Source organism: Phragmitibacter flavus (genome assembly GCF_005780165.1).
Classification (GTDB): Bacteria; Verrucomicrobiota; Verrucomicrobiia; order Verrucomicrobiales; family Verrucomicrobiaceae; genus Phragmitibacter; species Phragmitibacter flavus.
On sequence record NZ_VAUV01000012.1, the window covers coordinates 1 to 56460 of the forward strand.

48 protein-coding genes, 1 tRNA gene and 2 pseudogenes (1 of these 51 only partly in view) are annotated in these 56460 nt (G+C 57.4%); 32 read left to right on the forward strand and 19 right to left on the reverse strand.

The annotated features are described in order from the left end of the window. Nucleotides 1–219 precede the first annotated feature (219 nt). On the reverse strand, nt 220–312 hold the full coding sequence (locus FEM03_RS25655; RefSeq protein ID WP_166442914.1) for a type II toxin-antitoxin system VapC family toxin: 93 nt from the start codon (nt 310–312) through the stop codon (nt 220–222). A 241-nt stretch (nt 313–553) separates the two neighbouring features. Beyond that, nucleotides 554–643: pseudogene (locus FEM03_RS25845) on the reverse strand (type II toxin-antitoxin system Phd/YefM family antitoxin); the annotation flags it as partial. A gap of 148 nt (nt 644–791) precedes the next feature. On the opposite strand from FEM03_RS25845, the gene FEM03_RS16280 reads away from it, so the two are divergent. The 6 genes from FEM03_RS16280 to FEM03_RS16305 all read left to right on the forward strand — a co-directional run bounded on the left by FEM03_RS16280 (nt 792) and on the right by FEM03_RS16305 (nt 4654). Continuing rightward, nucleotides 792–1658 carry a YicC/YloC family endoribonuclease gene (locus tag FEM03_RS16280; RefSeq protein ID WP_166442915.1) on the forward strand — a complete coding sequence of 289 codons (867 nt, stop codon included), beginning with the start codon at nt 792–794 and terminating at the stop codon, nt 1656–1658. After that, nucleotides 1655–2881: a DUF6807 domain-containing protein gene (locus FEM03_RS16285; protein WP_138087351.1), complete on the forward strand. Its 1227-nt coding sequence runs from the start codon at nt 1655–1657 to the stop codon at nt 2879–2881. Before FEM03_RS16280 ends, FEM03_RS16285 begins: the two co-directional genes overlap by 4 nt. Before the next feature lie 22 nt (nt 2882–2903). Then, on the forward strand, nt 2904–3527 hold the full coding sequence (gmk, locus tag FEM03_RS16290) for a guanylate kinase (RefSeq protein WP_240772813.1): 624 nt from the start codon (nt 2904–2906) through the stop codon (nt 3525–3527). A gap of 39 nt (nt 3528–3566) precedes the next feature. Beyond that, the gene (locus FEM03_RS16295; protein WP_138087352.1) at nt 3567–3788 is read left to right on the forward strand and encodes a ribbon-helix-helix protein, CopG family; all 222 of its coding nucleotides are present in this window, start codon (nt 3567–3569) and stop codon (nt 3786–3788) included. A gap of 94 nt (nt 3789–3882) precedes the next feature. Beyond that, a complete protein-coding gene (locus FEM03_RS16300) occupies nt 3883–4149 on the forward strand; it encodes a PIN domain-containing protein (protein ID WP_206171044.1) in 267 nt (88 codons plus the stop codon). A gap of 109 nt (nt 4150–4258) precedes the next feature. Further along, the gene (locus FEM03_RS16305) at nt 4259–4654 is read left to right on the forward strand and encodes a hypothetical protein (protein ID WP_138087353.1); all 396 of its coding nucleotides are present in this window, start codon (nt 4259–4261) and stop codon (nt 4652–4654) included. Here FEM03_RS16305 and FEM03_RS16310 read toward each other — a convergent pair. Both FEM03_RS16310 and FEM03_RS16315 read right to left on the reverse strand, forming a co-directional pair. Continuing rightward, on the reverse strand, nt 4579–5844 hold the full coding sequence (locus FEM03_RS16310) for a DUF1501 domain-containing protein (protein ID WP_138087354.1): 1266 nt from the start codon (nt 5842–5844) through the stop codon (nt 4579–4581). The two genes, FEM03_RS16305 and FEM03_RS16310, sit on opposite strands and share 76 nt — an antisense overlap. Before the next feature lie 32 nt (nt 5845–5876). Continuing rightward, nucleotides 5877–9656: a DUF1553 domain-containing protein gene (locus FEM03_RS16315; RefSeq protein ID WP_138087355.1), complete on the reverse strand. Its 3780-nt coding sequence runs from the start codon at nt 9654–9656 to the stop codon at nt 5877–5879. A gap of 74 nt (nt 9657–9730) precedes the next feature. Between FEM03_RS16315 and FEM03_RS16320 the strand changes: the two genes are divergently transcribed. The 7 genes from FEM03_RS16320 to hisA all read left to right on the forward strand — a co-directional run bounded on the left by FEM03_RS16320 (nt 9731) and on the right by hisA (nt 14070). Continuing rightward, nucleotides 9731–9937, forward strand: coding sequence for a hypothetical protein (locus FEM03_RS16320; RefSeq protein WP_138087356.1), 207 nt, complete (start codon nt 9731–9733; stop codon nt 9935–9937). An 89-nt stretch (nt 9938–10026) separates the two neighbouring features. Next, nucleotides 10027–10920 carry a UTP--glucose-1-phosphate uridylyltransferase GalU gene (gene galU / locus FEM03_RS16325; RefSeq protein WP_138087357.1) on the forward strand — a complete coding sequence of 298 codons (894 nt, stop codon included), beginning with the start codon at nt 10027–10029 and terminating at the stop codon, nt 10918–10920. Nucleotides 10921–11088: 168 nt separating this feature from the next. Beyond that, complete coding sequence (rpmJ, locus tag FEM03_RS16330) at nt 11089–11202, forward strand: 50S ribosomal protein L36 (RefSeq protein ID WP_138087358.1); 114 nt, start codon at nt 11089–11091, stop codon at nt 11200–11202. Between the two features lie 38 nt (nt 11203–11240). Further along, nucleotides 11241–11636, forward strand: coding sequence for a 30S ribosomal protein S13 (rpsM, locus tag FEM03_RS16335; protein WP_138087359.1), 396 nt, complete (start codon nt 11241–11243; stop codon nt 11634–11636). Nucleotides 11637–11703: 67 nt separating this feature from the next. Next, nucleotides 11704–12285 (forward strand): 30S ribosomal protein S11, encoded by a 582-nt coding sequence (gene rpsK, locus FEM03_RS24800; RefSeq protein ID WP_138087360.1) that lies wholly within the window; start codon nt 11704–11706, stop codon nt 12283–12285. 30 nt (nt 12286–12315) lie between these two features. Continuing rightward, nucleotides 12316–12927: a 30S ribosomal protein S4 gene (rpsD, locus tag FEM03_RS16345; protein WP_138087361.1), complete on the forward strand. Its 612-nt coding sequence runs from the start codon at nt 12316–12318 to the stop codon at nt 12925–12927. Nucleotides 12928–13299: 372 nt separating this feature from the next. Next, on the forward strand, nt 13300–14070 hold the full coding sequence (gene hisA, locus FEM03_RS16350) for a phosphoribosylformimino-5-aminoimidazole carboxamide ribotide isomerase (protein ID WP_138087362.1): 771 nt from the start codon (nt 13300–13302) through the stop codon (nt 14068–14070). Between the two features lie 416 nt (nt 14071–14486). Here the strand turns inward: hisA and FEM03_RS16355 are convergent, their stop codons facing one another. Next, nucleotides 14487–14651, reverse strand: coding sequence for a DUF1328 domain-containing protein (locus tag FEM03_RS16355; RefSeq protein WP_138087363.1), 165 nt, complete (start codon nt 14649–14651; stop codon nt 14487–14489). 120 nt (nt 14652–14771) lie between these two features. Beyond that, a complete protein-coding gene (locus tag FEM03_RS16360) occupies nt 14772–15290 on the reverse strand; it encodes a DUF892 family protein (RefSeq protein ID WP_166442916.1) in 519 nt (172 codons plus the stop codon). A 204-nt stretch (nt 15291–15494) separates the two neighbouring features. Between FEM03_RS16360 and FEM03_RS16365 the strand changes: the two genes are divergently transcribed. The 3 genes from FEM03_RS16365 to FEM03_RS16375 all read left to right on the forward strand — a co-directional run bounded on the left by FEM03_RS16365 (nt 15495) and on the right by FEM03_RS16375 (nt 20192). Next, nucleotides 15495–17660: a CHASE3 domain-containing protein gene (locus FEM03_RS16365; RefSeq protein ID WP_138087365.1), complete on the forward strand. Its 2166-nt coding sequence runs from the start codon at nt 15495–15497 to the stop codon at nt 17658–17660. After that, nucleotides 17657–18763 carry a hybrid sensor histidine kinase/response regulator gene (locus tag FEM03_RS16370; protein ID WP_240772814.1) on the forward strand — a complete coding sequence of 369 codons (1107 nt, stop codon included), beginning with the start codon at nt 17657–17659 and terminating at the stop codon, nt 18761–18763. Before FEM03_RS16365 ends, FEM03_RS16370 begins: the two co-directional genes overlap by 4 nt. A gap of 67 nt (nt 18764–18830) precedes the next feature. Further along, complete coding sequence (locus FEM03_RS16375) at nt 18831–20192, forward strand: sigma-54-dependent transcriptional regulator (protein WP_138087366.1); 1362 nt, start codon at nt 18831–18833, stop codon at nt 20190–20192. An 89-nt stretch (nt 20193–20281) separates the two neighbouring features. Here FEM03_RS16375 and FEM03_RS16380 read toward each other — a convergent pair whose 3' ends face one another. Next, a complete protein-coding gene (locus tag FEM03_RS16380) occupies nt 20282–24433 on the reverse strand; it encodes a protein kinase domain-containing protein (protein WP_138087367.1) in 4152 nt (1383 codons plus the stop codon). Nucleotides 24434–24597: 164 nt separating this feature from the next. On the opposite strand from FEM03_RS16380, the gene FEM03_RS16385 reads away from it, so the two are divergent. The 6 genes from FEM03_RS16385 (at nt 24598) to FEM03_RS16410 (ending at nt 30724) form a co-directional block, all read left to right on the forward strand. Then, the gene (locus FEM03_RS16385; RefSeq protein ID WP_138087368.1) at nt 24598–25407 is read left to right on the forward strand and encodes a hypothetical protein; all 810 of its coding nucleotides are present in this window, start codon (nt 24598–24600) and stop codon (nt 25405–25407) included. A 50-nt stretch (nt 25408–25457) separates the two neighbouring features. Further along, nucleotides 25458–26306, forward strand: coding sequence for a hypothetical protein (locus FEM03_RS16390; protein ID WP_138087369.1), 849 nt, complete (start codon nt 25458–25460; stop codon nt 26304–26306). Nucleotides 26307–26377: 71 nt separating this feature from the next. Continuing rightward, nucleotides 26378–27322, forward strand: a complete 945-nt coding sequence (locus FEM03_RS16395) for an OmpA family protein (protein ID WP_138087370.1) — start codon at nt 26378–26380, stop codon at nt 27320–27322. Between the two features lie 160 nt (nt 27323–27482). Then, the gene (gene rpmE, locus FEM03_RS16400) at nt 27483–27734 is read left to right on the forward strand and encodes a 50S ribosomal protein L31 (protein ID WP_138087371.1); all 252 of its coding nucleotides are present in this window, start codon (nt 27483–27485) and stop codon (nt 27732–27734) included. 95 nt (nt 27735–27829) lie between these two features. Further along, nucleotides 27830–28906, forward strand: coding sequence for a peptide chain release factor 1 (prfA, locus tag FEM03_RS16405; RefSeq protein ID WP_138087372.1), 1077 nt, complete (start codon nt 27830–27832; stop codon nt 28904–28906). 141 nt (nt 28907–29047) lie between these two features. Further along, a complete protein-coding gene (locus FEM03_RS16410) occupies nt 29048–30724 on the forward strand; it encodes an autotransporter-associated beta strand repeat-containing protein (RefSeq protein WP_138087373.1) in 1677 nt (558 codons plus the stop codon). Between the two features lie 71 nt (nt 30725–30795). On the opposite strand, the gene FEM03_RS16415 is transcribed toward FEM03_RS16410, so the two are convergent. Beyond that, a complete protein-coding gene (locus FEM03_RS16415) occupies nt 30796–31782 on the reverse strand; it encodes a LamG domain-containing protein (protein WP_138087374.1) in 987 nt (328 codons plus the stop codon). A 220-nt stretch (nt 31783–32002) separates the two neighbouring features. On the opposite strand from FEM03_RS16415, the gene FEM03_RS16420 reads away from it, so the two are divergent. Next, nucleotides 32003–32521 (forward strand): hypothetical protein, encoded by a 519-nt coding sequence (locus tag FEM03_RS16420; RefSeq protein ID WP_138087375.1) that lies wholly within the window; start codon nt 32003–32005, stop codon nt 32519–32521. 130 nt (nt 32522–32651) lie between these two features. On the opposite strand, the gene FEM03_RS16425 is transcribed toward FEM03_RS16420, so the two are convergent. The 5 genes and pseudogenes from FEM03_RS16425 to FEM03_RS16445 all read right to left on the reverse strand — a co-directional run bounded on the left by FEM03_RS16425 (nt 32652) and on the right by FEM03_RS16445 (nt 39693). Further along, nucleotides 32652–33008: a hypothetical protein gene (locus FEM03_RS16425; protein WP_138087376.1), complete on the reverse strand. Its 357-nt coding sequence runs from the start codon at nt 33006–33008 to the stop codon at nt 32652–32654. Nucleotides 33009–33509: 501 nt separating this feature from the next. Beyond that, on the reverse strand, nt 33510–37733 hold the full coding sequence (locus FEM03_RS16430) for an NACHT domain-containing protein (protein ID WP_138087377.1): 4224 nt from the start codon (nt 37731–37733) through the stop codon (nt 33510–33512). A gap of 189 nt (nt 37734–37922) precedes the next feature. Continuing rightward, nucleotides 37923–38285: pseudogene (locus tag FEM03_RS16435) on the reverse strand (elongation factor 4); the annotation flags it as partial. Between the two features lie 130 nt (nt 38286–38415). Beyond that, nucleotides 38416–38853: a hypothetical protein gene (locus FEM03_RS16440; protein WP_138087378.1), complete on the reverse strand. Its 438-nt coding sequence runs from the start codon at nt 38851–38853 to the stop codon at nt 38416–38418. Nucleotides 38854–38865: 12 nt separating this feature from the next. Next, nucleotides 38866–39693 (reverse strand): sugar phosphate isomerase/epimerase family protein, encoded by an 828-nt coding sequence (locus FEM03_RS16445; protein WP_166442918.1) that lies wholly within the window; start codon nt 39691–39693, stop codon nt 38866–38868. A gap of 293 nt (nt 39694–39986) precedes the next feature. Between FEM03_RS16445 and FEM03_RS16450 the strand changes: the two genes are divergently transcribed. After that, nucleotides 39987–40061: transfer RNA gene (locus FEM03_RS16450), tRNA-Met, on the forward strand. 191 nt (nt 40062–40252) lie between these two features. Here the strand turns inward: FEM03_RS16450 and FEM03_RS16455 are convergent. From FEM03_RS16455 to FEM03_RS16465, 3 genes are all read right to left on the reverse strand, one after another. After that, nucleotides 40253–40594 (reverse strand): hypothetical protein, encoded by a 342-nt coding sequence (locus FEM03_RS16455; protein ID WP_138087380.1) that lies wholly within the window; start codon nt 40592–40594, stop codon nt 40253–40255. Nucleotides 40595–40715: 121 nt separating this feature from the next. After that, nucleotides 40716–41819, reverse strand: a complete 1104-nt coding sequence (locus FEM03_RS16460) for a type IV pilus twitching motility protein PilT (protein ID WP_138087381.1) — start codon at nt 41817–41819, stop codon at nt 40716–40718. Between the two features lie 94 nt (nt 41820–41913). Beyond that, complete coding sequence (locus tag FEM03_RS16465; protein WP_166442919.1) at nt 41914–42969, reverse strand: type IV pilus twitching motility protein PilT; 1056 nt, start codon at nt 42967–42969, stop codon at nt 41914–41916. 141 nt (nt 42970–43110) lie between these two features. On the opposite strand from FEM03_RS16465, the gene FEM03_RS16470 reads away from it, so the two are divergent. Then, entirely contained in the window at nt 43111–43443 is a 333-nt protein-coding gene (locus FEM03_RS16470; protein WP_138087383.1) for a hypothetical protein, read from the forward strand. 135 nt (nt 43444–43578) lie between these two features. On the opposite strand, the gene acs is transcribed toward FEM03_RS16470, so the two are convergent. Further along, nucleotides 43579–45534, reverse strand: a complete 1956-nt coding sequence (gene acs, locus FEM03_RS16475; protein WP_138087384.1) for an acetate--CoA ligase — start codon at nt 45532–45534, stop codon at nt 43579–43581. A 66-nt stretch (nt 45535–45600) separates the two neighbouring features. Between acs and FEM03_RS24500 the strand changes: the two genes are divergently transcribed. The 6 genes from FEM03_RS24500 (at nt 45601) to FEM03_RS16500 (ending at nt 50029) form a co-directional block, all read left to right on the forward strand. Then, on the forward strand, nt 45601–45744 hold the full coding sequence (locus FEM03_RS24500; RefSeq protein WP_166442920.1) for a hypothetical protein: 144 nt from the start codon (nt 45601–45603) through the stop codon (nt 45742–45744). Nucleotides 45745–45837: 93 nt separating this feature from the next. Further along, the gene (locus FEM03_RS16480; protein WP_138087385.1) at nt 45838–46440 is read left to right on the forward strand and encodes a nucleotide exchange factor GrpE; all 603 of its coding nucleotides are present in this window, start codon (nt 45838–45840) and stop codon (nt 46438–46440) included. Nucleotides 46441–46485: 45 nt separating this feature from the next. Then, entirely contained in the window at nt 46486–47643 is a 1158-nt protein-coding gene (gene dnaJ, locus FEM03_RS16485) for a molecular chaperone DnaJ (protein ID WP_138087386.1), read from the forward strand. Between the two features lie 36 nt (nt 47644–47679). Beyond that, the gene (locus FEM03_RS16490; protein WP_138087387.1) at nt 47680–48090 is read left to right on the forward strand and encodes a lipid-A-disaccharide synthase N-terminal domain-containing protein; all 411 of its coding nucleotides are present in this window, start codon (nt 47680–47682) and stop codon (nt 48088–48090) included. A gap of 54 nt (nt 48091–48144) precedes the next feature. Further along, the gene (gene guaB / locus FEM03_RS16495; protein ID WP_138087388.1) at nt 48145–49602 is read left to right on the forward strand and encodes an IMP dehydrogenase; all 1458 of its coding nucleotides are present in this window, start codon (nt 48145–48147) and stop codon (nt 49600–49602) included. Between the two features lie 130 nt (nt 49603–49732). Then, complete coding sequence (locus FEM03_RS16500; RefSeq protein WP_206171045.1) at nt 49733–50029, forward strand: DUF1232 domain-containing protein; 297 nt, start codon at nt 49733–49735, stop codon at nt 50027–50029. Between the two features lie 382 nt (nt 50030–50411). Here the strand turns inward: FEM03_RS16500 and FEM03_RS16505 are convergent, their stop codons facing one another. Then, nucleotides 50412–53474, reverse strand: a complete 3063-nt coding sequence (locus FEM03_RS16505; RefSeq protein ID WP_138087389.1) for a DUF1592 domain-containing protein — start codon at nt 53472–53474, stop codon at nt 50412–50414. A 213-nt stretch (nt 53475–53687) separates the two neighbouring features. After that, nucleotides 53688–55310, reverse strand: coding sequence for a peptide chain release factor 3 (locus FEM03_RS16510; protein ID WP_138087390.1), 1623 nt, complete (start codon nt 55308–55310; stop codon nt 53688–53690). A gap of 176 nt (nt 55311–55486) precedes the next feature. Here FEM03_RS16510 and FEM03_RS16515 point away from each other — a divergent pair, with 176 nt between their 5' ends. Next, nucleotides 55487–56460: the 5' portion of an ABC transporter permease gene (locus tag FEM03_RS16515; RefSeq protein WP_166442921.1), read on the forward strand. It continues 637 nt past the right edge of the window; only the first 974 of its 1611 coding nucleotides appear in the window; its start codon is at nt 55487–55489; the stop codon falls past the right edge of the window.

Sequence of the window (56460 nt, forward strand, 5' to 3'; positions counted from 1 at the left end):
AATGCGGAATGCGGAATGCGGAATGCGGAATGCGGAATGCGGAATGCGGAATGCGGAATGCGGAATGCGGAATGCGGAATGCGGAATGCGGAATGCGGAATGCGGAATGCGGAATGCGGAATGCGGAGGTTTTTGCCACAAGGGATCACAAAGAACGCAAAGATGAAATGAGGTGGGGAGATCGGATGGAGGGGGTGATCGATGAATCAATGACTACTCTCACCAGAGAAGTCGGAGGTTTGGAATGGTTTGGAAGGCGGGATCGATGGTGACCAGCGTCAACTCCTCGGAAATGCTTTGTGCTGCGATCATTCGGTCGAACGGGTCGCGATGGGGGAATCGAGCAGCAACCTCATGAATCGGAGCGATCAGAAATGGGGAACCGCAAGGGATCTGAAGCATGACCTTCCTCCCACAGTTGTAGTTCGGTCTCTGACATGGGTTGCAACAAGGCGTCGGTGTTGCTGATTAGACCTCGACCTCGAAAGCGACCGGGTTGCCGTGGTTGGCGAAGAGTTGTAGAGACGAGTTTTGCGAGTGGAACGCCATTCTAGGCGATGATGATTTCTTCACCACGCGCGACCTGCACAAGAAGGCGCGAAAGATGGGTTTTGGCTTCGTGGATGTTAACGGTAGTCGCCATGGTGAAGATTAGTCTAGGCATTAAACCAAGTAAATAATGTCGAGTATGGGGAGCGCCTTGGAGAATAGTTGTCGGCGACGTGAGTTGAGGGGCGTGAATGAGGTTGCGGGTGGGGGATGTTGCTTCAAGGTGGTAGGATATGCATAGCATGACGGGTTTTGGAAGGGGTGAGGCCATCGCGGATGGAGTGGTTTGGCGTGCGGAGGTGAGTTCGGTGAATCGCAAGCAGTTGGAGATCGTGGTGCAGTTGCCGAGAGAACTGGGGGAGCTGGAGGCGGGGTTGCGCGGGAAGATTGCAGAGCGGCTTTCGAGGGGTCGGGTGCAGGCGAGTTTTGTGGCGGATCGCGGAGTGGGGTCGGCAACGAAGTTGAAGGTGGATGAGGATCTGGCGCGGCAGTATGCGGATTCGTTGACGCGGCTGGGGGCGTCGCTGGGATTGGAAGGTGGGGTGACGGCGACGGATGCGGTGCGGTGGCCGGGGGTGTTTGTTTTGGAGCAGTCGAGCTGGTCGGCGGAGCTGGCGTTGCCGTTGTTGGAAAAGGCTATGGAGGGGGCGTTGGTTCAGATGTTGGCAATGCGGCGGACAGAGGGGGCGAATCTGAAGGTGGACATGCTGGCGCGGTTGGCGTTGCTGGAGGGGATGCTGGACGAGGCGGGGGTGCTGGCACCGCAGGCGGTGGTTCGGTTGCGGGATGCGTTGCGGGTGAGGCTGGAGGAGGCAGGATTGCCTTTGCCGCTGGACGATGAGCGGTTGGTGAAGGAGATCGCGATGTTTGCGGATCGTTGTGATATTTCCGAGGAGATCACGCGGGCGGCGAGTCACATCGGACAGTTTCGGGCTTACATGGAAAGCGGGGAGCCGGTGGGGAGGTCGCTGGATTTTCTGGCGCAGGAATTGTTTCGTGAGTTCAACACGATGGGCAGCAAGGCCAATCATGCGCCGCTGGCGCAGTTGATTGTGCGGGCGAAGACGGAGCTTGAGAAAATCCGTGAACAGGTGCAAAACATTGAATGAGTTTTCGCACGGTTTTTTTGTTGGGCGCTTTGGTGGGGCCTTTGTCGTTGTTGGCGGCTGATCCGGATGCGCCGAGGAAGATCACGGTTTCGGCGGGAGATGTCGATAGGGTGGAGAGTCCGGTGCGGTTTGAGGTGCCGGGATTGAGTGCGGGGATTTATGGGTTGAAGTCGGAGGGCGTGCAGACGGTGTTGCAGGTGGATGCAAGTGGTTGGGGCGTGATGGTGGAGCCGAAGCTGGCGAAGGGGGAGTCGAAGGTGTATGAAATCGCGCCGGCTTCGATGGAGGAGGCGACGGAGCAGGTGATCGCAAAGGTGGAGGGGGATGTGCTGGCGTTTGTGGGAGCAGGCGGGCCCTTGTTGAGTTATCAAATGGGGGCTTCGAAGGTGCCGGAGGGGACATCGGAGATTTTTTCGCACGGGGCGTATCTGCATCCGGTGTTTAGTCCGGGTGGCAAGGTGGTGACGGCGGATTATCCGGCGGATCATCAACATCATCGGGGGATTTGGATGGCGTGGACGAAGACGAGTTTTGAAGGTCGGTCACCGGATTTTTGGAACATGGGCAAGGACAAGTCGGGGAAGCTGACGGGAGAGGTGCGGTTTGATGCGTTGCATGAGTCGTGGGGCGGACCGGTGTATGGCGGTTTTGGTTCGTCGCACCGGCATCTGGATCATACCAGCGGGACGGAGAAAGAGGTGTTGGGAGAGCTTTGGAATGTGCGGGTGTATCGTCCGATAATGAAGCCGGTGGCGCTGACGTTGTTTGATTTTAACTCGGTGCAGACGACGGCGGGGGCGGAGCCGCTGAAGCTGCCAAAGTATCATTACGGCGGTTTGGGCGTGCGGGGGAATCGGGCCTGGGATGCGGAAGATGCGGTGGTGATGCTGACGTCGAACGGGGATGATCGAAAGAAGGGCGATGCGACAAATGCGAAATGGGTTTATTTGGGTGGCGATGTGGAAGGGGCGAAGACGGGGATGGTGGTGTTGATTCATCCAGACAATTTTCGGTTTCCACAGCCGTTGAGGTTGAATCCGAAACATCCGCAGTTGAGCGTGGCTCCGTCACAGGGTGGGGATTGGGCGATTGCGTCGGACACGACTTATGTTTCCAATTACCGTTTTGTGGTGATGGATGGAGCGCCGGATGCGGATTTGTTGGAGCGGCTTTGGCTGGACTATGCGAAGCCGATCATGGTGAAGGTGGGCAAAGGAAAGTAAAGTTGAGGGATTTTTTAATGCAATGATGACTGAGATTAAGATGCCGGATTTGAGGCTTGGGGTGTTGCTGGTGGTGTCGGGTCCATCGGGCTCGGGCAAAACAACATTGTGCCGGCGGTTGTGCCGTGATGGGGAGGCGGTGTTTTCGGTGTCATGCACGACGAGGCCGCCACGGGTGGGGGAGGTGAATGGCCGGGATTATTTTTTCCTCGATGAGGAGACGTTCATGGCGCGGGTGGAGAAGGGGGAGTTTTTTGAATGGGCGCGGGTGCACGGCAATTTGTATGGGACGCTGAAGAGTTATGTGACGGAGTTGTTGTTGCGGGGGGAGGATGTGATGCTGGACATCGATGTGCAGGGGGCGGCGCAGGTGAGGGAGTGCGAGGATGAGGTGATCCAGCGTTGTTTGGCGGATGTTTTCATTTTGCCACCGAGTGTCGAAGAGTTGGATCGGAGGCTGACGGGCCGGGGTTCAGAAAGCGCGGAACGGCATGCGTTGCGGATGGAGAATGCGGTGCATGAGATGGCGCATTGGAAAAGTTACCGGCATGCGCTGGTGAGTGGGGCGCATGAGGAGGATTATGTGCGGTTTGGAGCGCTGCTGGTGGCGGAGCGGATGCGGGTGTCAAGGTATTTGGGGGTGTGAGGTTGACGCTGCGGGATCATGATATATGATGACGTTATCATGAGAACAATTGTGGATTTACCGGATGAACAATTGGGGGCGTTGAGTGCGATGTGCGCGCGGGAGGGGATTTCGCGGGCTGAGGCCATTAGAAGGGCGTTGTCGGCGATGCTGGTTGAGAAAAGCGCGCGGGGGCGGGATGAGGCGTTTGGAGCTTGGAAGAAGAAGAAAGTTGATTCGAGAGAGTTGGTCGATAAAATGCGTGAGGAGTGGGATCGGTGAAGGCGTTGTTCGATAGCGATGTGTTGATTGATTACCTTCAAGGGCTTCCCCAGGCAAAACGGGAGTTGGAGCTCTACGACGAATTTTTTATTCCATGATCTCATGGATGGAGGTGATGTGTGGAGCAGGCAATGAGGATGAGCGGCAGGCTGCGAAGGCCTTGTTTGCTTCAATGAAGGCTGTGGAAATATCGATGGAGGTGGCCATGAAGGCAGTTGGTTATCGAAGGACACAACGGCTTAAGTTGCCTGACGCGATCATTCTGGCGTGCGCGGATTGTCAAGGATGCATTTTGGTGACGCGCAATACGAAGGATTTTGATGTGGGGAATCCGATGGTGAGGATACCCTATCGCGTGTGATGGTAGATGTGGGAGTGGGTGTCGAGGTATTTGGGGGTGTATTGGTGGGGAGGGAGATGATCGATCGCGGTTTACGACCGGCTATGGTCGGAAGGCATCAAGGTATGCCATGGACCGAAACGCCGGTGGAGCGGGCTTTCAGCCCTATGCCATTGCTGCCACCCCACCTTGGGCGTTGCCCAAGGCTGTCATGGGCCGCGCCGTTGGCGCTACGGTGGCGGATGCCATAATCTCGCCTTGGGGCGCTACGGAGTTCGGCGCGGAGAGCCCTAGGATGACATGCGATGCGAAGGATTTCGATGGGGGTGATCCGATGGTGGGGATTGCTGATCGGATGTGGAGGCGGGTGGGGAAGGTTTTTACGTTGAGGCGCTTCGCACGGGTTTTGGTGATGACCGCACGAGACGGCGGCGCTCCCGGGTTCAGGGATTATGAGAACAGGGCGGAGATGGGGTGGCCGCCGTCGGTGATGGGGATGGGGCGGCTGGCGTCCATGAGCTCGTGATAGGGGTTGATGCCCATGGCGGCGTGGATGGTGGCGTGGAAGTCGGGGACGGAGACAGGGTTTTCGACCACGGTTTTGGAGAGTTCATCGGTGACGCCGTAGGCTCCCTGGTGTTTGAGTCCGCCGCCGGCGAGGACCATGGTGAAGGCTTTCCCTTGATGGCCGCGTCCGCCGCCGCCGTCGAACTCGGGGGGGCGGCCAAATTCGGTGGCGATTACGATGAGGGTTTTGTCGAGGAGCTTTTTGGATTCGAGGTCGGTGATCAGGGTGGAGAGGACAGCGTCGAGTTCCTTGATGAGGATGTGTTGTTGGAGCTGGCCGTCGTTGTGGGTGTCCCAGCCGGTGCCGTTGACGAAGCCGGGGTTGTGGGAGACTTCGACAAAACGGACGCCGTCCTGGATGAGGCGGCGGGCGAGGAGGCAGCGCTGACCGAATTCGCCGGCGTAGGCGTTGCGGAGATCGGCGGGTTCGGCTTTGAGGTTGAAGTTGCGCATGAACTCGGGTCCGGCGAGGCGCAGGGCTTCGCGTTGGGCGGTTTCGTATTCGGCAATGGCGGCGGCCTGGGCGACGTTGGCCTGGAGGGGTTTCAGGAGTTTCTCGCGGGCGGCCATGCGGGCGCTGTCGACGTCTTCGGGTCGGGTGAAACCGGAGGGGCCGGCTTCGGTGTCGACGAGGTAGATGTTGCCGTATTTGGAACCGAGGAAGCCGGGGCCGCGGCTGACGCTCGGATAGCCGATGAGCATGTAGGCGGGGACGCGGGGGTTGGCGGCGCCGCGTTGGTGGGCGACGATGGAGCCGATGGAGGGATAGGTGACGTTGCCGCTGACGGGGCGTCCGGTGTGGACGAAGTTGGTGGCGATGGCGTGTTCGTCGATGACGGCGTGGTTGACGGTGCGCACGGCGGTGATGTGCTCCATGAGCTTCGCGGTTTTGGCGAGGTGCTCGGTGACGCGGACGTGGGGGACGCTGGTGTCGATGGAGGGGTAGTCGGAGCCGGCGGCGCGGGGTTTCACCTTGGACGGGCTGTGGACTTTGGGATCGAAGGTGTCGATTTGGGCCATGCCACCGCCGAGCCAGATGAAGATGCAGTGTTGGGCTTTTCCGAGTTTTGGTGTGGCGGAGGAGGCGCTGAGGAATGCGGGAGCGAAGGGGGCCAGGGCGGTGGAGCGGAGGAAGTGGCGGCGGTTCATGGGAAGTCGGAAGATTGGATCTGTTTTTTGGGTTATGGGGCGAAGACGGTTTCGGGGGCGTTGAGGAGGGCCCAGAGGGTGTCTTCCATGCGGAGACGCCACTCGGGAGTGAGTCGGTTGGTGGGGGGATCGCCTTTTCTTGCGGCGACTTCTTGTTGCTGACGAAGGACGTTAGCTTCGGCGTCGAGGTGGTTGGTCCAGGTGACGTATTTTTCGGGTCGGCGCTCTTTGGGCTGAGCGACGGGGATGGAGCCGGTGAAGATGCGGGTGTCGTAGCCTTGGCTGAGGTAGTCAATGTAGGTTTCGCGCTCTTCAGCGGTGGGTTTGCGGGTGAGGAGTTGGAGGAAGAGGGTGTCGATGAGTTGTTCGACGGACTGGTCTTTGAGGGCGAGCTGGGTGATGCCGTGGTCGTCGCTGAGACGGGTGAGCCAGATGGCCATGGTTCCGTTGGAGAGGATGGCGGGTTGGAGGGCGCTGGGGGAGAGGTCGCGGGTGCTGAGGGGATCTTGTCGTGAGCCGCGCCAGCCGAACGCTTGCAAGACGTCGTTGATGGCCTGAATGCGGGGCAGGGCGAGGCTGGGTCGGTCGCGTTCGTTGGAGGTGCTGGTGAGTTCCCAGGCGCGGTTGGGAAGGCCGAGGTTGAGGGAACTGCCCATGTCGCGGCGTCCGTCGATGTCGAGGCTGATTTCTTCGGTGCGCATCGGTTTGCCGGTGGCGGCGAAAGCGGAGTCGACGATTTGTTCGGCGGAGAGTCGGCGTGGGGCGGGGGCGGTGAAGAGGGGGCTGGCTTCGCGCAGGGCGGGGTCGGTGGCGCGCTGGTAGGCGTGGGAGTTGAAGATGAGGCGCGAGAGGTTTTTGAGGCTGTAGTTTTGGCGGGTGAATTCGCGTCCGAGCCAGGCGAGGAGTTCGGGATGGGTGGGTTTGCCTTTTTCCCAGTCTTCGACGGGGTTGATGATGCCGCGTCCCATGAGTTCTTTCCAGACGCGGTTGGCAATGACCTGGGCGAAGCGCTGGTTTTGAGGGGCGGTGATGAGGGTGGCGAGTCGGTCGCGGGTGTCGGTGGGGGTTTCAGCGAGGGTGTCGGCGAGGGCGGCGGGGATGAGGTCTTCGAAGGGCCAAGCGGGGTCGACTTTGGTGCCGGGGTTGAGGGTGACCTGGATGAGCGGTTTGCGGCCGCCTTCGTGAAGTTTGTCGATGGGAACGCTGCTGGTGGTGGGGACGTCGAGGGAGGCTTTTTGCATCATGGCACCGAGTTCGAAGAGGTCCTGCTGGCTGCTTTCGTGGGCGGGCGAGTCGTGGCAGCGGGCGCATTTCATTTCGATGCCGAGAAAGGCGGTGGAGACGATGGTGCCTTTGGCGGCCATGGGGACGTCGTTTTGCGACGCGATACCAAAGCCGGCGGGGCCGCCGAAGCGGTTGGAGCCGCGCATGCGCAGGAGTTCGGTGACGAAGAGGTCGAAGGGTTTGTCGTCGCTGAGGGATTCGTGAAGGAAGAAGCGGAAGGGGCCGGTGTTGTTGAGGGTGGGGTTGAGGATGTTGGGGTTTTCGGCGAGGACGTCCTGCCAGTAGCCCATCCAGCGGTCGGCCCAACGGGGGTCGGCGAGGAGGCGGTCGATGGTTGCCGCGCGTTTGTCTTTGGAGGTGTCGGCGAGGAAGGCTTCGATTTCTTTGAGGGTGGGGGGAATGCCGATGGTGTCGAGGGTGATGCGGCGGAGGAAGTGGAGGTCGGAGGTGGTGTCGGTGAGTTCGATGCGTTCGACATTGAGTTCGGGCCAGACGGCACCTTCGTCGATCCAGCGGCGCAGGATGTCGATTTGTTCGGCGGTCAATGGATGGCCTTTGGGGGGCATGATGTAGTCTTCGTCGGTGGTGGTGACGCGGTGGAAGAGGGAGCTTTCGGCGGCTTTGCCGGGGGTGATGGCGGGTCCGTCGGATTCGCCGCCGATGAGGGCGGAGGCGAGGTTGTCGAGGACGAGGTCGCCTTTGGTTTTGGTGCCTTGGTGGCAGCTGTAGCAGTTGGCTTCAAGGATGGGGAGGACTTCGCGGTAGAAGTTGACGCCGTCTTTTTTGGCTTTGGTGTATTGGGTGGCGACGGTGGCGATTTTTGAGTTGATGAAGTGGTCGATGGCGTTGTTGGCCGGGTAGTCGGGGGTGGGGGCGGGGACGGGGATGTCCTTGGTGCTGGTGAGGTATTGTTGGGCGGCTTCGCGGCGTTTGTTCCAGTAAGGGGCGTGCTGCTGGCGGAGCTCTGCGCGGCGCTTTTGGTTGAGGGTGGTGAGTTGGGCAAGTTGGGCGTTCCGGTAGGCGGGAATGGCGGTATCGGGGTAGTCGATCCTTTGGGTGCCGGGGGTTAGCAGTTGCCAGGTTTGGGTGCCTTGGAGGGAGATGGCGACGATGGATTCGCCGAGTTCGGGTCGACGGTTGCTTCTGCCGACCATGCCTCCGACCATTTGCTCGTAGATGATGAGGTGTGAGCCGCCTTGGGATTCGAATTCGATCCAGGCTTCGCTGTCGCCGGGTTGGACCCAGCGGAAGTTGGGATCGCCGAGGTCGAGGAATTTGTCCTGTTCGCTGACGAGGTTGTGGGCGCTGGTGTTGTTTTTGGGGAAGGGGGTGGTGAGGGTTTGTTTGCCGTTGATGTGGAGTCGGGCGGCGCCGCGTCCGCGCATGAGGAGACGATGTTTGCCGACAGGGATTTCGACCTTGGCGGCGGCGCGGATGACGGAGGGGTTGGGGCGGTCGGCGCGGATGCCGGTATCGATGTATTTCTGAGGGAGTTCGAAGAAACCGAAGGCGGACTCCTGGTAGGTCTCGGTGGGCTGTGGTGGATGATCGGGCCAGGCGTTTTTCCTGGGGATGTTTTCTTCGCAGATTTGCACGAGGACTTTGCCGTCAGGGATGGTGGCGGGGTCGACCGTGGGGGGCGGGGGCATGAACTGGAAGCGCTGGGCGAGGGTGGTGCCGGGAACGGATTTGCGGTAAATGGCGATTTCATCGAGCGCTCCATTCAGGGTGTTGCCGGGTCCGCCGCCATTGCCGGTGCCGATCAGGATGTCGTCGGCATCGTGAACGGGTGGGGCGGTGGTTTTTCCGGCCATGTCCCAGGTGCCGCTGGAGATTTTTTTGCCGTCGATGTAGCCGCTGATGCTGTCGGGTTTGCCGAAGGTGTAGGTGACGGCGACGTGGTGCCAGCCGGGGCCGGGGGTGAAACCATCTTTGGCGACCCAGCGATGGGAGTTTTCCTCGCCGCTGGTGGTGCGGCTGCGGAACAGGAAGGTGGGTTTGGCTTCGCCGTTTTCGCCTTTGAGTCGGAGTGCCCAGTTTTGGTTTTCGGAGGGGAGGCCGGGGGTTTTGTTGCGGCCTTTGCCGATGAGGTAGACGTAGCGGCCGTTGGCGATGTCTGCCGATTGAACCCAGGTTTCGATGGTGATGGTTTCGCCTTGTTTGAAGCGCAGATTGTCGTCGGGGAGTTCGGATTCCTTGACGCGGATGGAGCTGTCTTTGCCGGTGAAGGTGGCGGCTTGGTTGCCAGCGGGGAAGGCGGGATAGGTGGGGGTTTGTGGACCGGCGGGGGCGATGGCGGCTTTGCCTTCGAGGGTGCCGGGCTTGGGTTTGGAGTCGGGGGTGTCAAAGGTCCATTTGGCGACGGGGGCGACTTTGGGGATGACGACCGAGTCGTTGTTGGTGGTTGGTTCGGTTGGGGTGGGGGTTTTGTCGCCGGAGTCACCGGAATCGTTGGCGGCGGAGAGCACCAGGTTGGCGGGGAGGACGAGGATGCAGAGCGTGAGGATGATGAAGCGGGAAAGGTGCATGGCGGGCGGCGACGGATTTTGGGGTGATGATAACAGAATTCGTCTGTGGAAGTAAACGTTACTGGGGTGGCAAAGTGAATAACTCTTTCGTGGGGGGCGGGAAGTGGGAAGTGGGAAGTGGGAAGTGGGAAGTGGGAAGTGGGAAGTGGGAAGTGGGAAGTGGGAAGTGGGAAGTGGGAAGTGGGAAGTGGGAAGTCGGAAGTCGGAAGTCGGAAGTGGGAAGTCGAAACGAGGGGTGGTTGGCGGCGTTGGGAGATGGCGAAAGCGGTGTCGCGCCCTAGGGCTTGCCAACGTAGTCCAAATTTTAGGGGCTTGCGAGCGATGGAAAATTGCGATTGTCAGGGGCGGGGCGGCATTTATAGAGGGAGCGATGATTTCCCAATCCCGACCCATTCGCAAAGCTGTGATTCCTGCTGCTGGTTTTGGCACGCGTTTTTTGCCAATCTCCAAAGCGGTGCCGAAGGAGATGCTGCCGGTGGTGGACAAGCCAGTGATTCAGTATGTGGTGGAAGAGGCGGTGGCCAGCGGGATCACGGACATTTTGATGATCATCAGTCGTGGCAAACGGGCGATTGAAGAGCATTTCATGACGAACGTTGAGCTGGAGGCGGATCTGGAATCCAAGGGCAAGATCGAGTTGCTGGAAGAGTTGCGGGCATTGTCGAAATTGGCGCGGATTCATTATGTGTTTCAGCCCAAGATGGGCGGGCTGGGGGATGCGATCCGTTGTTCAAGGGATCACGTAGGGGATGAACCATTTGCGGTGTTGTTGGGTGATGCATTGGTTTCACCGGGCGAGGGAGCGAAACCGGTGCTTCGGCAGTTGATGGATGTGCAGGAGGAATTCGGCGGTAACGTGGTGGCGCTGGAGGAGGTGCCGCTGGAGAAGGTGAGCCGGTATGGGATTTTGGGCGGGGCGGAAGTTCGGCCGGGAGTGATCAAGGGGGAGGTGTTTGTGGAGAAACCTTCGGTGGAATCGGCACCATCAAGACTGGCGGTTTCGGCGAGGTATTTGCTGACGGCGTCCATCTTTGATGAGCTGGACAAGACGCCGAAAGGGAAGGGCGGAGAGTTGCAACTGACGGATGCGATGGCGTCTTTGATGACGAGAGAACCGTTGTATGGCGTGAAATATGACGGGCGTCGGAATGACATTGGCAACAAGCTCGATTTCATCAAAGCGAATGTTGAATGGGGCATGAAACGCGAGGACATTGCAGGTGATTTACGGGCATACATCGAGAAACTACTTCAGGCATCTTAAGCATCTCGATCGCTTCGTTTGGTCGGCGCTGAGGAATTGATGATGAAGAAGGGTGAAAAATTTGGCTTTTCCCCTTGCACTTCAGCTCTTGGCTGCTAAACATCCTTCCCCTCCGCCCCACAATGACTGTGGCCAACGGGTGGGTAAGCCACTTTATCTGTTATTTCCATGCGAGTCCGTCCTTCTGTAAAACGTTTGTGCGAAACCTGCCGAGTCATTCGGCGTCGTGGGGTCGTGCGCATTGTCTGCAAGAACCCACGCCATAAGCAGCGTCAGGGCTAATCTTCACCACCTCGTATAACCGTCACCGAAAACGCATTATGGCACGTCTGCTTGGAGTCGAAATCCCGAATGAGAAGCGCATCGAAGCTTCTCTCCCTTATATTTATGGCATTGGCCCTTCCCTCACCCGGAAGATCCTTGCTGAAACCGGCGTTGATCCTAACATTCGCGCTGGCGAATTGTCCGACGATCAGCTTGCTGAAATCAGCCGTGTGATCGCCGCCAAAGGCATCATCGTTGAAGGCGACCTTCGTCGTGAGCTTGGCGCCCATTTGAAGCGTTTGAGCAGCATCAACTGCTACCGCGCCACCCGCCACCGTCGTGGACTTCCTGTCCGTGGCCAGCGCACCAAAACCAATGCCCGCACTCGTAAAGGCAAGCGTAAGACCGTCGGCGTGCAGCGCAACCCGAATGCCAAAACCGGCAAAGTCTAATTTTGTTAATTTGATTGATAAGAGTCAAAGGATGTCGTGAAGACGTTCTAATTTTTCCCTGAATATCATGGCCGAAGAACAAGACAACACCATTGAGCCAACCGCTCCAGTCGCAGAAGCGGCTCCGGTTGCTCCCCAAACCGACGCGGCTCCTGCTGCTCCAGCAACTGCAACCGCCGCTCCAGCAGCCGCACCTGCAGCTCCTGAAAAAGAAAAACAAAAGACCATCAATGATGTGTTCTTGAGCCTTGATGGCGGTGCCACTGAGCAGCCCAAGGTCATCAAAGCCAAGGGGAGCAAAAACGTTTCCAGCGGTATCGTTCATGTCACCGCGACTTTCAACAACACCCTGGTCACCGTGACCGATCGCAATGGCAATGTCATTGGCTGGTCGAGCGCTGGCAAGATGGGTTTCAAAGGTTCCCGTAAAGGCACCGCGTATGCCGCCCAGGTGGTTTCGCAAGATGCCTGCCGTCAGGCCATGGGCCACGGTTTGCGTGAAGCTGAAGTTCGTTTGAAGGGACCTGGTTCAGGTCGTGAATCCGCCGTTCGTGCCGTTCAAGCTCTTGGCATCGACGTTGCGATCATTAAAGATGTGACCCCCGTTCCACACAACGGTTGTCGTCCACCAAAAGCGCGCCGCGTCTAGTCTGAATTTTAGTTTTTACCTTTTACTGTCATGGCACGTTACACTGGTCCTAGAGAAAAAATCGCCCGTCGTTTTGGAGTCGCCCTTTTTGGCCCTTCCAAGGCGCTTGAAACCCGCAACTTCCCACCCGGGCAGCACGGCGTTCGCAACACCCGTCGCAAACTTTCCGATTACGGCACCGCCCTTGCGGAGAAACAAAAACTCCGTTTCACCTACGGCGTTCTTGAGAAACAATTCCGTCGCGTTTTCGCTGAAGCGGTTCGTCGCAAAGGCGTGACCGGCACGATCCTTCTTCAGTTGCTTGAGCTTCGTCTCGACAACGTCGTTTACCGTCTTGGTTTTGCCAACACGCGTTTCGCTTCCCGTCAGATGGTCAACCACGGTCATATCACGGTGAATGGCAAATCGGTCGACGTGGCCAGCTACCTTTGCGGACCTGGCGATGTGATCGCGGTGAAAAACAACGTGCGTTCGCAGCAGTTGGTGAATCGTTTCCTTGATCTTACTCAAGGCGTGATCACTCCTGACTGGGCGACCGTTGATCGCGACAACAAGACCGGAACTGTCAATCGTGCTCCTGAGCGCGAAGAGATCGAAGTGTTCTGTAACGAGCAGTTGGTCGTTGAGCTTTACTCCCGTTAATTCGGTCGATTAGTTTTTGGAAAACGGCGCGCACGAAAGTGGGCGCCGTTTTTTGTGGTGAATGAGTTGGGAGCGAAGATGCGGAAAAGAATCAGGGCGGTGAATTGAATATGTCGGCAGCGATCAAAATCGGGCCCAACCTCCTCTATCTCAGGATAACCGACGCCTATTTGGTTGGGGCAGTTATCTGTGTCTATCTGTGTTCATCTGTGGTTTTGAATAGAAGTCTTCAAAATGGTGAAACAGGGGTTTGATTTTTAACCACAGATGGACACAGATAAACACCGATCAAATGAGTTGAGCTGGTGGCTTTTTGATGACCTTGGCTCGTAACTACTTTTGTCTATTTAACGCTTTAACCTCTACGCCATTGTGACCCGTTTTCGTCCCTGTATTGATCTTCATGATGGCAAGGTGAAGCAGATTGTGGGCTCGACGCTGCAAGACATCGGGGCGGGGCCCAAGGAGAATTTTGTAAGTGATCAGTCGGCCGCGTGGTTTGCCCATCGATATCGTGAGGATGGCTTGACGGGCGGGCATGTGATCATGCTGGGAGGTGGCAATGAGGAGGTGGCGCTGCAGGCGTTGGAGGCGTTTCCGGGAGGATTGCAAATTGGGGGCGGGATCAAGGCGGTGAATGCGTTGAAGTATCTCGAGGCGGGTGCGAGTCACGTGATCGTGACCAGTGCGATTTTTGATGCGGACGGGAAGTTTAACGAGCGGGAGTTGGAGACGATTGCTGAGGTGGTGGGGCGTGATCGGTTGGTGCTGGATTTGAGCTGCAAGGCGCACGAAGGAGGCTGGCGCGTGGCAATGAATCGGTGGCAGTTGCTGACTGATCTAAAGGTGGATGAGGCGGCCTTTCGGCGGTTGTCGCCTTACTGCGCGGAGTTCTTGATTCATGCGGTGGATGTGGAAGGCAAATGTGAAGGGATTGATGAAGATCTGGTGGTGCATCTGGCGGGGTGGTGCGGGTTGCCGATGACTTATGCGGGAGGGGCGAGGTCGTTGGAGGATTTGAAGCTGGTCGACCGGTTGAGTGATGGGAAGATCGACGTGACGATTGGCAGTGCTTTGGATATTTTTGGTGGCAGCGGAGTGAAGTATGAGGAGTGCGTGGCGTTTAATCGCAGGGTTGGGTAGAGGGGAGTGTTCGGGTTTGAATACCAATTTACCCGCGGGCTAAAATGTGGGGAGTGTTCGAAAAGGGTTTTTGTCCCGACGGGACAACTCATAAAAGCCCGGCACGAAGTGCCGGGTGGTGGTCATGATGGGGATGGCGTCCTGTAGGGACGCTTTATGCGAGGGGAGGAGCGATCGCGGCTCTGCATGAGGCGTCCCCACAGGACGCTCAAATCAGCCCGCCCGAACCCGGCACCTTGTGCCGGGCTATTATGAGTCGTCCCGTTGGGACGTGAATTTCGGATGCAAACAAGACATCCGAACCGACGGTTGTTACATCACTGCCACCGCCGTTTCTTAACACGAAAAACCGACCAGGCAGACGGGGCTGTTGGTCGGTGGATGAGGTTGATAAAAGGGCTAGTGACTATGACTGACTAGACCTTGGGTTTGCGTCCGGTGATAAGGGAGACAATGAACAGCACAAGGAAAACGACGAAGAGAACTTGGGCGATCCAGGCGGCGGTTCCGGCGACTCCGCCGAAGCCAAGAACTCCGGCAATAAGGGCGACAACGAGGAAAATGATGGCGTAGTGAAGCATGGTATTTGGTAGGTTGTGGGTTGTTTTTTTCTGGTTTGGATTCCCGTTCGAAGCCTTCAGGCTGGAATGGAGAAGAGTTTAAATGAACTGATTGATTGATGAGAATTGAACAAAGAGAGACTAGGCGGCGACGTCAGCAGCCTCGTTGTTGATGCCCGAGTTGAACCAGCCGCCGGTGGCGATTCGAGTGAGTTCTTGATCGGTCGTGACAGCTCGTTGCAACATCTCGTTGAGAGTCTTGGAAATCGTCTTGTGACTGAGCACGCGGGCAAACTCTTTGGCGGTGCCGAAGCCGGCGATCTCGTAATGCACAATGCGCTGGGCGTTGGCAATGAGGGCGGCGTCGATGGTGGCAGTATCACCCCAGTCACTGGTGGTGTCCTTCGCTTCGCGGATGAGACCATCCATGGCTTCGCAGGTGACTCCCTGGGGGGGGACGCCAAGTTCGTTGCACATTTCTGCGAGGAGCTTGATGTTTTGACGAGTCACTCCCTCGACGGTTTTGAGTTGCTCGCGAAGCTTGATCGAAGTCGCCGTGGTGATGAAGCTGGCGAGGTGCCGATTATAATTCTCCTCAGCATTGAAGAGGTCACGCAATTGCTCGCGCAGCAGATCTTCAAGGGAAAAATATTTCTTCATACACCTTAACATAGCAGGGATGGGACCAGTGAAGATCCTGTTGGTGCAATTACCTGAGGATGAGTGGATTAGGGGTTTTCATGGGGGTCGATTCCACAGAGCAGATGGCATCATTCCAAGGCAATTTGCACATGGCTGTGGGCGAATTGCACGAAGCGTTGATGTTTAACGTCCCAGTTGCCAACTTGAGCGTTTGGGGTTTGAATGAACAGCTTGACGACGCCTTCTCACAACGCCCGGACGATTGCGGTTTGCTTTGCGGCGGCAATGTCGGTCACTGCTCTGGTTTTGACGGCAGTGACGTGGTCGAAGATGCACCGGAGCATTCGTGTGATGCAGGAGACGCTGGAATTGCGGATGGAGTGGGAGCGCACTTTGTCGTTGATGAAGGACGCGGAAACGGGGCAGAGGGGGTATTTGCTAACGGGGGTTGAGGAGTATCTTGAACCGTTTGAACGGGCGAAGAGTTCTCTGCCTGATATGGTGAGCCGATTGTCTGAGCTGACGACGAAGGCGGGTAAAAGCGATGGGGAGGCAAAGGCCGTGGGGGAGTCGATGAGGCAGCTGTTGGATGCGATGTCGGAGACGGTGGTGGTGAGGCGTCGTGAGGGGATCGAGGCGGGATTGCAGATGATGCAAAAGGCGGACAGCAAGCGATTGATGGACGCCATCCGTGTGAGAATTTCAGAGGTCGTGGACGAGCAGGAGGTATTTATCGAAAAGGGGGCGAGGGCGATGCAGATGGATTTGCGCTGGGGTTACGTGAGCGCGATCTCCACGGGGGCGATGGCCTTGCTGGCGGGGGTGGTGGCGCTGTTCCTTTTGCGTGAGGCGCACTATCGGGCAAGACGCGAGGAGCGTTTGATGATGGAGAAAAAGCGGGCGGAGGAATCGAACCAGCAGAAAAGCACGTTCCTGGCGACCATGAGTCACGAAATTCGCACGCCGATGAATGCGATCTTGGGATTTGGCGAGTTGCTGGAGGAGGAGGTGAAGTCGGAAAAGGAGAAGCGATATGTGCAGTCGATTCTGACGGGCGGGAGGTCGCTGCTACAGCTGATCAATGACATCCTGGATCTCTCAAAAATTGAGGCGGGGATGATGCAATTGAAGGAGGAGCCGATGGATGTGCGGGATCTGGGGGCGTTTGTGCAGCAGTTGTTTGGTCAGCAGGCGGCGGAGAAGGGCGTGATGCTGCGGGTGGAGGTGGATGAGAAGCTGCCGCATTCGCTGTTGCTGGATGGGGTGCGGTTGCGGCAGATTTTGATCAATGTGGTGGGCAATGCGTTGAAGTTCACTGATTCAGGCAAGGTGGAGGTGCGGTTTTATGCGGATGATGGACGGGAGGCGACCCACAGCCGCTTGGATTTACACATGGAGATTGACGACACGGGGCGGGGGATTGCGCCGGAGTTCCAGCGCGACATTTTCCAGCCGTTCATTCAGGTGGAGGAGGTGTCGGGATCGAAGCGTAATCATGGCACGGGTCTTGGTTTGACGATCGTAAAGCGACTGACGGAGCTGGTGAACGGTCGGGTGTCGATGAAGAGTGAGGTGGGCAAGGGCACGCAGTTCCATTTTGAGTTCCCCGGGGTGACGGTGTCGGCGAGGCTGCCTTTGGTTCAGGGCGGTCGGGATGCGGAGGTGAATTTTGATGACCTGCAGCCGAGCAAGATTCTGGTGGTGGACGACAACGAGACCAACCGGGAATTGTTGAAGGGAATTTTTGAGGGGTCGAGGCACACACTGCGTTTTGCCACCAATGGACGGGAGGCGGTGGACGAGGTGGGGCGGGAGCTGCCGGATGTGGTGTTGATGGACATTCGCATGCCGGTGATGGATGGCCGGGAGGCGTTGCGGGCGATTCGGTCGAAGAAGGATTTGAGTTTGCTGCCGGTGATTGCGGTGACGGCGTCGAGTTTGTCGGAGGATGAGCGTCAGTTGCGGAGTTCGTTTGACGGGTATGTGCGCAAGCCCTTTTCGAGATTGCAGCTTTACCTGGAGCTGGCGCAGTTCATTGCGCGGGTGGATGCGGTGGAGGCACCGTCGGAGTATGTGGTGGAGCCGGGGATAGTGCTGGACGAAGGGCAGCGGTCGGAGTGGCGGAATCTGGCGGGGAGGTTGAGGGAGATTGAGGTCGAGGTTTGGCCGGGGGTGCGCGACGGGATGCTGATGTCAGAGGTGCGGGCGTTTGCGACCAACTTGCTGGAGACGGGGCGCACCTCGCGTTGCAGCGTTTTGGAGCTGTATGCCAAACGGTTGCTGGCGGACATCGACTCATTTTCGTTGTCGTCTTTGGAGAATGGTTTGCAGGCGTTCCCCAAATGTATTAAGGAAATTGAAATGCTTTCGAATTCGGATCATCCATGATTATACCCTCTGTCTCTGATGGCCGTGATACGATTCTGATTGTTGATGATCAGGAGCAGAACCTGAAAGTGGTGGGGACGGTGCTGACCATGACGGGTTACGAGGTGATTCCTGCGTCGAGTGGCGTGCAGGCTCTGAAGCGGCTGGAGGCGCATGTGCCGGATCTGATTTTGCTGGATGTGCTGATGCCGGAGATGGATGGCCTGGAGGTGTGCCGACAGATCAAGGGGATGCCTGAGCTGGCGGAGATCCCGATCATTTTCCTTTCGGCGGCGGATGACAAGAACCTGATCGTGCAGGCACTGGAAACGGGCGGGGTGGATTATGTGACGAAGCCGTTCAACAAGGCGGAGTTACTGACGCGGGTGCGCGCGCATCTGGCATTGAAGCATGCACGGGACCAGTTGCGTCATCTGGCGGAGGACAAGGATGAGCTGTTGGGCATCATGGCGCATGACTTGAAGAATCACCTGGCGGGGATGCGCATGAGTGCGGGCCTGTTGCAGAGTCGGGAGGCCGAGCTGCCGGAGAAGTGTGTGAAGATGGTGGGCAACATCATTCAGTCGACGGACAGCATGATCGCGTTTGTGCGGGAGTTTTTGGCGAATCAGTCGGCCGAGCGATTGCAGTTGCGGAGTGAGGCGGTGGATTTGGGATTGATCATCAAAGGGTCGGCCGCACGGCACGAAGCCATGGCGGCGGCGAAGAACATTGCGCTGGTGCTGGATTTGTCTTCGGAACCGGTGGTGGCGCAGGCGGATGCCGAGGCGGTCACACGGGTGTTGGACAACTTGGTTTCGAACGCGCTGAAGTTCACGCCATCGGGCGGGACGCTGACACTTGCGACGGCGAACGGGCCGGGTCGATGGGTGCAGTTTTCGGTGATCGATGACGGACCGGGCTTCACAGCATCGGACGAGGAGAAGATGTTCCGTCGTTATGCGCGATTGAGTGCGCGGCCGACCGGTGGGGAGCCTTCAACGGGGTTGGGATTGTCGATTGTGAAACGGCTGCTGGAGGGCATGAAGGGGATCATTTCTTTGAACAAATCGGTGGAGCGCGGCAGTTGTTTTGTGATTAAGCTGCCGGTGGTGGGGTCGTAGCTGGGGCCGCAGTCGGCGAGGGTTGCTGATTGGGTGGAAGGTGGTAGGTTTCTATTTTTGATTGCACATGGATATTCTGATTGTTGATGACGAGAAAATCATTCGCGACGTGACGTCGCAGTTGATCGAGGACGCGGGCCATTATGCGGAGTCGGCGGCAAATCCTGAGATCGCGTTCGAGACGCTGAAGGAGAGCAATTACGATCTGGTGCTGCTGGACATGAATCTGGGCGCGGAGAACGGGCTGGATGTGCTGGAGAAATTGCAGAAGCAATATCCACAGGTGCCGGTGGTGGTGTTTACGGCGGCGGCATCGGTGACCACGGCGGTGGAGACGATGCGGCGCGGCGCGATGGACTTTTTGGAGAAGCCGTTTACGCATGCACAGTTGAGCATGGTGCTGGCAAGGGTTCAGAAGCACAAGCTGCTGGCGGAGCGAGTGGTGGAGCTGGAGACGCAGGTGGCGGGTCAGGCACCGGAGTATATTTTTGATTCGACTTCAGCGCCGGTTCAGTCGGCGTTTGGCGTGCTGTTCCGTGCGGCAGAGACGCCGGCTTCGGTGTTGATTCTGGGAGAAAGCGGCACGGGGAAAAGTGTGGTGGCGAAGGCGGTGCATGATCGCAGTCGACGCTTGAACAAGCCGTTCATCACGGTGAACTGTCCGAGTTTGTCCAAGGAGTTGTTGGAGAGTGAATTGTTTGGTCATGTTCGTGGCGCATTCACTGGCGCGATGAAGGATCACTGGGGCAAAGTGAAGGCGGCCGAGGGCGGGACCTTGTTTTTGGACGAGATTGGGGAGCTGCCGCTGGAGATTCAGCCGAAGCTGTTGAGGCTGTTGCAGGATCGCGAGTATGAGCGCGTGGGGGAGAACGTGACGCGGTCGGGAGACGTGCGCATCATTGCGGCGACGAACCGAGATCTGTCGGAGGCGGTGGCGAATGGGACGTTTCGTGAGGATTTGTTTTATCGTCTGAATGTGATCACCGTGGAGATGCCGCCGCTGCGCCAGAGGCCGGGGGATTTGGAGCGGTTCGCGGAGAAGTATCTATTGTTTTTCGCGAAGCAGTGCGCCCGCAAGGCGCGGAGTTTTTCGCCGGAGGCGAGGGCGTGCATGCTGGCCCATGGTTGGCCGGGGAATTTGCGGGAGCTGCGCAATGCGATTGAGCGCGCGGTGATTTTGAGTCAGGGTAAGGAGATCGAAGCGTCGGATTTGCCGAACTCGGTGACGGGCAATCAACCCGTGGCAATGACCGGTGGGGCGGTGGTGGGAGATTTGATTTCTTTGGAGGAATTGGAGACCTCACACATTCGCGCCGTGCTTTCGCGCACGACCAGTTTGCATGCGGCGGCTGAGGTGTTGGGGATTGATCAGGCGACCCTGTATCGCAAGCGCAAGAAGCTGGGGATGGCCGGAGATGGGGAGAAGTAGGGGGGCGGGAGTTGGCGAAGCGGGACATTTATTTTAGGCACTTCGTGCGGGGTTGTTGATGGTCGCTCGGGACGGCGGCGCTCCCGGGGTTACTTGGGGTATTGTTGGAGCCACTTGGTGGCGGAGGGGTGGCCTAGGCTGGCGGCTTGTTCGATCAGTTGACGGGCGCGGGTTTGATCGAGTTTTGCGGGGGGCTGGCCGGCGTAGTGCCAGATGCCGAGGGTGTAGAGACAGAGGGGGTCTTTGGCGATGACGCCTTTCTCAAGGGCGTCGAGGGCGCGCTGAGGGTTCTTTTTGACGGCGTTGAAGTAGGATTGATAGAGGAAGAAGTTCGCGTTGGGCTGGTTGGCTTCGACGGCTTTTTGGAGGAGTTGGGTGGCCTGGTCGAAGTGCTCGGCTTCACCGGTGGTTTCGCCGAGAAAGAGGAGGGCTTTGCCTTTGAGGTAGTCGGCACCGGGATGGTTTTTGGCCTGGGCGCGGGTGGCAAGATCGAGAGATTGCTGAGGGTCTGCGGTGACGCCGCGTCCGGCAAAGTAGGCTTCGCCGAGGAGGACCATGGCGTCGGGATCGTCGGCGTCGACGGCGGATTTGAGTTTGGTGATGCCTTGTTCGATGAGCTGGGGGTTGTTCTGGGCGATGCCGGTGTCGAGCTGGGCGCGACCGACGTAGGCAATGGCTTTTTGACTGCCGGTTTGTTCGGCGAGCTTGAAGTAGCGGAAGGCGGTGTCGGGTTCAGAGTGCTGGGCGAGGATGAGCCAGGCTTGGGGGAGTTTCCAGGTTTCGGCGGCGAGTTCGATTTGTTTGAAGATGGGGAAGATGGCGGCGGGCTGGAGCTGGCTGAGCTGGTCGATGATGTCGGTGGCCTGGGATTTGAGTTCGGTGGTCCAGTTGGAGTTGGTCTGGACGGCGTCGAGCAGGAGGTTGAGGGCCTGGATGTAGTTGGAGCCGCGGAATGCCTGGTCGGCGTGGAGTTGGTGGGCGAGGAGGTTGATGGGAGGGGCGGTTTCGGAAGGGCTGGAGGCGCGGAGTTGTTCGAGTTTGTCGAGGATGGGCTGGTGGGAGGCGATTTGCCGGGCGAGCATTTGCTGGCGGATGGTGTCGAGGATGGCGGCAAGTTCGGGGGCGAGAGGTTTGGCGTAGTCGGGGGAGGCTTTGATGGCGGCGAGGTAGAGGTCGATGGCTTGGGATTGCTGGCCGGTGGCGGTGGCGGCGGGGATGAGGAGTTTGGCGGTAAGAAGGTGACGTTGTTTGTCGAGGGGCCAGGGTTTGGTTTTGTTGAGCTGGTCGATGAGCTTGTTGCGGTCGGGGGAGGTTGAGGGAGGGATTTGCTCGGGGGATACAAGGAGGCCGGTGATGGCGCGGTCGGCGTCGAGATAGATTTCGTTGAGGTAGCGTTCGACGGCGTCTTTGCTTTCGGGGCTGGTGCGGAGGGTTTCTTCGGCGGCGGTGCACCAGGCGAGGAGGCTGGCCCATTGCTGGTTTTCTTTGGCGCTGTTGCGTTCCTGCTGGAGGGCCTGCCATTGTTTGCTGCCGGTGAGTTCGCGGAAGTCGACGGCCTGAAGTTCGATGCGGCCTTTGATGAAGTAGGCGGCGGTGGTGGCAAGGATGATGGCGCCGAGGCTGCCGAGGATGAGGATAAGGAGACGGCTTTTTTTGGTCTCGTCGAATTCGCTGGCTCGTTGTTCGAGCTGCTGGCGCATTTCCTCGAGTTTGCGTTCTTCGACGGCGAGTTTTTCTTTGGCGAGTTCTTCGGCGAAGACTTCTTCCTGGACGCGGCGGGATTGCTGGACTTCGAGCTGGCGGACGGTGAGGTATTCCTGCTGGACTTCTTCTTCGAGCTGGGCGGCTTCGTTTTTGAGGGCTTCGATGCGTTCGAGGCTTAGTTTTTCGCGTTGCTGGAAGTCGAGTTCGCGGGCTTGCAGGGCCTCTTCGACGGCGGCGCGCTGGCGCTGGAGGTCGGATTCGCGGGCTTTGGCTTCCTCCTGGAGTTTTTGGAAGTCGAGCTGGGCGCGAAGCTGGATTTCCTGTTCGAGGCGCTGTTGTTCACGGCGTTTTTCTTCGAGGAGAGCCTGCTGTTGTTCGAGTTGTTGTTTTTGCTCGGCGAGGCGTGCTTGTTCGTCGGCGAGGCGCTGGGCGCGTTCGCGTTCGTGGGCGGCGACGTCGTGACGGGCCTGTTCGAGGGCAGCGCGTTCGCGGGCGATCCAGTCGCGTTCGGCCTGGACGCGTTCGTCTTCGCGGAGGCGTTCGGCTTCGGCATCGAGTTCGGCGCGGCGTTTGTCGAGGTCGCGCATGCGGTCGGACACGGGGGCTCCGGCGGCGGCCATGAAGGTGTCGGAGTCCATCAACGCGCTGAGGCCGGTGAGGCCACTGCTGCCTCCAGAACCAGAAGGCCCGCGCGGGGCGATGGTGGTGGCGTCGTCGGGGGAGGAGGTGAAGGCGACGCTGGGGGCGGGGGGATTTGGATTGGGTTTGGATTTGGCGGGACCGACGGCGCGGCGGGTGACGAGTCGGGTGGCGTAGGGGTCTTCGAGTTCGTCTTCGGGAAGTTGGGGGGCGGGGATGCCTTCGGCGACGCAGAGGAGGCGGAGGAGGGTGTGGCAGGTTTGCGGTGTCTGCGGGCGTTGACCGGTGAAGTGGCGTTCGAAGAAGTCGTTGCTTTCGGCGGTGAGCGAGGGTGAGGGGATGTAGGCGTTGCCGCTGCGACCCTGACCTGTGAGGAGCCGGTAGCAGAGCTGGATGAAGTCGGTGGAGAGCCGGGTGATCGCCTGGGCGGCCTGGCTGTCGGAGGGCAGAACGTAGTCCTGGGTGGAGTTGCTGAGGCGCAGGGGGCAGACTTTGACGCTCCAGTTGGTCCAATCTTTGAGGGGGCGGCGGAGAAGGGCGCTGCGTTCGGGCTCGGTGAGCTTGTCCCATCCTTCGACGGCGATGCTGAGTCGCTCGATGGCGGTTTCCATGGCGGTGAGGCCCTGGCTGGCGGCGAAGTCCATGGCTTCGGCGATCTGGGTGAGCAGCGGGAGGATGTGGGCGAGGGAAAGCTGCTGGTGGGCTTTGAGGAGATGGAGCGCAGTGGGGCCGGAGATGCGTTCGGTGGCGAGCCGGCATTCAGCTCCGGTGTGTTCAAAATGGAGGAGGCGTTGCCAGCGGGGGTGGTCGAGGGGACGAAGGACGGCGGCGAGGCGTTGAAGGCGCAGGATAAGGCCTTGTTTCTGGGCGAATTCGGGAGGGAGTTCGCGGAGGTTGACGATGTTGCCGGTGAGGATGTCGCGGGCGAGCGAGAGTTTGCCGAAGTCGTCGCTGCCGATGACTTCGATGGGTTCGTAGCCGCCGAGGCCGGATCTTTCGTTGTCGTGACTGCTGGTGCGAAGCTGCAGGGTGTTGCCGGTGGCGGCGGCGATGCCGAGGAGGTTTTGCAGGGCCTGGACGAGGGCGGCGGGGGAGGCGTAACGTTCTTCGGCGGATTTGGCGAGCAGCCGTTTGAGGATGGTCAGGCTGGCTTCGGGCATTTCTGGCAGCAGACGCCAGTCGGGCTCCGTGTTCACATGATGAAACATGATCTCGAACTGGGAGCCGAGGAAGGGTGGGTTGCCGGTGAGACAGAACCACATGACGGCACCGAGCGAGTAGAGGTCGGAGCGGGAGTCGAGATGCGAGGCTTCGAGAAGTTGTTCGGGACTGGCGAAGGCGGGGGTGCCGATGAAGCCGCCTAAGGTGAGTCCGCCGGTGTCGGTGGGAGTGCCTTCGCGGGCGACGCCGAAGTCGATGAGTTTGACGTGGGCTCCGCCGGTGCTGTCGCTGGTGAGGAGGATGTTGGAGGGTTTGAGGTCGCGATGGATGAGCTCGTGCGATTCGAGTGCCTGGAGGGCGGCGGCGGCCTGGACGGCGAGGCGAAAGGTGTCCTGGACTTCGAAGGGGCCGTGCTGGTCGACGTAGTCATGGAGGGACGGACCGTCGCAAAACTCCATCGCGTAGAAGGGGCCCGAGGAGGATTCGCCGTAGTAGAAGACGTTGGCCACATGGGGGTGGCGGAGGCGGGCCATCATCTGCGCCTCTTGAAGAAAACGCTGGCGGGCGGCGGGGTAGCCGAGCAGTTCGACGGAGGGAACTTTGACAACGGCGAGGGAAAGAAGATGTTGATCGAGGGCCTTGTATGTGGCGCCCATGGCACCCTGGCCCAGCATGTGGGGCGAACCGTCCGAGCGCATGAGCACTTCAAAGTGGGCGAATCGGAGCGGCTGTGGCATGGCTAAAGGTTAGAGTAGAGGTGGGGCGGGCACAAGTGCGGGGGCGGTGGGAAATGCTACCGGCAGGGTTGATTGTGCGGGCGACGGAGGCAGTGACTTTTTTCGGCACCGTGGTGAACCTTTTCTTGCTCACGACTGGTGGAGGTGGCAAACTTTGCGCCATTATGAAATTGAACATCCCACAAGCAATTCTGTCGGCGGTCATTTTGATGGGTGGTTTTTCAGTGCAGGCCGGGGATTCGAAGGCGATTGTGACGCCGATCGAAGCAGAGGTTCCGTATGAAGCGGGTCGGGGTTTGTTGACGATCCAGCGTCCATCAGGGGTGGTGATCAACCCGACTTCGGCCACGTTGCCGCAGCATGCGTTCACGGCGCAGTATTGCTTTTTCCTTCCCAACAACGACAGCAAACCCTGGATGACGCATGGGGCGATGTTTGCCTATGGGGTGACGGACTGGCTGGAGGTGGCGGGTTTGTTCACGGCGCGCACGGAGGAGATTGTGGACGACTACATCAGCGGCGGGGTGCTGGTGCGGGCGCGGATTTTGAAGGACGAGGGGTTCGTGCCGCAGTTCAGCGTGGGGTATTACAGCTTTCACGGCGACATCGAGAGTTACAATGCGTTTGCGGCTTTTTACAAAAGGCTGCCGATTGGCGATGAGAGTGGTTTTGTGAAGTCGGTGGGTTTCCATGCGGGGATTCGTGAGACCTGGTTGGAGGACGGTCCAACGACGGACAAGAGCGATCGTCCCGTGGGTTATGTGGCGATGGAGATCCAGTTGCCTGCGCGTTTGTATTTGGTGGGCGAGGTTTCCACGGATGACAAGGATCTTGGTGATCGCACGCCTTATGGCTTCGGGATTCAGTGGCGTGCGGGCGGCATCAACATCACCACAGCGTTCACCGAGTTGGGTGCCAATGGGATTACCGAGCCGAGCTTCTTCTTTGGGATCGGCACGCAGTATGCGTTTTGATTTTGATAGGGTAGGGTCGGCGGATTTGTAGGTGCCGGTGTTGTCACGACATGAAAGCTAGAGTTCGAAAGTTTCATCAACTGTGCGCGGTGCTGGTCGGTGCCAGCATGGTAGGTGGTCCGTGCTTATGTTTGACGAGTTGTGAGGGGTTGGATTATTCGGCAGGGGCTGAGGGGACTGGCGTGCAGTTGCTGGGTGCCGTCGTCGTGCTGGCGAAATATCGAGCGAGTGAGAGGCAGAAGGCGATTGCTGAGGAGAAGGCTCGTGCGGTGGTGGCACGCATGGTCAAGCCGGCCTATGTCGAGAGGCGTGCGCAGGTGACTTCGAACTCGGCGAAAAAGATTCAGTCCACTCAGAAGACCTACGACAAGAAAATTGCGACGGCCCGGCCCGCGAAGACAGCGAGCAAGGCGGAGCCGAAACCCAAGGTCAAGCCTCAAGTCGATGTTGTGGTTGATCCCGCAGTTGTGGAGGTGAAGCGTTTGGAGAAGGAGAAGGCGGAGGCGATGGTGGCCTTGCAGAAACAGGCGGCGGCTGAGCTGGCTTCGTTGGACACGGCATGGCGTTCGATTGGAGGAGTCAGCAACCACTCGGTTTCAAGTGGACTGACGACGGAATCGGCGACCCCTCCAACGGGAGAGGTGCCGGTGAGCAGCACGCGGGATCGTGAGGTGTTGATGGCGTCGGCAGGAGCCCATCTTTCGACTTACATCGCAGTCACCGTTCCGGCCCAAGGCATTGCTGCGGAACGCGGTGGCAAGGCAACGGTCATGTTATGGAACACCCGGCTCCAAAGGTTGGCCAGCGATGAGGTGCTGGTGCTTGACCGTCAACCTGGCGGCGGAAAAGACATCAAAGTGGAAGGTCTGACGGCGCAATTTGTGGCGTCAACTCCATGAAGGTAATCGGCGCATTTTTGAATCCTTAGTTGACATGGCGCTGAGTTTCGCCACTGCGGTAGTAGCCCATTATGTCCAGCCCGTCCACCGGTCGTCCCAGTATCCTGGCCAATCTCATTCTCATGCTGTTTGTTGGCAGCATGTTGGTGGGATTTTTTGTTCTGTTGCGGAGTTGCGAGGAAAAAGCCGGGAATGCCATGGTGGGTCCATTGAACCAGGAGAAGCCGGAAAAGGTGCCGGGGTCGACGGACTCCAAACCGGTGGCGGAACCAACCAAGGAAGATATCGCGAAGAAAGTGGCAGAGGCCAATCAGGTGCGCAAATCGCAGCCCGTCGCCAAGGAAGAGGAAGAGATCGGTAAACCTTTCAGCACGCCTCCAGCGGCTCCAGAACCGACACCGATGGTGGCAACGGCCGAGCCCACTTCGATGCCGAATTCGACCGCAACCCCTCCAAGCGCGACCCTCGTGACCGATACTCCGCCTGCGGCAACGACGCCTGATGCATCATTGGACATCCTGCCGCCCAAAGAGCCGGTGCGTGAAGTGGCTGCCGGTTCGGCTGAGGGCAATGCGCTTATCAAGGACGCGGCGGCGAGGATCGACGAGGCACCTACTGAATTGTATTCCGACAAGGCCAAGGCCAAGGTGCGTGAGGGTTTGCAGGCGGCGCGACGCATTTTCAAAGTGCATACCGTTTACTTTGAGAAGGGCGGGGCAAAACCCGGTGCGGCCGATTCGGGTGAGCTGGTCAAATCTTTAGGGGAAGGCTCGTTGGCTGAGGTAATGGATGATCCGCGCGCCGTGTTTTTTGTTTTGGGTTTTGCGGATCGCACCGGGGACGCAGCGACCAACAAGAAGCTCTCGAAAGATCGTGCAGACGCGGTGATCAATCTTCTCAAAAGCGCTGGAGCGCTCAATTTGACGTATCCGGTGGCAATCGGATCGACCGAGCTGGTCGCGCCGGAGAACCAAAACAAGAACCGGGCGGCCGAAGTCTGGCTGGTGCTTCCCTGATCGGATTAGAGACGCCGACGACGGCTTGATCGGTTGAAAGAAAAGGTTCAGGAGTCGAAAATAACCTTGCAATCAGCTTGACCCCGTTCTGCAAGCGTATAACATAGCATCCCCCTTCCGCGATGCGGACGGGCCGAATGCCAAATCACATTCGACTGCCATGAAAAAGGAACTACATCCAACCACTTTCGAGACCAGCATTACCTGCACCTGTGGCACGGTTTACAAAACTTGGTCTACCGTTCAGAACCTCAAAATCGGCATTTGCGCTGGTTGCCACCCCTTCTTTACGGGTGAACAACGTTTCGTTGATACCGCCGGTCGCGTTGACAAATTCGCCCAACGTTATGGTTCGACCGCCGCGACTCGTCGTGGCAAGCCAAAAGCGGCTTCGGTTACGGCCTCCGCTTAGCGCTTCAGATTTATTTTCAGCAAAACGGTGCTCGTGCCTTGATGGCGCGACACCGTTTTTTGTTTGTGCATTTTTTCGCCGACTGAATCAGCGCCATGGACTACTCATCGATCATTGAAAAAAAGAAACTCCGTCTCTCCGAATTGGAGATGCAGATGGAGCAGCCGGATTTTTACGAAGACAACCGCAAGGCCAGCGGATTGCTGCGCGAACATCGGCATTTGCAGGCGCTGGACAATTCTTGGGAAGAGTTTTTGCGTGTTGGACAGCAGATCGTCGACAATGAAGATCTCGCCAAGTCCGGAGATGCCGAACTGGCCGAGATGGCCGAAGAAGAATTGCCCTCGCTGAGGAAGCGGCTCGAGGAACTCGAAGGTTTGGTGCAGCTGGCCATTCTGCCACCGGATCCTTTGGAAGGTCGCGATGTGATCATGGAGATTCGCGCGGGCACGGGGGGAGATGAGGCGGCGTTGTTTGCCGGGGATTTGATGCGGATGTATGGCCGGTATGCCGAAGAGCGCGGTTGGAAGGTCGAGCCCTTGGAAGCCAGCCCGGCGGATCTGGGTGGGTTCCGCGAGGTGGTGTTCAAGGTGAGCGGCGAGGATGTGTTCAGCACATTGAAATATGAAAGCGGCGTGCATCGAGTGCAGCGCGTTCCTGCCACGGAAGCGCAGGGGAGGATTCACACATCCACGGCAACGGTGGCGGTGCTTCCTGAAGCCGAGGAGGTGGACATCGAGTTCAAGCCGGACGAGGTGCGCATTGAAGTTTGTCGTGCTTCGGGAAACGGTGGACAGGGGGTCAATACGACCGATTCCGCCGTGCAGGTGATGCACATGCCGACGGGCACCATTGTGCGTTGTCAGGATGGTCGCAGCCAGTTGAAGAACAAAGAGAAGGCGTTGTCGATTCTGCGTTCGCGACTGTTGGAGCGCAAACAGAACGAGGAGGCGGCCAAGTATTCGGCTCACCGCCGTTCATTGATCGGCAGTGGTGGCCGGGAGGAGAAGATCCGCACTTACAACTATCCGCAGAACCGCATCACCGATCACCGCATTGAAGTGACGCTTTACAACCTTGAAATGTTCGTCGAAGGGCGCATTCAGGAGATGGTTGAGAAGCTGAAGGCAAGCGACGTGCATGATCGTCTTGCTGAGGCAGGGCTACGTTGATCGATTCATTAAATGTATTCACCAAGTAGTGGTTAACGACGGTGGATTCCGGTTTTGTATTGACAGCGATACACGACATGGGCCAAGCTCAAGGTCCACTAAGGCGGTTTTGTTTCTAATCCATTTGTCTAATTTTCGAAAATGTCACTTCCATTCCTCCGCTCTTATTTCATGGCGAATTCGACCTTGTCCGTCATTTGTGGACTGGGTTTAAGTTTCATTTCGAGTCACGCAGCGACCGTGGTTTGGAATGGCGCAGGAGCGGACAATAACTGGGGGACTGGTGCGAATTGGGGAGGATCGGGCAGCACGGTTCCGGGGACGGCACCGGTGAACCCGGTCGCCCCTGCGACGGGGGATATCATTCAGTTTGCGGGTTCGACACGTCTGAACCCGTTGTTGGGCGCTGAGTTATGGCGGGCAGATCGAATCGTTTTTAACAGTGGTGCCGGAGCTTTCACTTTGGGGAATGAGGCGGATCGCAAGACCATCCGCTTGAGAGCAACCACCGCAACGGGCCATGATTCCAATGAATTTCTGGTGAACAACGCCTCAAATCTTCAGACCATCAACGACCACCTGGTGATTGAAGGATCGGGGGTGAACAACACAACGGGGGGTGGCATTCAGGCAATCAATGGAGACATCGTGCTCAATGGCAATTTGTCGGCGGCAACCACCCTGAGTGGTCTTCGGCTGAAGCCCAATGGTGGGCGCACGCTGACCGTCAACGGGGTGATTTCCGGCAACTGGGGCCTCACTGCCGTGAACAGCGGCGGCACGGTGGCTTTGAATGGATTGAACACCTACACCAATGGCACGGCGGTGTGGAGCGGAACGGTCAGGGTCGGAGTCAATTCCCTTTCCGGGGCAGCCGGTGCATTTGGGAATGGCACTTCAGCCATTGCCATGGCAAATGGGGGAACCTCCCCCACTGACTCAGCCAACTACAACTCAGCGATCCTGACGAGCGCTGCGGTGACGATTGGGAGAGACATCACGCTCACGACACGGACACAAGGAGCGGTGAATGCGACCAACAGCTTTCGGTTGGGTGGGGACACCGCCCATTTGTCCAGTTTTACGGGAACGGTGCTGATGTCGCATTTGCATCCGTTGACCGTGACGGCAGCAGCGGGGGGACGGGTAAACTTTAGCACGCTCAGCCGCACTTCGACCAACGCGTTGATGGAGGATGATTTGATCAAACAAGGGCTTGGCATCGTGGCACTGACCGGCACGGCCAACTATGCGGGCGAGACCTTGATCAATCAGGGGACACTTCTGGTGAACGGTATCTTATCGAAGACAAGCACGGCAGTTTCTACTCAGGTGGGCGCGGTCATCGTCAGCACCAACGCTGCTTTGGGAGGATCAGGCACCATTGCTCGCAATGTGACCATCAACACCGGAGGGATTTTTGCTCCAGGGGATATGAGTCTTGCCAGCGTGAGTTCGACGGGGCTGTTGACCATTGACGCGGATCTCACCCTGAACACTGGCAGCATCCTGCGTTTTGATCTTGGCAGTAGTTCGGGCGATTGGGTGGATGTTAATGGAGCCCTCACATTGCGTGGAATTCTGGAGGTCACGAATGCGGGAGGTTTTGGCAATGGATCCTACAAGTTGTTTGAATATGGAACCCTCGCCTACAACTTGGGCGATGTGGTCCTGGCAAGTCCGAACTACAGCCTGGTTGTTAACGATGCGCAAAAGGCGGTCTATTTGAATGTGGTGCCGGAACCGGGTCGCGTGGTTTTGCTTCTTGCGGGATTGGGACTTTTGGTGATCCGTCGTCGCCGTCGCTCCGTTGTTTAAAACAGCTACCACCCCAAGCGCGCAGGGTGGCGACTGAATGCGGCAATGTGATTCAGCACGACACGAAACAGTCAGCGGCCTCTGCGACGGCGCAGGGCGAGGGAGCAAAGCCCAGAGAGGAGCAGGACGGCGCGGCTTGGCTCCGGGGCGGCAAAGATGGCCAGCACTTCCTGTTGGGTAAGCGCAGTATCGAACAGAGCCAGATAATCCATGGCACCGTTAAACGCTTTGCGGTGATTGCCACTGCCCGTGCCTGGCGTTTCGCTGCCGAGCAGCAGGTTGCCATTGGAAGTGGGGCTGACCCATGTGGTGGCGTTGCTGGTGAAGGTGCTTAGGATGCCATTGGCACCGACCAGATAAAAAGTGACCTGCCCGGTTTTTTTATCGGCATCGCCGTTGTCATTAAGCACCATGGCGATGTCATACCATTCACCGACGTTGAGGATGGCTGCGGGGTTATAAACATGACTGGCACCCGAGGAAGTCTGACCCGCTCCGGCACCAGCGGTGTAATAATAGAGGCTGCCATTGGTGTTGAGGCCGAACATGTAACCAAAGGAGGCCAGGCTGGGTTCACTCCACCCTCCGAAGCCATTGCTGACGATCCATTGATTGGTGCCATCATCAATGAAGCCTCCACCGGCTGCCAAAGGGATCGCTCCATCCCAGCGCATGCGGGTGATCATGGTAGAAGATCCGCTGACGCTGGCGTTGGTGGCGATGAAGGTGGCGGAGGATACCGTGTCGGCCCCAGTTCCCGTCACCTGTGTGGTCACCGTCGGGCTGAATTTGATCGCGTGACCTCCGGGATATTGCGGGGCTCCCCCATAAGGACCGTTCGCAGGACCTGCCACCCAGGAGAGATTGGCGAAGTTGCCTGAGGTGACCTGATGGTTGTTGACGCTTGAATCGACGACCTGGGTAAAGGTGGCGGCGGTGCTAACCGTGCCTCCGTCGAATTTCCAGAACGAGTCCGCGCTTTCCAAAGTGACAACGGCGCTCGCAGGGGAGCAACACAGGGCGGTGGCGAGGAGGACGGACTGGGAAACTAATTTCATGCGTGATTGGGAATCGATAAACGGCAAAGGATTGATAATGAGCCAATGACACGACTCTTTCAACCTGAAGCTTGTAGGCCGGAAGACACCAGACTCACGAAACACGCCAACCGAAGAAGCATGGCCTGTCGAAAACACTTCGCGTTGCGGCGTTCAGGATTGACTCGACACGCGGTCATGCGCTGAAATAACGACAACCCTTTGACCTCATGCGGAAATCATGAAATCACGAATTTACCAAGTGACCGTGGCGGCCGATGCACCGGTGATGAAGTTGAAGGATGCGGCACAAAATGCAGGGTTGCTTCCATTTGATGGATCGGAGAAGTCGGATCTGTCGCCCAAGAAGTCTTTCGAGGTCGTGCATGAATCAAGAGTGGTTGACCCGAAGAGCTTTTGGTTTCTGGCTCCCGGCGTGCTGGTGTATCCCGAGGCGATGATCGGCGAGGATGTCTATGAATCCCCTTATTATAGCTGGGCTTACGATGTTGAACTGCTGTCGATGGTGAGTGAGACCGATCATTTTTGGGCGATGAACACCACCCAGGTCTTTCCCCATCCGAACACCGGATATGTGTTTAATTTGAAGTATAACTATCCCTTGTTTCGGTTGGAAGGCGAAGCGAAGACCGATCTATTTTGTCTTGAGGGGCAGGAATCGACCGGTGATGAGCTGCTGGTGAACTATCGCCAGTATGGGTTGAGCGGTTTGACGTTTGAGGAGTTCTGGGTGGGGTGATGGGGGGACCAATGGAGAATGGATTCCGCTGTCGCTAACCCAAAAAGATCGTTTCACGACGAATCGAAAACGCCATGGCAGCAATACGGGGTGCAAGCTGCCATCATCGGAACGGCGAGGGCTACGCAGTTCACGCTACTGCGCTCTTCCGAGCCGGGCGTTTGCGTTCACTCTTCTTGGTGCCGCCCGCTTTCTCGTATTCGTCGCTGTTCTTGCCGAATTTGGTGGCGACTCCGGTGAGCATGCGATCGGAGAGGTCATCCAACTCTTTTTCCAGGGCATCAAACTGATTTTTCAGTTCGTCGACCGTGGAGAGGGCGGCGTTGTAGGCGGTTTGTTTTTGAATGGTTTCCTGGATTTTGGCGTTGTAGGCGACGAGGGTTTGCCCGTTGCCGAGGTCTAGAGCGGCGTCGATGGAGGAGAGTCCGGCGGCGCGGCCATTGGCTTTGAGGATGGATTCTGAATTGAGTTTTTTGAGTCTGGCCATGGGGATTGCTTGTTGGGGTTGGGGGTGATGGCTAGATCAATGATTTTGATCTCGCCTGTTGGGGTTTGGTTTGAATGCTGATGAACAGCTTGGCGAAATTCTATTCAAGTGATCCATAAATGCAAAATATTTACTGCGTTTATCGGAAAACAGCTCCTTCTTTTTATCAGGAGGAACCTTTTTCTTTGCAGGAGCAACTTCCTTTCGATCAGAAGGTTCTTTCTGAAGAGTGGATGGTTCCTTCTATTGAGTAGAAGGTGCTTCTAGAAGTCTGGAAAGTTCTGTCTTCTTTGTGGAAGGAACCTTCCGAAAGATTGGAGATACCTGCTATCAAATGGAGGGTTCCATCTGGAAAGAGGACGGTAATGTCCGTTATAGGGGAGGTTCTGGCTAGAGAGTGAAAAGGACAAGGACACGAGAATCGGCTTCAGACTAACAAGTGTTGCAAACCTCTTCGTCAATGAGTTGATCGTAATATCAATTCTAAGGTATTAGATGTATTTATCTTACAGGCGGAGAAAAGTGAATTAATAGTATCTCTAATCCCGAAACGCCAAGTCGATTCTGAAGGATTTCTTTGGATTTTTGCCGAAGAATGGCAAGCATTTGTTCACAGTTGATACGAGGACCTCCATTTAGTGAGTCCCACTTCCGATCTCTATTAAAAAGTGCAAGGACGTAAATTCCGTAGCGGGCACGGTGATCGCGGAGATAGGAGCCCACCAATTGATCCTCTAAACCATTAATTAAACCTTGAAAGGTCCAATTGTCGGCAATTTTAAGCTCCATTGATACAGGAGCGGCGTCTGGAATTACCAGGCGAAGATCTGGACGTAATGATTGGTCAATTTCCCATTCTTGCGGAACGCTGTAGCGTCCTCTGGAACTTTCATTGAGTCGTCGTTGAAGCCAACGGCGAAAGCTTGTTTCATTGTCTTCATGGCGAACTTCCTCTCGAGGGCTGTCTTCGCCGAATTCAACCCAGCGTTTAATATCGGACAGCCTGCGGATGCCAATTTCAAATAGATCGGAGTCACTTCTAGGCTGCCGCTCATACTCGGTTGCGAATTCACGCATGTCTGTCGTATGCCAAGGGCTGATATCAGCAAATTTTTGGCGAGACTTATTAAGGAGGTATTTTATGTAGTCTTGTAGATGAGAGAGCAAGGGGTCGGCCAAAAGTGCCTGTAGCGTTTGACAGACATCGGGATGATCAGTCGCGACCAATCTGTCTAGTAAAGCGCCTCTGAAATCCTGAGCGTCGTCCCTAGTCGTTACATTATAAGCGCCTCCGCTTGAACGATTGGTATCCTCTTCACGACGAATATATTGGTATACCAGTGGGATGAATCTTAGCATGGCTATTGGATGCACCCATGATGGATTTGCACTCAGTGGAACATGATCGTCATAGCGGGAGCTAAGACTCGCAGAAACTGAGATCATCAATTCTGTAGGATCGATTGAATTTGGTAAATGTGAATCCAGAGCATCTAAAGCATTGATCGCATCAAACTCAAGCCACAAGGCCATCCAAGTGGGAAAGCCAGGTGAAGTGCTGGCAATGGAATGGGCTTTATTTTGTATTAATCTGGTCAGTTCGTCCTCGGATGATAGAGGTGCTGAAAACAAGATTTTGATGGCATTATACAGTATGAAAAAATTCTGTGGCTCTTTGTCCGTCAATAGCTCGTAAATTTGGGGTTTCATCAACGCAGTTGCTCGACTGTTCGACCAAGCAAGGTAGTTGATAGCGATATGATAGAGTTCAAGCCCGGTAGAGGTTTGCCATTCAGCAGCGATGCATTCAGCTAAAATTGATTGAACTGCCTGAGGCTGTGCTGATGTTAGATCATCAAACCATGGAGGGAATCCATTCATCTCTTGAAGAGCATATTTGGTGGCTCGTTGGGCGTCAGAGAATGGAAGGTCTGAGAATATTAATCTGCCATCCTGCCAGGCGGCCATGATTCCAGCAAGTCCTGCAATACAGCCATGTGTTGTGTTCCCGGAAGGATTTTTTTCATGAGGTAAATCTGGAGTATAACGTTTCCAGACTTGAAAGCATCCCTCTTTTGCGGCTTCTACACATCGCCGTCCCATTTTTTTCTCAAGGGGCGACCAATCAGTCGGCGTCCATTTATCATGAGTCTCGTGACGGGCATCATCTATAAGGTGAACTAGCCAATTCACATATTCGCCAGAACGCAGTTTGTTGCGGTAGCGCCAAAGGTTATATTGTTCACGGATTTTGAGAAACGGTTTTTTTACCTTTTTCAAAGCCATCCTACGTCGATAAGGTCTGAATTTTGGTTGTATTCGAATGTGCCAGAAGGCTTGTGCTCTGAAAAGTAGATTAGGGCAAAAGCGCTTTAATATCTCTCTGGTATTGGCGGATGAGTTGGCTAACCGCTTGATTTCTGCGAATTTTGAAGAGGATCGTCCTGTCTGGTGCCACACCTCTAAAGACCACTCAATCGCCCGTTTAAAATCTGCGGGGGAAGTTGCTGCTGCTGCCCACTTTAGAAGCCAATCAAGGTCGGCGGCTACTGGCCTGATTCTATCATAATAGATTTGCACGCAGGACAAGTGAGAGGCTGCCTGCTCGTGATCTTTCTCTAGGCTATCCGCAGCGATACGAAAGTATTGTTCACGCACCTTCGGATGACGCTCAGTGCGTCCCGGTAAAGAGTCGTCACGTTCGACAGAAGGGCGATGATCACTGATCCGGACAATCACTTCCGCGATGGCAGTAGCTTCTGCTTCGGAAACCGTGGGCCAATCAAGAAGAACTTCTGAGATCGCTAGCGCTGTTTTGAGACTCCAGGGTGGTTCGTAATCCTCTTCATTATCGTTATCGTCTACCGGATACCCGAGGAGCCCACGAAGGAGCGACAAACCATTCTCTTTGTATGTGACGGTAGGGAGGTATTGAGAAAGTGTGTAATCCCACCCAATCACGCCTTGAGTTGAAAACCTCAACCGACTGAATGTGCGAAAGAGTTCCTTTGCTCCCCATATGCCTGGAAAAAGAAGTTTGCACAAAGGCATGCAAACTCTTCTGGGGAGAAGTTTGATCTCGTCCGCTGCCGCAGCTAGAGATCGCAGTTCTGATTCAGTGGCTGTGAGCGTCAGCGCACGAGAGGCGGTTGGGAAGATATCGCCTTTCTCCAGATCCTTAATCGCTATCGTCAGAACGACGTTTGTGCAGCCAGTTAATTTTCCCGCAATGACAATTTCCAGCGCCAGTTCTTGAATTTCACGGCCATTAGATGGGGTTGTCAGTAGTGTATTAATATCCTCTGAGAGAGAGTCGTCGGCAAGTCGTGAAAGAGTTGCCTTTTCATGTTCCCACCAAAGACGTTCACGACCTTCTGCTTTTTGCACTAGAGCCTTCAACAGTGCACGCTTGTTCTCAGAACTTAATTGTGCTGGGTCACTGTAGCGAAGTAAAATTTCGGGGGCTGTCTCCAAGATGCACCGAAACACAACAATGTTCCATTGATTGACACCTGCGGCAAGCCACGCCGCGAGTGGTGCGAGTGAGGGACGAAGAACTGGTTCAAGGCCACGGGTGTCAAAAAGAAGATCTTCCAGCACATCCACAGGACAACCCTGTTCCATAAGGTTTTTTAGCCACTTGAAAGCTAAAAATTCTGAGAGCCGTCGATGATGGAAACGAATGTGGCCGTAGCTCGCGCCATCGAAAATTGGACGTGTGAGAAGTGTTTGGATTTCTTCTTTACGCCAATCTGATGGAAGGCATCTGGACGCGTCAATTGCGTTTAAAGAAAAATGAATTTCTCCAGGAATTTGGAAGATGAATTTGCGACAAAACAGCGTTGCTGCTGCGAGATATTCAGCACCTGAACGTGCTCTTTCCAAAGAGAGTAGATCCCAACGGTCTCTATCGGATGCTTTTATGAGTTGGCGATCACATGTGAAATCGAGGATTTCGGTTAGAGTTCCTAAATTCTTCTTTTCTTTCCAATAGGCGAGCAGATCGTTTACATCAGCGGGGCGTCTAGCGAACTCCCAAGAGTGAGTTCTTTCTAGCGCTTCGAGGAAGCTTTCCGCATGCGATGCTTGCCGTGCCGTTACATAAGTTTTTATGCCAGATTCATCTAGCGGCAATAAACTGACAACAAACGGATAGGGTTCTTCGGCTTTGTCCTCTTTTTCAAGATTAGGGATCCGCATCCTTACTTCGTGTGCGTCAATCGTGGGAAGCCATTCTGTGATTCTCGAACTGATGACCACATTGGCTCGCAGCATTGCTCGTGCTCCGATGAGGTCGGTGAATCGATCAATCGCACGATGGAAATCCGCATTTTGCTGTATTTTCGCTTCATCCACCGAGTCGAGGAAGAAAACCGCGCGTGAGATCGAACCTTTCCATGCAGTCAAACTCGCTGAGTCTTCATTCCGCAATCTGATCTCGCTGCCCAAGGTAGCGAGTTCGTCTAAGCGCATATAAAACCGCGGAGCTTGCTGTGATCCTAAACTTGCTTGTGCTTGTAGTTCGTAACTTTTTCCACTACCGGGTTCGCCTAATATGACGACTAGGCGTCGCTTCAAGAGCTGTTCCCAGGTGTATCCATTGGTGAGAATGCCTTGGTCTGGATCAAAAACATAGTTTTTGTAAGCATAGTCCTCTAGGTCGCCATCTTCCCGCACAAGGGCGAATTTCCGGCCGAGGTCGATATAGTCTACAGGAGCGAGCATGATTGTGATTTTACATAAGGATGACAAAAATCCTCCGCATTTTCGACAATGAAATGTCTTTAAGGCATGGAGCCCTGTCGACTGTGCTCATCCACAGGCGTGAGCCCCAACATTGGCCGCAACGTAGCGTGACACTAGTGGTCGTTTGATGACACACGGATAAAGTCCGCGTTTCTTAGAGATTTGCCCCCTGCTCTTGAGCACTTGCATGAAAGCTTCTTGGGGAGGTTGAGTTTGCCGATACTCTTCATGCGCTTTTTGCCTTCTTTCTGCTTCGCGAGGAGCTTGCGCTTACGACTGATACTGATGTCGCCGCCGTAGCATTTGGCGGTGACGTCTTTTCTCAGGACGCTGATGCGTCCGCTGGCGATGGATGATCTTGCCACCTATGGCGGCTTGGATGGAGACGACGAAGAGTTGTTGGGGGATGACTTCCTTGAGTTTGGCGGCGAGGGCTCGACCGCAGGATTCGGCTTTGCTGCGGTGGACGATGCGGGCGAAGGCGTCGACGGATTCGCCCGCGATTAGCATTTCCGTTTTGACGAGGTCGGCGGGATCGCAAACACCATGGCGAGCGACCATTCCAGATGAGCCTCAATGGCCCATGGATGGCGGCGCAGAAGATGTCGCAAGGTATTGAAAGGCTAAAGGCTAAAGGCTAAAGGCTAAAGGCTAAAGTGATTCAAACGGTGGGGGTATCGAATTTTTGGCGGACGCTGTTGCGGCAGAGGACGATGATGGTGAAAATGCCAAGGGCGGTGCCGATGGGGAATTGCACGCAGTTGAGTCCGGCGGTGATGAGGGAGAACATGCGGTGGCGTCGTTTGCGCATGAAGATGGCGGAGAACAGATTGAGCAGCGCGGCGGCGAGAAGGCCGATGCCGATGATGAGATAAAAGATGACCATGAGCTGCTGGATCTCCGGCGGCATGGGCGTTGAATCCGGTGTTGGATGGTCCTCGGCGAATTTCATGATCGTCGTCATCAGAAAATAGTGACCGATGATGAAGAGCGTTCCCACGAAGCCGAGTCCGGCCATGATGAAATGGAGGATGACGAGAATTTTTAGATGGTCGTCATCCACGTCGGTAGGACGCGGCAGGGGTGGTGCGGTGTCCATGTCGAAAGGAGGTCAGGCTTTGGCTTGGCTGGCGATGATTTGTTTGAGGTAGTCGATGCTGCGTTGGGCGATCACTTTGGGGCCGAGTTCGTATTTGAAAACTTCGGTGCTGAGCCAGCCGGTGTAGCCGACCTCGTTGAGGGCGGCGATGATGGGTTCGTATTTCACTTCGCCCATGCCGGGACCGAGGAGGTTGGGATCGTTGGTGTGGAAGTGAACGAACCACTCTTTGCTGTCGCGGATGATGTCGGGAATGGGTTTGTCTTCGGCGCTCATGGCTTTCACATCAAGATGGAGTTTGCAGGCCGGATGGTCGACCAGTTTGCAGAATTCGATGCCTTCGGCGGCGGAGTTCATCCAGTTGGTTTCCTTGGGTCCGAGGGGTTCCATGGCGATGGTGACGCCGTGTTTGACGGCTTCTTCAGCGACGCCGCGAACGACGTCAACGGCGCGCAGGTTGGCTTCGTTGCGATCCCATTCGGGTAGGAGGTTGCGGGCTTTGGGGCTGCCCCATACCATGACCTTGCCACCGAGGGCACCGCAGAAGCGGGCGAGGGTCTGGCCAAAGATTTTGGCATCGTTGTTGAGAAGCGGATCAGGTGCGGTGATGTGCAGCCAGGCGGGTTTGGTCAATAACCAGTGCAGGCCGATGATTTCGAGTCCGAACGAGTTCGCGATGCGGACCAGACGGGTCGCGTCGGCGAGGTCGAGGGTCCGAGGATCGGCCTTGAGGGTGAAAGGGGCGAGTTCGAGTCCCTGATAACCGCAGGCAGCGGCATCTTCACACACCTTTTCGAAAGGTGCGTTGCCCCAGTGTTCGTTGCAAATGGCGAAGCGCATAGGGTTTGATAAGGGAAAAGGGAAAAGTGAAAAGAGAAAAGTGATGGGAAGTGGGGACAGGAGTTCTTGGTTCTTGGTTCTTGGTTCTTGGTTCTTGGTTCTTGGTTCTTGGTTCTTGGTTTGGCAGTCGGAAGGCGGAAGGCGGAAGGCGGAAGGCGGAAGGCGGAAGGCGGAAGGCGGAAGGAGGAGAGCCTCCTCACGTCGGCTGCTACGTGGGCTCGGGCGCGGAAAGGTGTGTTTCATGTTTGACAACGACGGGCTTCTGGGTAGTCTGCCCATCCTCAATCGCACATGGCAGGGTAGCTCAGCGGTAGAGCAGGGGACTCATAAGCCCTTGGTCGGGAGTTCGATTCTCCCCTCTGCCACCATATTATTAGATCGCTTTCTGGCCTTTTGAAAAAGCACAGATTTTTGTGAGGATCTTTGCGAAACCTTTGATAAGGGGCTCTACACGAAGCGCCTTTGCGCTTCGTTCAGCACAAAAAAAACACCCATGGCTATTCCCTCTTTGACGAGGCGGCGCATGGGCGGTAGCGGGGGGGTTTGTGGCGGACTTTTTTTACTTGGCCTGGCCGATGACGGAGGAGACGCGGTCGACAAATTTGAGGGCGTCGTCGTAGCGGGCGAATTTGTATTTGATGCTGATGCCCCCGTTGCCGGCTTCGCGGATGGAGGTGATCCAGACTTGATAATATCCGTCGCTGCTCTGGGCTTTTTCGCACATCACGCAGGCAATCTGAGATTTGCGCACGGAGAAAACGCCGTGGCTGCTGACTTCGGGGTTGGTCTCGGTGTAGAATCGAACGAACTCGCCCTGGCTGGTGACTTCGGTATCAGGGACGTTGGCGAAGACAGAGGGAACGGTGAGGATCAGGGTAAGGATGAAGATCGCGAGTTTCATGATGGAAGAACAGGGCAGGTTGATATTTTCTCCGTGAGATTAGCGCAACTAATCAAACGCGCCAGCAACTTATTCAGGTTCAGATGAACTGGTTGTTTGCGGTGAAATGGGGGAATTGCGATCAACTGCCGAGGACACGACTGAACCAGCCTTTGCGATTTTTCTGGCGGGCGTTTTGGAATTGCTCCTTGAAGTAGTTGGGCTCGGAACAGTGGGCGAGGGCGTCGGAGAGGGAGATGCGGTTGTCGAGGAGGAGTTCCATGAGGCTGTCGTCAATGGTGTGCATGCCGTCGGCGGAACCGATCTGCATGAGGCCCTGGAGCTGGGAGAGGCGGCGTTCGCGGATGCAGGCTCCGATGGCGGTGTTAACGGCCATGAGTTCGGTGGCGAGCACGAGGCCGGGCTGGTCGTGGCGGGGGAGGAGGTATTGGCAGACGACACCGCGGAGCGAGGCGGCGAGCTGGGCACCGACAAAACGGTGGCGGTTTTCCGGGTAGGCGTCAAGAATGCGGGAGACGGCGCTGGCGGCATCGGTGGTGTGAAGGGTGCCGATGATGAGGTGCCCGGTATCGGCGGCGGTGAGGGCGGTGTGGATGGTTTCTTCATCGCGCATTTCACCGACGATGATCACGTCGGCGTCCTGACGGAGTCCACTGCGCAGGGCCTGGGCGAAGCTTTGGGTGTCGGAGCCGATTTCGCGCTGGTGAACCAGGCTGTGTCCTTGTTCGAACACGAATTCGATGGGGTCTTCGACAAGGACGATATTGGCGAGTCGGCAGCGGGCGATGGTTTGGGTGATGCTGGCTAGGGTGGTGCTTTTGCCGGAGCCGCTGGTGCCGGTGACGAGGATGAGTCCGGATTTGGCCTGGCACCATTCCTGGACGGTGGGGGAGTGGCCGAGTTCGGAAAGCGATGGGATCTTCCCGGCGATGAAGCGGAAGTTGGCTTCGACGTTGCCGAGGGCGAAGCTGGCGTTGGCGCGGAAGCGTCCGAGACCTTCGATCTGGATGGCGAAGTCGAGTTCCCAGTCATGCTCCAATCGGGCGCGCTGGTTTTCCTTCAAGACGCCGTAGACGATTTCGCGGGTTTCGAGTGCGCTGAGGGGTTTGTCGCTCAGGGGTTGCAGGGCACCGAAGATGCGTGCGGTGGGCGGGGCGTTGGGGGTGATGTGGAGGTCGGAAGCTCCGCGTTCGCGAGCGAGGGTGAGGTAGTCGACGAGGTCCATGGAAGGAAAGTGAAAAGTGAAACGGGAAGAGTGAAAAGTAGTGAGAGGAGAAGTGGAGGTCGGCGGTGGTTGGAATCGACTTCTCTTTCAACCCCTAAGCGATTCCCCGCATGGCGCGGCGGAACTCGGATTCGTTGCCGGTGGATTCGATGGCGACTTCTTCGGTGATGATGCCGGACTTCCAGGCTGTGAGGGCGGAGCGGAGGAAGGAGGAGTTGTTGGGATCGGTGCCGCGGCTGAGGTGTTCCTGCAGGTTGCCGCCTTCACGTCGGCGGATCCAGTCGCGCGTGGCACCGCCGTTTTGCAGGTGTTCAACAAGGAGATGAAGGCCGCCGGAGGTGCTGCGGACAAGTTTTTGGCAGAGGATGCCGATGAGGTGGTCGGCGAGGAGGTTGGCGCCGTAGCCGAGCTGGTCTTTGGTGAAGAGGTTGTAGTAGCGGTCGATGGTGTCGGAGACGCGTTCGGAGTGGAGGGTGGCGAGCACGAGGTGGCCGGTTTCGGCGGCTTGCAGAGCGGTGAGGGCGGTTTCGAAATCGCGGATTTCGCCGACGAGAATGACATCGGGGGCCTGGCGCATGGCGGAGCGCAGGCCATGGGCGAAGGTGGAGGTGTCGCGTCCGACTTCTCGTTGGGTGAAGTGGGATTGCTGATTGAGGAAGATGTATTCGACGGGGTCTTCGATGGTGACGATGTGGCGGGCGAGGTTTTGGTTCATCCATTGAAGCAGGGCGGCGAGGGTGGTGCTTTTGCCAGAGCCGGTGGGGCCGGTGACGAGGATGAGGCCGAAGCCGCGTTCGGCCCATTTGGCGAGCAAGGCTTCGGGGACGCCGAGGGTGTCGAGCGTGGGGACTTCGGTTTTGATGCGACGTAGGACGGCGGCGAGTCGGCCCATGGTGCGGTGAAGGTTGACCCGGAAGCGGACGTGCTGATGGGAGAGGAGGCCGGAGTCGCGGTCCATGTCGGTGCGGGGATCGGCTCCGCAGGATTGCCAGAGGGCGGTGAGCTGTCCGAGGGACATGGGTTCGGTGTCGAAGACCATGATCTGCTCGTTGATCTTCATGCGTGGGATCTCGCCTTCCTGAAGGAACACATCGCTGGCTTGGTGTTGTTCGGCGGCTTCGAGAAGGGAGTCGATGGAAGGGGAAGACATGATGGGCGGCGCTATTAAAGCAGGATAACCAGGATTTGTTTTGGAGGAACAGGCTTTTTGTTTGGGGGGTGGGATTTGGATGGAGGTCGGCAGGACAGTCGGAGAGTTTGACGGCACGGTCATCCGGTGAGAAGTTTCGCGATGAAGGCTTTGAAGTTGGCGCTGGTTGTTTCGCTGGTGACGAATCTGGTTTTGGTGGTCGAGGTTCTTCGAGACCGGCAGTTGGGGGGAAAGGAGGTGAGTTCAGGTTCGGAAGTGGTGACTCTTGAGCAGCTCAATGAGGACTATTGGTCGTGGTTTGGATCAGAAGAGCCTGAGGTGTTGATGACGGATCCATTGAAGGTCGACTTCGGGATTCCGGTAGAAAGCGACTACAATGACACAAGGGAGCGGTGGTTTGATCACCATTGGCAGACACCGCCTTCGGTGCCGGTGAGGTTGGGGATCCCCAACAACGCTCGGATGGACAGCTAAGGGGGGGGCGTGGGAAATAAGGATGCTGGAAATCAACTTCCAGTGAGTGACCAGGCAAAAAGAAGGACAGGCAAAATGCCTGTCCGACCCACAGGCTGCAAGCCTGTGTCACGACGATGATGATTGAAGTTCGACTTAGTCTTCGTCTTTGCCGGAGGCCTGGAGGGAGGCGATGACGTTGAGGTCTTCGAGGGTGGTGGTGTCGCCTTTGATCACGCCACCAGCACAGATTTCTTTGAGGAGTCGGCGCATGATTTTGCCGGAACGGGTTTTGGGGAGACCCGCGGCGAAGCGGATGTCGTCGGGTCGGGCGATGGCACCGATGACATTGGCGACGTGTTTTTTCAATGCGGCGGCGAGTTCGGGGGTGGGGTCGACTCCGCCTTTGACGGTGACGAAGGCGACAACGGCCTGGCCTTTGAGTTCGTCGGGACGGCCAACAACGGCGGCTTCGGCGACGGATTCGTGGGAGACGAGGGCAGATTCGACTTCGGCGGTGCCGAGGCGGTGACCGGAGACGTTGAGCACGTCATCAATGCGGCCCATGATCCAGAAATAACCGTCGTCGTCGCGGCGGGCGCTGTCGCCGGCGAGGTAGATGTTTTCGTAGGTGCTCCAGTAGACTTCCTTGTAGCGATCATTGTCGCCGTAAAGGGTGCGCAGCATGGAGGGCCAGGGTTTGCGGATGACGAGTTTCCCGCCTTCGTTGGGTCCGACTTCTTTGCCGTCTTCATCGAGGATGGCGGCGTCGACGCCGAAGAAGGGGAGGGTGGCGGTGCCGGGTTTGGTGGGGGTGACGCCGGGGAGCGGGGTGATCAATATGGAGCCGGTTTCGGTCTGCCACCAAGTGTCGACGATCGGACAGCGGCCACCGCCGATTTTGTGGTGATACCACATCCATGCTTCGGGGTTGATGGGTTCGCCGACGGAGCCGAGGAGGCGGAGGCTGGAGAGGTCGAATTTGTCGACGTGGTCATCGCCCCATTTGATGAACGCGCGGATGGCGGTGGGGGCGGTGTAGAGGATGCTGACCTTGTATTTTTCGACGATTTCCCAAAAGCGGCCCTGATGCGGGGTGTCGGGGGCTCCTTCATACATGAGGATGGTGGCACCGTTGGAGAGAGGACCAAAGACGATGTAGGAGTGGCCGGTGATCCAGCCGACGTCGGCGGTGCACCAGTAGACGTCGTCTTCGCGCAGGTCGAAGATGTATTTGCTGGAGACGTAGGTGCCGGTGAGGTAACCGCCGGAGGTGTGGAGGATGCCTTTGGGTTTGCCGGTGGAGCCGGAGGTGTAGAGGATGAAAAGGGGATGCTCGGAGTCAAAGCCGTTGGCAGGGGCGCCTTCGGTGACTTTGGCGGTTTCGTCGTGCCACCAGGCGTCGCGACCTTCCTGCATGGCGATGTTCTGTCCGGTGCGTTTGAGGACGATGACGGTGGTGACGTGAGGGGCGTTTTTGAGGGCGGTGTCGACGTTGTCCTTGAGGGGGACGACTTTGCCTCGTCGGTAGCCGCCATCGGCAGTGATGACGGCGGTGGCACCGGAGTCGAGGAGACGGTCCTTGATGGATTCGGAGCTGAAGCCGCCGAAGATGACGCTGTGGACGGCGCCGATTCGGGCGGTGGCGAGCATGGCGATGGCGGCCTCGGGCACCATGGGCATGTAGATGATGACGCGGTCGCCGGCTTTGATGCCATGGTTGAGGAGGACGGCGGCGAAGGTGGCGACTTCGGTTTGCAATTCGGCGTAGGAGATGGTGCGGGTGTCGCCGGGTTCGCCTTCCCAGAGGATGGCGGGTTTGTCGCCTTTGCCGGCGGCGACGTGGCGGTCGACACAGTTTTCGCTGACGTTGAGTTTGGCGTCGACGAACCATTTGGCGAAGGGAGGCTGCCAGTCGAGGACTTTGGTCCAGGGTTGCTGCCAGGTGAGCTCGGAGGCTTCGCGGGTCCAGAAGGTGTCGGGGTCGTTGAGGGATTCGGCGTGCAGACGCTGGTAGTCTTCCATGCTGCTGATGCGGGCCTTGCTTTTGAATTCGGCGGAGGGTTCGAACAGGCGGTTCTCAGTCAGGATGGATTTGAAGTCGGAGCTCATGGGTGAAATAGGGCAGGGAGATGTCGGTCTAATCGGATATCTGATCTTCTTTTTGGCAGGAGGGTGATGATGGGAAAAGTCGGGGGCTGCGTCAATAGCGAAGGTGGGGGAATATTGGCGAATATTGCAAACGTGGCGGATGGGGAAGTTTATCGACGGATGTGGATGGTGGAGGGGTTTGATCGGCTGGAGGGGTTTTGGGAGACGTAATGGGGAAGGGGATCAACCGGGGGTTGCCTGTTTGGGGATTGGGTGCATAGTGCCGGTCCCCTGAAATTTTTTTCTTCCATTTACCGATTTATCATGAGCCAGCCAGAGACCGTAGAACCGATTGTTGAAAAAGAGATTGAAGCCGTGGTGAGCGACGAGCAGTCACCGATTGCTGGAGCCGAACAGGCGCAAGAGGGCGAGGTGATGCAGGAGCAGGAGCAAGCGCGCGATCCGATGGCCGAACTGGAGGCGGAGGTGGCGAAGTGGAAGGATCTGGCGTTGCGCAATGCGGCGGAGCTGGACAACTATCGCAAGCGTTCGGCGCGGGAGATGCAGGAGTCGCGGGCTTATGGGAATGCGGACTTGTTGCGTTCGTTGTTGCCGATCATGGACAATTTTGAAATGGGCCTTGAGGCTGCACGTGTGGAAAATGAGAAGAGCATGATTTTCCTTGGGCTGAACATGGTGAAGCGTCAGCTGGCGGACTTTTTGAAGGAGCAGGCGGTGGAAGATGTGAGCCCTGAGGTGGGCGGGGTTTTTGATCCGAACATGCACGAAGCGGTGAGCCAGGAGGCGAGTGAGGAAGTGGCGGATGGTGGGGTTCTGCGGGTGTTGCGTCGCGGGTTCAAGTTGAAGGAGCGTTTGTTGCGTCCCGCCAATGTGGTGGTTTCGAGTGGGCCGGCGAAAGCGGAGTAAGGTTTAAGTTGGAGTGATTTTACCAGGGTAGATTTGTTGTAACACATGGCCACCAAGCGCGATTATTACGAAGTTCTCGGCGTCAGCAAAACGGCGACGCAGGAAGAGATCAAAAAGGCTTACCGCAAGCTGGCGGTGCAGTATCATCCAGACAAAAATCCTGGGGATGCGACGGCAGAGGACAAGTTTAAGGAGTTGAGCGAGGCGTATGATGTGCTGAGCGATGAGCAGAAGCGCGCGGCGTTTGACCGGTATGGTCATGCGGCCTTTGCTGGTGGAGCGGGTGGTGGTTCGCCGGGCGGACATGATCCGTTTGATATTTTCCGCGAAGTGTTTGGCGGTGCGGGAGGTGCTGGTGGGGCGGGCGATATTTTCGAGACGTTTTTTGGTGGTGGCGGTGGTCGGCGCAGCCGGCGTTCGGATGGTCCGCAGCGTGGTGGGGATTTGCGTTACGGATTGGAGATTTCGCTGGAAGAGGCGGCGAGGGGGATGGAACGCGAGTTGGAATACGAACGGCTGGTGGGTTGCAAAAAGTGCAGCGGCAGTGGTTCGAAAAGTGGCAGTGGCACAAAGCAGTGCCGGACTTGCGGCGGCGTGGGTCAGGTGGTGAGTTCGCGTGGATTTTTTCAGGTTCAGCAAACGTGTCCGGAGTGCATGGGCACGGGGCAGATGATTTCGGATCCGTGTGGCGATTGCGCAGGCAGTGGTCGGATGAAGGAGCGGACGAAGATCACCATCAAAATTCCTGCGGGGATTGATGAGGGATCACGCGTGCGGTTCACCGGGGATGGCGAAGCAGGCGTGAGAGGCGGTCCGAATGGTGACCTTTATGTCGTGGTGCAGATCAAGGCGCATGATGTGTTTGAGCGTGACGGGCATGATCTGCATTGTGCGGTGCCGTTGTCCTATCCGATTGCGGCGTTGGGCGGTGAGTTGTCGGTGCCGACGTTGCAGGGCAAGGCGAATGTGAAGATTCCGGCGGGGACTCAAAACGGGGCGACGTTCCGATTGAAGAACCAGGGGGTGAAGCACCTCAATGCGGATCGCAAAGGCGATCTGTATGTGCATGTCAAGATCGCCGTTCCAACGAAAATGACGCAGGAACAGAAAGACAAGCTGTCGGATTTTGCGAAGGTGCTGGGCGAAAATCATTCGCCGATGCATGAGAGCTTTCTCGACAAGGCGAAGCGGTTTTTCGTCTGAGTTTGATAGGTTCCTGGTTAAATTGACGATTCGATTATGGCTGACGCGGCGACCACCGGTGGATTTTTGCAAAGGTTTTTGGAGCCGGTGCTGGGGGGATGGTTGTATGCGGATTCGGCCCTGTGGACCGCGACGGGATTTCTCGGTGCGGCGATTTTTGGAAGCCGGTTTGTGCTTCAGTGGCTGCAGAGCGAGAAGGAGAAGAAGTTGGTGATCCCCTGGTATTTCTGGCATTTGAGCTTTTGGGGAAGCGTGCTGAATTTGCTGTATTTCCTGCACATCGACAAAGCGCCGCTGATTCTGGGGAATTGTTTTTTGCCGTTTTTGTATGGTCGGAACATCATTTTGTTAAGGCGTGACGGGACGCGCGGTGGGCGCAAGGTGTTTGCAGCGGTGGCGGTATTGTTGTTGGTGGGCGCGGTTTGGGCCTTGGTGGTAAGGAGATGATGGGTTTCCTGAAAAAATCACCTGACAAGAGTCTTGGCTCGGCTTAGATGGAACATGGGCGAAATACCACTGTCTCTTTCTTTTGATGATGTCCTCCTGCTGCCGGCGAGAAGCAGCGTTTTACCGGGTGAGGTCCTGTTGGATACCCGGCTTTGTCCAAGTCTTCCGCTGAATATTCCGATTCTGTCCTCGGCGATGGATACAGTGACGGAGAGTGAACTGGCGATCGCTTTGGCGCGTCAGGGTGGGATGGGTGTGGTGCATCGCGCTTGCACCATTGAGTATCAAGTCGAGGAAGTTTCGCGGGTGAAGCGGTCGGAGAACACGGTGATTCTTAGGCCGTTGACGGTGACGCCGGATACGACGTTGGGCGAGTTAAATCATTTGATGCAGGTCAAAGGCGTGAGTGGTTTTCCGGTGGTGGATGATGCGGGGGTTTTGGTGGGGATGGTGACCAGTCGGGACACTTGGTATTTGGAAGATGATTCGACCCCGGTGCATGTGATGATGACGCCGAAGGAGCGGTTGGCAACGGGGGCTCCGGATACCAATTGGGAAGAGGCGTTAAAGATTATTTACGCGAAGCGGATCGAGAAGCTGCCGTTGATGGATGCGGAGGGAAAGCTGGCGGGGTTGATCACCAAGCAGGACATTGAGAAGCGTCGGATGTTTACCAATGCGGCGAAGGATGAGCGGGGTCGGTTGCGGGTTGGCGCGGCGGTGGGAGTGGGCGAAGATTGTGTGGAGCGGGCGCTGGCGGTGCAGGCGGCAGGGGCGGATGCGGTGTTTATTGATGCGGCCACGGGTCACACCACACGGACGCTGCAGGTGATTGAAAAATTGCGTGAGGCGTTGGGTGATGGCACGCCGGTGGTGGCGGGGAATGTGGTGACGGCGGACGGGGCGCGTGCCCTTTGTGATGCGGGTGCGGCGGCGATCAAGGTGGGGGTTGGACCGGGTTCGATCTGCACGACGCGGGTGATTTCTGGGGTAGGCATGCCGCAGTTTACGGCGGTTCAGGAAGTGGCGGAAGTTTGCCGACCACGTGGAGTTACGGTGATTTCTGATGGTGGGGTGAGGTTCTCCGGCGACGTGGTGAAAGCGATCGCTGCCGGCGCGGATTTGGTGATGATTGGTGGTTTGCTGGCAGGGACGGAGGAGAGTCCGGGTGCGATGGTGAAGTGGCAGGGCCGGACGTTTAAGGAGTATCGCGGAATGGGTTCGTTGAAGGCGATGCGCAAGGGAGCGGGTGACCGATATGGGCAGAATTCTTCGGGCAAACTGGTGCCGGAAGGGGTAGAGGCGAGGGTGCCGTTCAAGGGGCCGTTGAGTGATGTGGTGTTCCAACTGATGGGCGGATTGCGCAGTGGGATGGGGTATGTGGGCGCGAATACGTTGCAGGAGTTGAGGGAGAAAGCGCGGTTTGTGCGGATTACGGCGGGGGGGCTGAAGGAGAGTCATCCTCATGATATTGTGATCACGGAGGAGCCGGTGAATTATCAGGTGGGGTAAGCTCGACTGATGGTGGGATGGCCGATGAAACATCGGCACTCCATGGGTTTTGGCCGACGACACGTCGGCCTTCCCAGTGGGCGTGCGGTTCTCAGGTTGATTTATTGGCGGGGGGTGGAACGTATAGGGTATGATGAATCGTCCTCCGCAGATCGATCAGTCCGCCACTCCTGCTGGTGGTAGTGGTGTCAAAGCCAAAGTGTTCGCTGCCTTGGGGGCGGTATTTTGCGCGGTTTATTTGCTGAATCCGGGAGCGGGTTTTATTGAGCTGATTCCAGATAACGTGCCGCTAATTGGTAACATTGATGAGGCGGCGGTGACGGGGTTGCTGATCTATTGTTTGTCGATTTTGGGGGTGAAGTTGCCTGGTGCGAGGGCAAGGAAAGATGAGGAGATGAAGGATGTGGGGCCCGGGTCGGGGAGGTGAGGTGCTGGTATGGAGCGGTCAATTAAGGTCTGATGCTTGAAAAGTTCACAGTATCAAAGTCGGTTTTTGGTAACATCTTTGCATCGCTAGGTGTCCAATTGGTGCTAATAATCGTTTCTGTGTTGCTCACGGATGGGGGGGCGACTCTCCAACTCGTTACTTACGGTGTCGGGATTAATGCGATATTAACGTTGCTGATTGTGTTACGCCGTGGTCGCCTTGCGACGAGGGGAGATTTAGTTGCCTTGAGGTATGGATTTTTTTAATTTTTTTCCCACTTGCTATAGTGCTAAGCATATCGTGGTGGCTCCGAGGATTTAACTAGACCACTAAGCCGACGACACGTCGGCGCTCCATGGTGGGCCACAGGTCGGCAAAGAGACTACTCGTTGCGTCGGTTTTGGAACTGGCGGGAGGTGACCAGGGTGAGGACGGCGGAGGGGAAACGGGTGTCGTTTTGATTCATGGATTTTACCATGGTTTCAATGAGGACTTTGTCGGTAGGTTGGACCGAGCGACCGAGGGAGTAGCCGATGAGTTTGCGGCTGAGAAGTGTTTGGAATTGGGCGTTGCGGGTGCCGAGGTATTTTTTGAGGCTGTCCATGCCGTCGAGGTCGGTGCCGTCGGCGGTGGTGGCACGGTTGTCGATGGGGACGCCTGACTCGTCGTTGGTTCGCAGGCGACCGATGGGATCGTAGGCCTCCAGGGCGAATCCGAGGGGGTCGATTTTGTCGTGGCAACTGGCGCAGGCGGCGGCGGCGCGGTGGGCTTCGAGCTTGGCGCGCAGGGTGGTGGCTTTGCTGGCGGAGTCGTCGAGTTGGGGGACATCGGCGGGAGGTGGGGGCGTGGGGGTGCCGAGGATGGCATGAAGGAGCCAGTCGCCGCGCAGAACGGGACTGGTGCGCTGAGGGAAGGAGGTTTTGGTGAGCAGGCTGCCCATGCCGAGGACGCCGCCGCGCTGGTGGTTGGAGACGCTGACTTTGCGGAACTCGGAGCCGGTGATGTTGGGGATGTTGTAGTGTTTGGCGAGGCGCTCATTGAGGAAGGTGTAGTCGGCAAGAAGGATGTCGGTGACGGGTCGGTCTTCACGGATGAGGTGGGTGAAAAACTCAGTGGTTTCTCGATACATATCGCGGCGCAGGTCGCCGGTAAATTCGGGAAATTTGGTGGGATCGGGCGTGGTGTTTTTGTCGAAGGCGTGGAACTGGAGCCATTGACCGGCAAATTCGCGGGCGAGGTTGGCGGCACGGCGGTCTTTGAGGAGTCGGCGGGTTTCGCTTTCGAGGACTTCGGGTTTGAGAAGGCTGCCGTCGGCTCCGGCTTTGCGGAGTTGGTGGTCGGGTGGGGATGACCAGAGGAAATAGGCGAGTCGGGTGGCTAGCTCAGGGCCGGTGATGGGGTGTTCGCCGGGCTTGGTGGAGCCTTCAAGTTTGAAGATGAAGTCGGGGGCGATGAGGAGTCGGACGACGACTTCACGGGCGGCGGATTCGCGGTCGAGATCGCGTTTGAGAGCTTCGGTGTAGAGAGTGGTGACGTGGGATTTTTCGCCGTCGGTGATGGGTCGACGCCACGCGAGGCTGGCGAAGTAGTGGAGGTGGCGTTGGACGGAGGTGTCCCATTCGATGGCGTCTTTTGGATCAAGCTTGGTGCGGCGGGTGAGGCGTCGGTCGGTTTGCATGCGCAGGAAGTTTTCCTGTTCGGCGGGTGGGAGGATGGACTTGAGCTGGGTGTCGCTGAAGTAGTAAACGCCGGGATAGAAATTTTTGCCGGGAGGGTTGTCGGGGTTGCGATTGGGGTTGCGGGTGATTTCCTCGAGACGTCGGTTGTATTCGTCGGGGAAGGCTTGTTTCATGACACTGAATTCCTTCATGATCAGGTTATGGGCTGGTGTGCTGCGTTTCCAGATGATGAGTTCGCCGGGGATGATTTTATTGGGGTCGGGAACGGGGCCGGTAGTGGCGAGCCATTGGGTGGAGGCGAAGTCGGCGTCGGGATGGCGGAGGTCGAGTTGACCGCGGGCCTCGAAGCGAAGGTTGTCTTCGGGCAGGGGGAGGGAGAGCGCAATGGGGGCCTGGAGGTAGAGGGCGGTGGGTTCGGTGGTTTTGCCTGGGACAGTGTGTTTGCCGAATTTGGCGAGAAGCGTTTCGGCTTGGGTGATGCGTTTCTTTAACGAATCGATGGCGGATTGATTGTTTTCGGTGGTGGCTTTTTGGAGGGCCTGACGGTCGGTTTCGAGTCGGCGCTGGAGCCAGGGTTGATAGGCTTCGCGTTTTTTGTTTTTGCCGCGGATGAGGGTAAGGTTGCTGAAGAGGACATGGTCGCCACGATTGCCGTCGTCGAGCTGGCCGAGGACGATGGTGACCTGACTTTTGCCGTGGGTGTCGGCGCTGAAGGGGTAGGGGCGGATGCCGTCGGAGTCCTGCTGACGACGTTGGACGCGGCGATCGTCGCGCCAGGAGCGGTCGTTGGTTTGGATGGTGGTGACGGCTTTGCGGACGGAGTCGGGGATCTCCTTGGGATTGGCGGGGTCGGGTGGGGGGAGATCGCGCCAGGCGTGGCGGGTGAGGTCGAGGAAGCGGGACTGGGGAGTGGGGGTGTTGAGCATGTTCCACCAGTTTTGCAGGAAGATGGGGTTGAGGTTGTTCTGTTTGGCGAGTTCGGGGAGGGAACTTGCGCCGGTGAGGTCCTGGTGTTTGTGACGCCAGGCGGCGAGCAGGTAGTCGTCTTCGAGGAGATCGTCGCCGTCTTTGGGGAGGTGTTCGGCGGACATTTTTTGATACCAGACATAGAGGGCTTGTTCGGCCTGGTCGCGAAGTTGTTCGGGGCCGCGCATGCCGACCCGGGTGGGCTGGAAGCGGACGCCGGTGCCGGGGAGGATGGTGGCCTGGTCGGCGAGTTTGCGGGCGGCGGAGAGGTATTTGTCGAGTTGCTGGGGGCTGACGAAGAGGACATCGCCGACGTTGGAAAAACCTTCACCGCCGCCGCCGTCGGGGAGGAAGTCGGCGGACAGATTGAGGTCGAGTCCGCCGGTGAGGGCGCGGATGGTGTTGTCGTATTCGACGTTGGTGAGTCGGCGGACGGTGACGAGGCCAGGGTCGCCGGCGTTGGCGCGGGCGACTTTGTCGAGTTCGCCGTGGAGCCAGGTGGTGAGCTGGGTTTTGGCGTGGGGTGGGAGCTTCTTTTTGGGAGGCATTTCGCCACTGGCGATGGCGTGTTCGACTTTGGTCCAGATCTCGTATTGGGCGAACAAGGCGGGGTCGCCGTGCAGGGCCTCGAGGTTGAGGTTGGCCTCGGGGTCTTCGGGGCCGTGACAGTGGTAGCAGGATTCTTCAAGAACGACGGCAATGTCGTTCCAACCGGCGGGGATGGCGGGGGCAGATTCGGCACGAAGAAGGAGGCCGGTGACGAGGAGGATGGGGATGAAAAGGACGGAACGATGGAGCATGGGGACTTAAGGAATACGGAGGCAGATGGGCGATTTTGAGGGCGATTACGGTTTTTTCGGGAAGAGGACGAGATGCAGGGTCGGAGTGGAGTGAATCCTCGCGAAGAAGCGAACCGTCGGAATCAATGAAATCCGCACGGAAATTACGGGCACCGGATGGGCACCAGCCTTGCGAGCTGACCATCGAAGGGGGAAAATTTTGGCACCTGCTGCCTACTTGGGAGGGGAAGTGCTGAGCGGAATGGTGGGGTTTTTTTCGGTGAAATACTTGAGGGCCCAGGAGTCGGGGAAGAGGAGGGCGGGCTGGTCGGCGGCGTCGCTGACGAAGGTGATGCCGCTGGGCATGACGGCGGTGCTTAAACTGGCGACGGTGGTTTCTTTGGGGAGCCAGCGGACGGCTTCGTAGGAGGTGATTTCGAGACGGGTTTCGGCACCGTATTCGGATTCGAGTCGGGCTTGGACGACTTCAAACTGGAGGGGGCCGACGGCGGCGAGAAGGGGGAGACGTTGGGCGTTGTCGCGCATGTAAAACGACTGGACGACGCCTTCTTGAAGGAGCTGGTCGAGGCCTTCGCGGTAACGTTTGGTCTGGGCGCTGGAGGTGCTGTGGAGCCAGGCGAAGTGTTCGGGACAGAATCGGGGGATTTCCTGGTATTGGAGGTCGGGGTCTTGGGCGAGGGTGTCGCCGATTTGGAAGTCGCCGTGACCGACAATGCCGACGACGTCGCCAGCGTAGGCTTCATCGACGGTTTCGCGCTCGCGGCCAAAGAGTTTGTGGGAGCTGGAGAGGCGGAGTTTGCGACCGGTGCGGGTGTGAATGACGTTCATGTCGCGCTCGAATTTTCCGGAGCAGATGCGGATGAAGGCGAGTCGGTCGCGGTGTTTGGGGTCGAGATTGGCCTGGATTTTGAAGATGAAGCCGGAGAAGTCTGGTTGGGCGGGGTGGATGGTTTTTTCGCCGACTTGGTGGTCGGAGGGGGGCGGGGCGTATTTGAGAAAGGCGTCGAGGAGCATGTCGACGCCGAAGTTGTTGGCGGCGGAGCCGAAGAAGACGGGGGTGAGTTCGCCGTCGAGGATTTGGGGGAGGTCAAAGGTGGCTCCGGCGCCGTCGAGCATTTCGATCTCGTCGCTGAAGCGCTGGTAGAGGTCGGGGTCGAGCATGTTGCGCAGGCTGTCGTCTTTGGCGCCGTGGACGGCGACGGGGGCGCGGGAGGAGCCGTGGCTGGTGCGTTCGTAGGTGTGGACGAGGCTGTCGATGCGATCAAACACGCCGCAGAAGGCTTTGCCGTCGCCGAGGGGCCAGTTGACGGCGTAGGCGTGGAGGCTGAGGACGCGTTCGATTTCGTCCATCAGTTCGAGGGGATCGCGCGCGGGGCGGTCCATTTTGTTGATGAAGGTGAAGATGGGGATGCCGCGCTGGCGGCAGACTTCGAAGAGTTTTTGGGTTTGGGATTCGATGCCTTTACCGGCGTCGATGACCATGACGGCGGCGTCGACAGCGGTGAGGACGCGGTAGGTGTCTTCGGAAAAGTCCTTGTGGCCGGGGGTGTCGAGGAGGTTGATGACGCAGTCGTGGTATTCGAACTGGAGGACGGTGGAGCTGACGGAGATGCCGCGTTTTTTCTCGAGCTCCATCCAGTCGGAGGCGGTGGCGCGCTGGGATTTGCGGGCGGTGACGGAGCCGGCGAGCTGCAGTGCGCCGCCGTAGAGGAGGAATTTTTCGGTGAGGGTGGTTTTGCCGGCGTCGGGGTGGGAGATGATGGCGAAGGTGCGGCGTCGGTTGACTTCGCTTTGGAGTTTGGGGGAGAGTGAGGGACTGGCGGCGGCGGAACTCATGGCAAAAATGGCAGGGGCGAAAATGGGCAGAAGAGATGAACAGGGGATTTCGCGGGGAGTCAATGAAAGGATAAAGGCGAAAGGATAAAGGCTAAGGGTTGATGGAGAGGTTGGTCGGTGTCAGTTTGGGGGTTCATATGGTTGAGGAAAGGCGCGGTTCTAGCACGAAGGTTGGGATGAAGCTACGCTGGGGCGTGGGGTTGTGCTGGTTGCCGGCGTTGCTGGTGGTGGTGCCTATTTTAATGGTGTTGTCGCGGGCGTTTGAGCCGGGAGGGGAGGCGTGGGCGCATGTGGTGGAGTCGTTGCTGGCGGGGTATGTGTGGCAGACGGGAATGCTGGTGGGGTTGGTGTTGGGATTGGCTTTGGTGTTGGGGGTGCCGACGGCGTGGTGGATGGCGACTTGTGATTTTCGGGGCAAGTGGGTGTTGAGATGGGCACTGGTCTTACCGCTGGCGATGCCGGGGTATGTGGCGGCGCTGGCTTATGCGGATGCGGTGCAGGGGCTGGTGCCGGTTTATGTGTGGGTGAGGCAGCAGTTTGGAGTGGAGGCTTTTCTTTTGGCACAACAGGTGGCGAGGTGGAGTCTGGCGGTGGTGGTGATGGGGGCGACGTTGTATCCCTATGTGTATCTGACGGCGCTGGCGTCGTTCTCGCGGCAGGCGGCGGCATCGTTGGAGGCAGCGCGAATGTTGGGGGTGGGGCCGTGGAAGATTTTTTGGAGGGTGGCGCTGCCGATGTCGCGTCCGGCGGTGGTGGCGGGGTCGAGTTTGGTGGTCTTTGAGACGCTAAATGACTACGGGGTATCGCATTATTTTGGGATCAGTTCGCTGACCGTTGGGGTGTTTCGCGCGTGGCTGAGCGAGGGGCATCTGCATGTGGCGATCCGACTGGCGTTGTTGTTGCTGGCGTTTGCGATGGCGGGGGTGTTGATGGAGCGGGGGCAGCGTGGCAGGCGTGGATTCGAGGGGGGGAGTGGCGAGGTGTTTTTGACGCCGCGAAGGGTCAGAGGGTGGCGGGGGATGTTGGTATTGTTGGGATGTTTGGTGCCGGTGGGATTGGGTTTTTTGGTGCCGGGGGTGAGGCTGGGGCGCTGGGCATGGGCGACGCTGGGAGAGGCGTTTGGATGGGAGGCGTCGCTGCGGGCGGCGTG

Excerpts from the sequence above, each read along its gene's own strand:
- FEM03_RS25655 (WP_166442914.1), bottom strand. The coding sequence starts at position 312 with ATGATCGCAGCACAAAGCATTTCCGAGGAGTTGACGCTGGTCACCATC.
- FEM03_RS16280 (WP_166442915.1), top strand. The coding sequence starts at position 792 with ATGACGGGTTTTGGAAGGGGTGAGGCCATCGCGGATGGAGTGGTTTGG.
- FEM03_RS16285 (WP_138087351.1), top strand. The coding sequence starts at position 1,655 with ATGAGTTTTCGCACGGTTTTTTTGTTGGGCGCTTTGGTGGGGCCTTTG.
- gmk (WP_240772813.1), top strand. The coding sequence starts at position 2,904 with ATGATGACTGAGATTAAGATGCCGGATTTGAGGCTTGGGGTGTTGCTG.
- FEM03_RS16295 (WP_138087352.1), top strand. The coding sequence starts at position 3,567 with ATGAGAACAATTGTGGATTTACCGGATGAACAATTGGGGGCGTTGAGT.
- FEM03_RS16300 (WP_206171044.1), top strand. The coding sequence starts at position 3,883 with ATGATCTCATGGATGGAGGTGATGTGTGGAGCAGGCAATGAGGATGAG.
- FEM03_RS16305 (WP_138087353.1), top strand. The coding sequence starts at position 4,259 with ATGGACCGAAACGCCGGTGGAGCGGGCTTTCAGCCCTATGCCATTGCT.
- FEM03_RS16310 (WP_138087354.1), bottom strand. The coding sequence starts at position 5,844 with ATGAACCGCCGCCACTTCCTCCGCTCCACCGCCCTGGCCCCCTTCGCT.
- FEM03_RS16315 (WP_138087355.1), bottom strand. The coding sequence starts at position 9,656 with ATGCACCTTTCCCGCTTCATCATCCTCACGCTCTGCATCCTCGTCCTC.
- galU (WP_138087357.1), top strand. The coding sequence starts at position 10,027 with ATGATTTCCCAATCCCGACCCATTCGCAAAGCTGTGATTCCTGCTGCT.
- rpmJ (WP_138087358.1), top strand. The coding sequence starts at position 11,089 with ATGCGAGTCCGTCCTTCTGTAAAACGTTTGTGCGAAACCTGCCGAGTC.
- rpsM (WP_138087359.1), top strand. The coding sequence starts at position 11,241 with ATGGCACGTCTGCTTGGAGTCGAAATCCCGAATGAGAAGCGCATCGAA.
- rpsK (WP_138087360.1), top strand. The coding sequence starts at position 11,704 with ATGGCCGAAGAACAAGACAACACCATTGAGCCAACCGCTCCAGTCGCA.
- rpsD (WP_138087361.1), top strand. The coding sequence starts at position 12,316 with ATGGCACGTTACACTGGTCCTAGAGAAAAAATCGCCCGTCGTTTTGGA.
- FEM03_RS16355 (WP_138087363.1), bottom strand. The coding sequence starts at position 14,651 with ATGCTTCACTACGCCATCATTTTCCTCGTTGTCGCCCTTATTGCCGGA.
- FEM03_RS16360 (WP_166442916.1), bottom strand. The coding sequence starts at position 15,290 with ATGAAGAAATATTTTTCCCTTGAAGATCTGCTGCGCGAGCAATTGCGT.
- FEM03_RS16365 (WP_138087365.1), top strand. The coding sequence starts at position 15,495 with ATGAACAGCTTGACGACGCCTTCTCACAACGCCCGGACGATTGCGGTT.
- FEM03_RS16370 (WP_240772814.1), top strand. The coding sequence starts at position 17,657 with ATGATTATACCCTCTGTCTCTGATGGCCGTGATACGATTCTGATTGTT.
- FEM03_RS16375 (WP_138087366.1), top strand. The coding sequence starts at position 18,831 with ATGGATATTCTGATTGTTGATGACGAGAAAATCATTCGCGACGTGACG.
- FEM03_RS16380 (WP_138087367.1), bottom strand. The coding sequence starts at position 24,433 with ATGCCACAGCCGCTCCGATTCGCCCACTTTGAAGTGCTCATGCGCTCG.
- FEM03_RS16385 (WP_138087368.1), top strand. The coding sequence starts at position 24,598 with ATGAAATTGAACATCCCACAAGCAATTCTGTCGGCGGTCATTTTGATG.
- FEM03_RS16390 (WP_138087369.1), top strand. The coding sequence starts at position 25,458 with ATGAAAGCTAGAGTTCGAAAGTTTCATCAACTGTGCGCGGTGCTGGTC.
- FEM03_RS16395 (WP_138087370.1), top strand. The coding sequence starts at position 26,378 with ATGTCCAGCCCGTCCACCGGTCGTCCCAGTATCCTGGCCAATCTCATT.
- rpmE (WP_138087371.1), top strand. The coding sequence starts at position 27,483 with ATGAAAAAGGAACTACATCCAACCACTTTCGAGACCAGCATTACCTGC.
- prfA (WP_138087372.1), top strand. The coding sequence starts at position 27,830 with ATGGACTACTCATCGATCATTGAAAAAAAGAAACTCCGTCTCTCCGAA.
- FEM03_RS16410 (WP_138087373.1), top strand. The coding sequence starts at position 29,048 with ATGTCACTTCCATTCCTCCGCTCTTATTTCATGGCGAATTCGACCTTG.
- FEM03_RS16415 (WP_138087374.1), bottom strand. The coding sequence starts at position 31,782 with ATGAAATTAGTTTCCCAGTCCGTCCTCCTCGCCACCGCCCTGTGTTGC.
- FEM03_RS16420 (WP_138087375.1), top strand. The coding sequence starts at position 32,003 with ATGAAATCACGAATTTACCAAGTGACCGTGGCGGCCGATGCACCGGTG.
- FEM03_RS16425 (WP_138087376.1), bottom strand. The coding sequence starts at position 33,008 with ATGGCCAGACTCAAAAAACTCAATTCAGAATCCATCCTCAAAGCCAAT.
- FEM03_RS16430 (WP_138087377.1), bottom strand. The coding sequence starts at position 37,733 with ATGCTCGCTCCTGTAGACTATATCGACCTCGGCCGGAAATTCGCCCTT.
- FEM03_RS16440 (WP_138087378.1), bottom strand. The coding sequence starts at position 38,853 with ATGGACACCGCACCACCCCTGCCGCGTCCTACCGACGTGGATGACGAC.
- FEM03_RS16445 (WP_166442918.1), bottom strand. The coding sequence starts at position 39,693 with ATGCGCTTCGCCATTTGCAACGAACACTGGGGCAACGCACCTTTCGAA.
- FEM03_RS16455 (WP_138087380.1), bottom strand. The coding sequence starts at position 40,594 with ATGAAACTCGCGATCTTCATCCTTACCCTGATCCTCACCGTTCCCTCT.
- FEM03_RS16460 (WP_138087381.1), bottom strand. The coding sequence starts at position 41,819 with ATGGACCTCGTCGACTACCTCACCCTCGCTCGCGAACGCGGAGCTTCC.
- FEM03_RS16465 (WP_166442919.1), bottom strand. The coding sequence starts at position 42,969 with ATGTCTTCCCCTTCCATCGACTCCCTTCTCGAAGCCGCCGAACAACAC.
- FEM03_RS16470 (WP_138087383.1), top strand. The coding sequence starts at position 43,111 with ATGAAGGCTTTGAAGTTGGCGCTGGTTGTTTCGCTGGTGACGAATCTG.
- acs (WP_138087384.1), bottom strand. The coding sequence starts at position 45,534 with ATGAGCTCCGACTTCAAATCCATCCTGACTGAGAACCGCCTGTTCGAA.
- FEM03_RS24500 (WP_166442920.1), top strand. The coding sequence starts at position 45,601 with ATGATGGGAAAAGTCGGGGGCTGCGTCAATAGCGAAGGTGGGGGAATA.
- FEM03_RS16480 (WP_138087385.1), top strand. The coding sequence starts at position 45,838 with ATGAGCCAGCCAGAGACCGTAGAACCGATTGTTGAAAAAGAGATTGAA.
- dnaJ (WP_138087386.1), top strand. The coding sequence starts at position 46,486 with ATGGCCACCAAGCGCGATTATTACGAAGTTCTCGGCGTCAGCAAAACG.
- FEM03_RS16490 (WP_138087387.1), top strand. The coding sequence starts at position 47,680 with ATGGCTGACGCGGCGACCACCGGTGGATTTTTGCAAAGGTTTTTGGAG.
- guaB (WP_138087388.1), top strand. The coding sequence starts at position 48,145 with ATGGGCGAAATACCACTGTCTCTTTCTTTTGATGATGTCCTCCTGCTG.
- FEM03_RS16500 (WP_206171045.1), top strand. The coding sequence starts at position 49,733 with ATGATGAATCGTCCTCCGCAGATCGATCAGTCCGCCACTCCTGCTGGT.
- FEM03_RS16505 (WP_138087389.1), bottom strand. The coding sequence starts at position 53,474 with ATGCTCCATCGTTCCGTCCTTTTCATCCCCATCCTCCTCGTCACCGGC.
- FEM03_RS16510 (WP_138087390.1), bottom strand. The coding sequence starts at position 55,310 with ATGAGTTCCGCCGCCGCCAGTCCCTCACTCTCCCCCAAACTCCAAAGC.